Source organism: Paenibacillus terreus, from assembly GCF_042138595.1.
GTDB lineage: Bacteria > Bacillota > Bacilli > Paenibacillales > Paenibacillaceae > Paenibacillus > Paenibacillus terreus.
Window position 1 is genome coordinate 1 of sequence record NZ_JBHIRX010000012.1, and the last position, 57,671, is coordinate 57,671.

Sequence of the window (57,671 nt, forward strand, 5' to 3'; positions counted from 1 at the left end):
ATTAGGTGGAGTCCATAAAATGAGTTCACTTAATTTTCGCAGCATGAAATCGGCAAACTTGCAAGGAGGGGATTCGAATTCGAATTCCTCAGAACCCAGCCAGCGGCTACAAAGGTTTAATTGGATTTTTGCTCTGCGATAGTTGAGTTATTTATACCTATTTACAAAAAGGTTTATTTTCCCCGTGACTTTAACATAACCTCTCCTTCCTCCTGAAGCACCGATAACATTCGCCCTTTATATTCATAGGTGTAAGAGATTTAGACGTCTAGACTTCTTTGAAAGGGATGAATGGTGATTTGGTATTTACGTTCACTCGGCAAACGCAAAATCCTTGAGTTCCTGGTATTGATTGTTTTTGTCGTATTTTTTCTCGTTCCTTTATTGAACCTGCTGATTTTGGCCGTCTCCGGAAAATGGCAGTATCCGGCGCTATTGCCGCAGAGCTTTTCCCTGGAATGGTGGAGGTTCGTGTTAAGCCAGGACGATGTGCTCAGCTCGATGTGGCTCTCGTTCCTGATCGCCGTGGTGGTTACGGCAAGCTCGGTTCTTCTGTGTGTACCGGCGGCCTATGCTTTTGCGCGGATAACGTTTCCGCTCAGCCGATGGTTCCTGTTTTCCTTTTTGCTTACACATGCCTTTCCCAAAATGGGGCTGTACGTGTCCATCGCGGTGCTGTTTTACAAGTTCGGGCTGATGAATACGTTCGTGGGCATCGTACTGATCCATATGGTCAACACGCTTATGTACATGACCTGGATTCCTGCGGCTTCCTTTCGCAGTGTGCACCGGGCGCAGGAGGAGTCGGCGCGGGACGCGGGGGCTGGACCGCTGCGCGTGTTCTGGAAGATTACGCTCCCCATGGCGATGCCGGGTATTATGGTGGCTTCCGTGTTCACCTTCCTCGCTTCGCTGGATGAGGCGCAGGGAACGCTGCTGGTCGGCATACCTGATTACAAAACGATGCCAGTCATCATGTATTCCATCATAGCCGATTATCCGAACACCACCGGTGCGGTCTTTTCGGTCATTCTTACCTTGCCGACGGTCATCCTGCTGCTTGCCGCAAGGCGTTTTGTCAGTGCGGATGTGCTGGCAGGCGGTTTCCAGGTCAAATGACTTTTCTCAACAAAAAGGGGCTTGAAGTATGTCGATTCAATTATCCATTCGTGATCTGAGCAAACGATTCAAGACGGGGGACGGGGTAAAGGGCATTTCGCTCGATGTGATAAAAGGGGAGCTGGTGACGCTGCTCGGCCCCTCCGGCTGCGGCAAAACGACAGTGCTTCGCTCCATCGGCGGTTTTCTGGCTCCCGACAGCGGGGATATTCAAATCCGGGGCAGCAGCATTCTGCATCTTCCTCCGGAAAAAAGGCCGACGGCCATGGTCTTCCAAAGCTATAATTTATGGCCGCACATGACCGTGTATGAAAATCTCGCCTTTGGACTCAAGCTGCGCAAGAAGAAAAAGGATGAGATCCGCGGTCTTGTGCAGGAGGCGCTGAAGCTGGTTCAGCTGGAAAGCGCGGAGCGCAAATTGCCGGGACAGCTGTCCGGCGGACAGCAGCAGCGGGTGGCCCTGGCGCGGGCATTGCTGCTGGAACCGGAGGTGCTGCTGCTGGACGAGCCCTTCTCGGCGCTGGATGCCAAGCTGCGCATGGAGATGCGGGAAGAGCTGCGTGAAATTCAAAGGCGGACCGGTATGACGATGATTTTCGTCACGCATGACCAGGAAGAGGCCTTGTCCATCTCCGACCGCATCGTTGTCATGCGGGCAGGCGAAATTGAGCAGCTGTCCACACCGCAGGAGATTTACGATCAGCCGCGGACGCTGTTCGTGGCCGGCTTCATCGGGCGCATCAATCTAATCAAGGGTGTCAGTACGGGACGCAGCTTGGCAGTTGGAGAGGCGCGGTTCGAGCAGGAGCGCGAGGTTGACGGGGCAGTGATTGCGGCCGTGCGCCCGGAGGATATCTATCTGACGGCGGAGCAGGAGCCAAATTCCCTGCCTGGCACGATCCGGCAAGTTATGATTCTTGGACATTATGCGGAGGTGTCCGTGGAAAGCGGGGAACAGGTGCTCAAAATGTTCGTTCCCCGTGAACAGTCAGCCCGGCTCAGCAGCGGGCAGCAGGTGCGTATTGGCTTCAGCAGAGTGGTGTCGTTTCCAGCGCCTGAAGCTTAAAACCCGGGCACGGCGTTTCATTCATCGCTTTGTTCATTAAATACAGACTTCATTTGAGGAGGAGAAAGGATGTCAGTGAAAAAGAGATTCAGCATGATGTTGGCGGGGGTGCTCAGTCTGGGGCTGTTGGCGGGCTGCGGCAGCGGTAGCGAAGGAGCGGGAGCGGATTCCTCCGCGGCGGCAGGCGGCAAAGCGGAGAGTGCAGTAACGGAAATCTCCCTTTACACTTCAGGATCACTTAACGTCAAGGAGCTGTGGGAGACGCTGATTTCGGATTTTGAGGCCAAAAACAAGGATGTCAAGGTTAAGCTCGTTTATCTGCCATCCGGCACCGGGGGAGCTACGACGATGGACCGGCTCATTGCGGCGAAGCAGAGCGGCCAGTCAGAAAGCGAAATCGATTTGTATGAAGGGAGCCTGGATGATATTACACGCGGAAGCAAAGAAGGGCTGTGGGAAACGCTGGATACCACCAAAGTTCCCAATCTCGCGAATGTGGACGAAGCTTACCTGAAGCAGGTCAACGACCAGGCAGTACCTTACCGCGCCTCCTCTGTCGTGCTGGCCTATAACAGCGCGAACGTGCCTGAGCCCCCTAAAACGGCGGACGAGCTGTATGAATGGATTCGTCAGCATCCGGGCAAATTTGCCTACAACGATCCATCCACCGGCGGTGCTGGCAGCTCATTTGTGAACACGGCCATTTATAATTTCCTGCCTCCCGAGGCGATGAACAGCAGTGATCCCGCGAACATGGAAAAATGGGATCAAGGCTTCGCCCTGCTGAAAGAGCTGGGACCATCTATGTATGAAAAAGGTGTGTATCCGAAAAAAAATCAGGGAACGCTTGATCTGCTCGCCAGCGGCGAGGTTGACATGATTCCGGCCTGGTCCGATATGGCCCTGGAGCAGTTGAACAAAGGAACGCTGCCGGACACTGTGAAGCTGGCTCAAATCGAGCCTGCCTTTACGGGCGGACCGTCCTATCTGATGGTGCCTGCTCTCTCGACCAAAAAAGAAGCGGTGCAGAAGCTGCTGGATTACGTGCTTTCGCCTGAGGCCCAGACGACGGTTATCAACAAAATTTACGGTTATCCGGGCATTAAATGGGACCTGATGCCGGCTGAGCTGCAAAAGCAATTTGAAAGTGTGTCCGGAGGCTACCGCAGCTTCAACAGCGGCGATCTGCAGCAGGAAATCTACAAGCGCTGGCAGAGTGAAGTGGCGGGCGGTTAATGATGAGTACATCATTTAAAAGAGGGATGCTGGGGCTGCTCCTGGTCATCCCCTCTTTTCTCATTCTGCTCGTCGTTGTGATCATCCCCATTCTGTATGCGATCAGGGAAAGTCTGATCGACGAGAACGGGACCGGCTTCGGCCTGGCGAATTATATTCGTCTGTTTACGGATGCCGCCATGCGCAAAAATGTGCTGTACACGCTCAATTTGACGATTGTATCCACGATCCTGACCCTGGTTATCAGCTACGCGATGGCGGTATATTTGCGTTTTGGCTCCGGATTTGTGGTGACCTGGATTCGGCGCCTCTATTTTGTGCCGATGTTCATCCCGGGAGTTATTGCAACCTATGCTTTGATCACCACCTACAGTAATCACGGCTGGGCGCCGCGTTTTCTGCTTACGCTGGGAATCGACTCGTTCCCCAAAATTATTTATGACTACAAAGGGCTTCTGCTCGCTAATCTGTGGTTCAACATTCCGTTTGCCACCATGCTGCTCAGCTCGGCGCTTGCCGGCATTCCGAATTCTGTCATTGAAAGCGCAAGAGATGCCGGAGCACGCACGCTGCAGCTGTTTGTCCGTTTTATTCTGCCGCTGTCGTACAAGACGATGTGGGTGGCGGCGACCTTTATCTTTATGGGCGTGATCGGCAGCTTTACAGCCCCCTTCCTGATCGGCGCCAACTCGCCGCAGGTGCTGGGCGTGGCCATGCAGCAGGTGTTCTCCAGCTATCAGGAGACACACATGGCGAGCGCTATGGCTGTGTTTATGTTTATACTGTGTTCTTTTATGGGTTATTTCTACATCCGGACCATGGTGCAGGATGCGGATGCCAACTAAGCTGAATTCCATGGAACATCGCTGAATTCCATGGAACATCAAGGAGGGACTTATGACAATGGCAGGAAGTAAAACGGAAGCAGAGCGGCTGGAAAGCGAAAGCGGGCTGCACAAGGAAGAATTGTCCGATGCATACGTGCTGGCAGAACAGCGTCCGGAGATGGAAATCAGTCAGCAGAACAGCTGCCGTTTTTCCTTTACGATGCCGGAGGACGGATTTGCGGAGCTGGACCTGACGGCCCGATCGGACAGCGATTGGTCGGAGCCGGACCGGGAGTCCGCTATTGTATGTGTATATCTGGGAGAGCAGTATAACCAGGATGTCATCCTCTTTTACGGCAGCAGCTCTTTCACATATGCACGACTGCTTGGACACCTGACGGCAGGGGAATATGAAGTGGAAATTGTGTTCAGAGCTGAAGCGTCGGCACCCAAGGTGGAGAGAGCATGGATTGATGCTGTGCAGGTGCGAATTATCCCGAATTCTTCTCCACAGGCCTTGGTATACCGGCATGCCCCTTTGCTGTACGGTCGCTGTTTGGCCCACCCGTATGAGAACAGGTTCACCGATACGCCGTTAATGATGTTTTATTCCATGGATGAGCGTGAAGATAAAACAGTCATTGAATATCAGATGATGTTCAGCCATGAGGACGAAGGAACGCCGGCTCCTTTCCTGATGAGCAAGTGGGGAAGGACGACGGACATCGAATGGATGTACCGTGTCGAGCTGGACGCAGCCGGAAATGAAGTAACTGCGGTGTTCCAGGGGGAACATCACGTCACCACCTCCTTTGGCGGCGGATATGATCTGGGTGGGCATCCGGTGCTGCAGACGGCGACGACAAACGGGAATTTTACGGACTGTATTACTGCGGATTACCGCTTTATGCTGCCCCCGGCTTTCCAGTGGAAGCCTGAACAGGAGCCGCGCGAGGCCGTCATGATGAAGCATTCGTTTGCTTTTCAGGTCACCAATTGGGAGATGAAGCGCCAGGAGCCGCTGGAACTGCCGCCTGCACCACCTTCCATTGCCTTGACGGACCAGCGTTATTATGTATTCGTTCAGCTGTTCAAGCAGCCGTTTCCGGCCGATGCCGTGGAACTTGAGAATCTGCCCAAGCGAGGTTTCAACAGCCGGGAGGAAGACGGATATGTGGATATCCAGGTGCGGCTTCAAGGTTCAGAGGAATGGTATTCCTCCTGCTATCGTGATTTGCATGCTGGCGGTTTCCGGGCGGCGTATGAAGGGGCGGAGGCTCATTTTTCGACGACGATCAAGCTGCCGTGCCTGGCCGCGCTTGAGGACCTGGCGGAGATAAAAGCCGTCCTGCTCGAAGGAGGAGCGGACCGAATGCGGGTGGGAGAGCTGCGCGTTTTTGTTCTGGATGAGCATTACAGACCGGCAGCCGATGAAATCCGCTCACCGGCGATGCGGCTGCTGACACGCCATCAGCCTGTGTCCGTGTTATGGACGGCAGGGGAAAGCGGGGCTGTATGAAAAAAATATTCGCTGCGGAAGGCCTTGTCTTCCCGGAGTGCACGCACAGCCACATTACGTATGCATTTCACATTCCCGAGCCTGCCTCGGCAGTCTGTATTCGCTTCGCCTACGATCCCAAGCTGCTGGCAGACGAAGACCGGGCCAGGGTGATCATACAGGACAGCATGCGCAAGTACGGATACGCGGAAGAGGATGGCGGCGACGGTTGGAAGAAATACGCGCCTCTCAAGAACCTGCTGACACTGTCGGTGGATGACCCGATCCGCCATCGCGGCGCTGCACACCGGCATGATCCGCAGCAGGAGCACCGGCTGGGCTTGACCGAAGCGTCCCCCGGTTTTCTGGCGGGTATCAACCCGCAGGGCGTATGGCGTGTGACCGTCAGCCTGCACGCTGTCGTTACGGAGACGCTTAAATATCAGCTTGAGATTGAGGCTGAAATGCCGCAGAAGGGAGAGGCGCATGATGAAATGGATTCCATCCGAGCTGCACACCCACACCTTTCATAGCGACGGTTCCCATAGCCTGCTGGAGCTGGCACAAAGCGCCGCCCGCCTCGGACTGGATTGTATTGCCCTTACAGATCATAATACGCAATCCGGATTGACGGGCGCTGAGCAGGTAGAGCGGCAGACCGGCATCCGCATTGTGCCCGGGATGGAGTGGACGACATTTTACGGACATATGCTGACCCTGGGCGTCAAGGAGTTTGTAGACTGGCGGGTACTCGGGCCGGAAGATATTCATAAGGGCATACAGCTTGTGCATGAGCAGGGCGGCATCGCCGGTCTGGCTCATCCGTACCGGATCGGCAGCCCGATCTGCACAGGCTGCTTCTGGGAATATAACATCCTGGATTGGAATGATGTCGATTTCATTGAAGTATGGTCCACCCTTATGCCTTCCGTCAAACGTGACAGCCAAAGAGCTTTTGCACTGTGGACGGACCTGCTGAACCGGGGTTACCGGATCACGGCGACGAGCGGCCGCGATTGGCATGGCAGCAAGCCTGAAGATCCGCTGCCTGCCGTCACTTATATCGGGGTGGAGGAAGCAGACGGCGCTCCTCTACAGGTACAGATCATCGAGGCGTTACGCCGGGGCCGTGCTGCCGTCACCATGGGGCCGCTGCTTACTTTATCCATCAAAACGGCAGGTGATGAGCGTGAATATGCTATGGGCGAGTGTGTGCAATGGGACGACGAGCCTGATCCGATGGTGATGGAATTCACCGTGAATGTGGATATGGACGTCCGGCGGGAGTTTTACGAACTGCAAGGTGATCGTTTACGGCTTGTGCTGAGAAGCGGGTCTGGCGTATGCAGCGAAATACAGATTCCGGCGGAGACGGCTGTTTACAGCTTTACGATTCAGGCCGAGGCTGCATCGCAATGGGTACGTGCCGAACTGTTCGGCTGTCTGGGCAATGCCGTCACCCTTGTTGCTTTTACCAATCCTGTATATATTCAAACGCCGGCGGTTCAGGCAGCAGCTGTACGGAGCGGCGGGCGCTGCGAATTTTGAGGAAAGGAAAGAGGCTTTATCGTGGCATCCAAACAGGAAAAAATCAAGCAGCGGATCGAGGATTACATCCGTGACAGCGGGATTGGACAGGGAGGCAAGCTGCCGCCCGAAACCGCGCTGGCGCAGGCCTTTCAGGTGTCTCGCACCACGGTCCGCGGAGCAATACAGCGGCTGGAAAGCGAGGGGAAACTGCTCGTCAAGCATGGCAGCGGAACGTTCATTACACGTCCGCTGCCTGCTATTCCAAGCTCTCTTGACCGCTTGTACAGCATCGGGGACATGATCAGGTCCGCAGGATTGAAGGAAGACGAGCAGCTTGAATCCATCAAGCGGCTGAACTCCTGTCCGCGTGAAATTGCGGAACGGATGGAAATGGACCGTCATGAACCGGTCGTTGTGCTGGAACGCACGAGAACAGCCAACGGAGAAGCCGTGGCTCATTCGATCAATTACATACCCGAGCAAATTGCCGAGTCGATTATGGTGGACGGCTCTTTTACAGGATCGTTATTTCAAAATTTCGAGTACAAGGCCGGAGTTCGTATTGTAGGAGCTTACTCAGAGATGACCGTACCGGCCCGGACGGACCCGCACGCGCGCCGGCTCATGACTTCGCCGCAGGCATCCGTGCTATTGTTCAAGCAGCTTCATTATGATGAGCTGAACAGGCAGGTGCTCTATTCATATGATTATGTGCGCAGCGATATTTTCCAGTTCTGGATTCGGCGCAACCGCTGACAGAATGGGGAAATCACCGCAAATATGATAATGGCGTTACACTCGGCGCGGCATTAGCCGCGCCACCGATTACAAAAAGTCAAGAGTTGAACGACAGTGGGAAGCGTCTCATAGTGTTCCTGAATTTCAAGCTGGTTTTAAGGTTGACAGAATAAATGTAATAATTTATATTACAAATGGTGATGAAAATGAACAGTGATTTTGTAGTTGCCGTGCACAGCCTTGTATTTCTAGCCTATGCGCCGGACAATCTAAAAACCAGTGACAATATAGCCAAAAGTGTGTCCATCCATCCGGTTCGCGTTCGCAAAGTGCTGTCTTTGCTTAGAAAGCATGGCCTCATTCAATCCAAGCATGGAGCTAAAGGAGGCTTCCTGCTTGCTCAGGACCCGCGGACGATTACCTTGGATAAGCTGTATATTTTAACCTCTGAGGGATCTTTGAAGCCTAAATGGCCCAATTCCAATCAAAAATGTGCCATCGGCGCGAATATCGAGCGAGCCATGGACGGTGTCTTTGAAACGACCGAACAACGGGTTATGGCCAATCTGGAGGGTTATACGATTGCCGACGTGTTGCTCCGGGTAGAAGAGCAGGATTGAGCGTAGCCTGCTTTAGTCTGAGTATAATTGTAGCGAAAAATAATACAATTATACGGAGGAGAATGAAGCGCAGGTATTAAATCTTTTAGTCTTTTTTTGTGCATATTTGTAATAAAAAAAATTACAATTGTATACCCCAAATGCATACAAATATTAAAATAAGGAGATTTTCTATGTCTGAATCACGTTCCGTACATCGCATGTCGTTTTGGTTTGTGGCCTACTGCCTTTTGATTATTATGATGGGGACGAATGTACCGGCTCCTCTTTATAGCCTGTATGGGCAATTGTGGCATTTTTCAACGGGAATGACATCCTTTCTTTTTATCATGTATGTCCTTTTTTTGATACCCGCCAGCTTTGTGTTTGGTCAGCTCTCGGATCGAATTGGACGTAAAAAAGTGCTGCTGGCCGGCGTGATCGTTGCCGGAGCGGGTTCGCTAATGTTTGCGATAGCGCAAAACCTCGGCATGCTGCTTGCGTCGCGAGCGATTCAAGGCATTGGCGTCGGCATCATAAATGGGACGGCTGTTGCGACACTGTCAGAGCTGCGTCCGGAAAACCGCAAAACGGCCTCGCTGGTGGCATCGGTGTCCATAGCGATCGGGACGGCCATCGGCCCGCTATATTCCGGGCTTCTGGGAGAATATTCGCCGTCACCCATCCGGCTTCCTTATTATTTGCACTTACTGCTTTTATTTATTGCCTTCCTGGGGGTGTTAGCCGTACCGGAAACCCTCAAAAGGGGGGGCGCTCCCAAGCGGCTGAAGCTGCCCACTGTGCCGGCCGTGATCCGAAAGCCGTTTTTGATCTCGGTGTTTGCGTCGATTATCGCATGGGCGGTAGCTGTGTTTTTTATGACACTGGTGCCGACGATCATCGCCACCCAAATGGATCTCCATAACTTGGCCTTATCGGGGGCTGTTGTTTGCTTAATGCTTGGATTTTCAACATTATCCCAGATTCTTTTCAAGTCCTTGTCGGCACGGTCAGCAATCTATACCGGTTTTGCTCTGCTTGCACTAGGAATCGTAGGGCTTGTCATTGCAATCCCCATGCAGTCGATCTTCCTCCTTCTTTTAAGCACCGTGTTGGCTGGAAGCGGGCATGGGCCGGCTGCGTCAGGGAGCATGACTTGGATCAATGAAATGTCTCCTTCTGAAAGCCGGGCGGATGTGATATCGATCTATTATGCCATCACCTACCTGGGTGCGGGTGTCCCTGTGCTTGCATTGGGGATAGGTGCCGAGCGAATCGGCTTTTATCAAGCGGTTTCCATCTATTCAGGGCTTATTATCGCTGCAGCTGCGGTGGTTGCGTTCATTGTCCGGACTCATCATGCCAATGCCTCAGAAAATATGAAATGAAAGAATGGAAACTGATCTCGGTTTTGAACCGAAATAAAAAAAGTAGTACCATTTTAATTTTGGTACTACTTTTATGTTTGATCATTGAAGTATAATTTTAACCTCCGTATGTATTTGTAAAATGTTACGATATTAAACCGGTTATATTTTGGCTAGTAATGCGATGGCAGAATTTTTGTAAACACTCTATTAACCCCATCCGTGTTGTAAAAGCTGAATGAGTAAGCTATTTGGCTCTTGGGTAGAGACTAGAACTAAGGTAAAACTAATCGTTAACCAAAGCGTAGTGACTTTTTTCATTCAAGTACACCTCTTCCATAATATTGTGATAAGCCGTTACCGTTTCTGCAGAAGCCAGGGTACGATTGTTCTCGAACAGAACCATACACTTAAAGATATCAGTCTTGTTTTTTATTATAACTGATCTTTCCAAACACTCTATTAAATATTTAAAACCTATTGAATCTTTTTTGTGGGTTAAATAATAATCAGCAATTTCATAGAAAAGATAAAGAGAATATTGATTAACAACATTGTCGCTATAAACACCGAACGTTTGTCGTTTTTCTAAATATGACTTGATCTGCTCTTCAAATTTTAATAATATGTCTTCTGCGTCAAAACTGAACTGGTTTGCTGCTTTCATAATGTTCAGCAATGCAAAAAGCAACTCATCTTGATTTTTTTCTATATACGCTAAGTAATCAGGGAGAATTTCTAACTCGCCGGAAAGCAGCTTGTTTAAATAAGTGTTTGCTTCGGCCCATTCTTTAAACAGACCTTTCCAATGTAATGCCTCTTCGTCGGTTTCTTTGACCCAGCTTAAATCGGCATATTCGTAGGTATACTGTAAGGCTAGTTTATAGTTACCACGCCCCTCACTGACTTCCGCACGAAGCAAGTATGAATAAGCAAGATAGAAAAATAAAGGTCTTCCGGTTTTCTTTGGTGAATCTTTCCTCTTCCGGTCATTGTGGATCTCGGAATAAAGAGCTTTGGCAATAGGTTGCATTTTGTCCACTATCTTTTCCAGCCGATCCCATTCTTTGAGCGCTCGGTATGTATTCGCTAATTCTTTAAGCGCATCAAGCTGATCCATATCATCTAATCTATCAATATAAATTTCAAATTGGATTGCCGCACGCAGATTCTCAGCCTGGTTTTGATTCCGAATCCTTAATAAAAACAAACGATAATGACATAAGGCAAGTCTTTCAGAGTGCTGACGTGTCTCGCTTTCCGCAACACACTCGTATAGAATAGCCGCAGCTTCATCTTTCTTATTGTGAAAAAAGTCTTCTGCTGTCTCGAAAAGCAACGGAGCATACACTAAATTGTCCAATAGCAAACCAACGGCTTGTCTTAAACAATCCAGCTTGTCCAATTCTGCGCAACGATACAGGAAGGGTCTGATTCTGCGCCAATTGGGGGAGGCCTCGTTCAAATACTCCTGTATATACTGCTCATAAAAATAACCTTCCGGCAGCTCCATAACAGAGGTGATTCGATCCAGTTGATTTAAAGCCATCACACGGTTGCCATTCAGGAGGGAGCTCATCGTACCTGCATTTAATCCGGAAATTTTGCCAAAACGTGAAATGTTCAATTCTCTTTGTTTCATGAAACTATCCAATTGATCTCGAATCGTGGTTGTATCGCTCAAAATAACCACCCCTGAAAGTTTCTACTACTATATTACAAATATAGCCATTTATCGAACGCAGGTCAATTGAATCGACATAAAAATATTAAGAAAACCTCGGGGATTCCCGAGGTTTAGTTGTGCCACAATCCCACTTATGTAGGCGGGAATCCCGCTCCGTTAATGCTTTCAGCTTTGTTCGTTATTCATCATCCTCAGCATCGGCTAGAATAGCTCGTACATAATCAACTACCGTCTGATAAAATTCCGATTTCGGATCGATTTCCCCGATAACTTCAGCGTTACGAGCGGAAAGATCCACCGATTTCACATGATCGGTCAGCACCACTCCGCTGAGCTCCGAAAAAGTTATTTGTGCTCCGGTTGTCGAAATTCCGGAAGGTACCGGAACTTCAAACGTATTTCCCTTTTGCTGATTCGTGACGGGTACGATTAAGGCCATTTTACTTAGGGATGGATCAATGAATCCATCGGAAAGGATAATTGCAGGACGCCAACCGGTTTGCTCGTGTCCGGTGCGTGGATATAAATTTAACCAGATGACACTACCACGTTTTACGGTTCCTTTGGTTGACATTAAATGATCTCATCTCCCATTGGTTCTACGAACATTTCCTCATGCGCTTGATCTGGAGTATTCTTTCCACGAAGCGAAAGGAAAAGCTTGCGCAATTCACGATTCGTTTTTGCCTTTTTAGTTGTGGCAGGGCGTAAGAGAATGCCTTGATCCGGAATCAACTCCATTTCGACTTTCGCTCCCAAGCCTAATTGTGCGGTTTCCAAGAGCTCCTGTGGAATGCGTATGCCCATGCTGTTTCCCCATTTGCCAATGGTTGTCGTTGCCACATGAATCATTCCTTTCTTATCTTCATGCTTCAATTGTACCACACCTTTCGCTTGCAGTATATCCATAGTATATCCAAAATACTGAGTTTGGTTACCTATCATTTTGTGTTTTGCCCGCGATACTATTGAATGTTACTGCTGGCTGTTACCACATTGAAATTATTCAAGCAATGCAATTGCAGGTCATTACGCGGTCTTTCCATTAATGGATTCCCAATAATGAAGCGGGTATAATGGGAATGCTCAGTAATATTTTCACTTGATGACAATCAGGATTCGGAAAAAGGGAAGGGGCGGGGCGCAGCAGATGTATACCATTGGAATCGTAGGACCCTCGCTGTCCATTGACCGCACGCTGCATGCTCTAAGTGATCTGGAGCTTGAATTGAGATTTGAGACGTTTCCCTATGAGCATGCCCGGGAGACGGCAGACATCATTCGCCGCAGCCGGGATAACGTGCACGGATGGGTGTTTACCGGTCCGATTCCCTATTTAAGCGCCCAGGCTGTGCTGCTTGAGCATGAGCATGCGACATATTGCCCGCCGACTGGCGGCAGCCTCTATAAAGCTATACTTCAAGCGGTGTATACCCTGGGACGTCCGGTAGAAAGGCTCTCCATCGATATGCCGGATAACGATAGCTGGGGGATGAGAGACAGTTTGAGGGAGCTGGCCTTTTCAGAGGATCAGGTACATAAATATTTATTTTCCGTTGATTATAGCGTGGAAGACATGGTGGAGCATCATGCAAGACTGTGGCAGGAAGGAACAACCGAGGCTGCTTTTACCTGCCTGTACGCTGTTTATGAGGGCCTCGTCAAGCTGAAGGTTCCGGTATTCAAAATTGACGCCACCAAAATAGATTCCATGCAGGCCGTGCGGATGCTGGTGGAAAGAATCCGCAGCTCTGCCTTCAAGGACAGCCAGCTCGGTGTGCTGATGCTGGAGATGGACAGGCTGCATGAGGAGGTTCAGAAGACCACGGAGCGCTACCGGCTGCAGCATCTCGAGCTGAAGATCAAAAGCCTGCTCCTTGAGCATTGCGATCGGATCGACGGCTCCCTGCATCAGGACGGGACGGGGCGTTACCTGATGTTTGGCTCAAGAGGCCAAATGCAGCGCAGCGTGGAGGAGCTTAATGCAACCATCACTCAGCTTGAGCTGGATACAGGGCTGAAAGCCCTGGCCGGAATCGGCTTTGGCGAAACGGCTCTGGTAGCGGAGAATAATGCAAGAAAAGCGATTCTGTACGCGAAAGAGTCGAAATCCGGCGGTGTTGTGCTGTTCGAAGCAGATGGAACCATTATCGAGGCTTCGGCTGAGCAAGAGCCCCTCGCTTACCATTATCTATCCCATGATACGAAATTGCTGAAGAAGCTGAACAGGGCCGGCGTGAGCATACGAACATATCAGAAAATCAAAGCTTATATGCGGCGAATCGGGAGAGAGGAAGTGACTGCCGCAGAGCTGGCATCGGGTTTATCCATGACGACACGTCATGTACAGCGGATTCTGGGAAGCCTGACTGAATGCGGGGCTGCGGAAATCACGGGCAGCGAGCTGCACAGCCGGCGGGGCCGCCCAAGCAACCGGTACCGTTTGCTCTAATACTGGGAACTTGAATCAAGACATCTATGGAAATCACTTCTCTTTGGATGATTATCTCAAGCATTCGTTTTGGGTCCAACATACCTTGGAGATATCTTACTGGAGGAGTGATATCTTATGGCACGTATACTCGATAAAGCAGCCGTTCAGCCCCGCAGCAGATTCAACCTGGCAAATTCATTTATAATCCGGCGTTCCCCGGGAAGATCCCGCCTTGCAACCATCAATATCAGAATACCGGTGAATTCTCAACCCAATCGGGTAGATTTGGTAGCGACTGTTGGTGTCCGGGGTGTCACCGGCATTGCACAAATTCTCTTTAGAGTCTTCCGCGATGGAAGAGAGATTTTCAACACACAGCAAGGCATCGAATCTGCCGGTTCTGAACAAAATTATGCAGTTACGTTCCAGGCGGAAGATAGAAATGTACCTGCGGGTACACATGTCTACACAGTTACCGCTGAAAACCGCACGGCAAATACAAGAGCCGACGTTGTTGGACCCGTATCCTTTAGCGGTTTGGCAGTGAAAACGAGAAACTGATCGCATCGTTTGACCAACTCTATTTTTGAACACCTATATCATTTCTTCTTTGTCAGGAAGAATGGTATAGGTGTTTTTTTATTTTTTTGTGTAATGAACGCTTACATAAGTATTGTGTTTTTGAAAGCGTTAATTATATAATGTCATAAATTACGACATTATCTTTATATGTTCGTTAATTATGAAAAGGAGTTTATTCAAGGGTCCGTCATCGCTGATTCAGGTCCATCAAGACAGGGAGGTAGAAGAGAGGTATGGTCAAAGCAGCTGGAACAGAAGAGAATGCAGGATTGTTTAAATGGGTGGAGAAAGTGGGCAATAAGCTGCCCAATCCGTTTCTGCTGTTCATTTATCTGATCGCCATCTTAATGGTCAGCACGCTGGTTTTATCCTGGTTTAAGGCTTCGGCTTACAATCCCATTACCGGGGAACAGGTTCATGTGAAAAATTTGCTGAGCCGGGAAGGAATTCAGTGGATGCTCCCCAATATCGTCCAGAATTTTGCGAGCTTCAAACCGCTTGCATCCATTCTTGCGCTGGTGATGGGGATCGGGCTTGCCGAGAAGGTACGGCTGCTTGAGGCCGTTATGAGAAAAATGGCGGTTCGTGTCAATGCGCGTTTTGCCAGCTATATCGTTATTTTCATTGCATTCATGAGCCATGTGTCCTCTGATGCGGCGCTCGTTATTATGCCTCCGCTTGGAGCCTTGATGTTCCTGGCTGTAGGAAGACATCCGGTGGCAGGGCTGATCGCGGCGATTGCTGGTGTGGGCGCAGGTTTTACGGCGAACATTCTGATTGTGACGACCGATGTGCTTCTGTCCGGCATCAGTACAGAGGTAGCTGCTTCCATTGATCCGAATACAGGTGTCACGGTACTGGACAACTGGTATTTTATGTCTGCTTCCGTTATTGTACTGACCCTGATTGCCGGCTTTATGACAGACAAGTTTCTGGAGCCGCGGCTCGGGCGTTATGAAGGAGAGCAGCCGTACAAGCTGGAAGCTCCTACGCCGGAGGAGAACAAGGCTTTGCGCGCAGCAGGAATTGCCGCACTTATTTTTATCGTGATTATGGCCCTGCTTGTGGTTCCCGCGAACGGTGTTCTGCGCAACCCGGATACCGGAAGCGTGATGGGCTCGCCGTTCCTGTCCGGCATTGTTCCGATTATTTTGCTGTTTTTCGTTACGGTGGCGATCACCTACGGCATAAAAATGAAGGTGATCCGCACCCAGAATGATATCCCCGGTCTGCTGATGGAACCGATCAAGACGATGGCCGGATTTATCGTCATGGTATTTCCGCTGTCGCAGTTCGTTGCATTTTTCAACTGGAGCAACATGGGGCAGTTTATTGCGCTGACGATTACCGATTTGCTGGAGAAGACCGGCATCAACGGCATTCCGGTCATTATCGGCCTCGTCTTCCTGTCTGCTTTGCTGACCATGTTCATTGCCAGCGGCTCCGCCATCTGGTCCATTCTGGCCCCTGTCTTTATCCCGATGATGATGCTGCTTGGCTTCCATCCTGCATTCACGCAGATGATTTTCCGGGTATCGGATTCGGTCATCATTCCGCTCGCTCCCGTATCACCATTCGTTCCGCTGTTTGTCGGCTTTTTGCAGGAGTACAGGAAGGATGCCAAGCTGGGAACGTATTACTCGCTGATTTTGCCGTATTCGATTGCTTTTTTTGCCGCCTGGACGTTGATGGTCATTATATGGTACCTGTTTAACCTGCCGCTTGGCCCCGGAGCGCATCCGCGATTGTAAGCGGGGTAAAGCGGAATTGTCATTTGTAATCCCGCACTCGTTAGACGCATTCATGTTTGGAGGAGACTACTGATGATAGATGTTATAGAGCTTCGCAGAGAACTGCATCAATATCCCGAGCTGGGATTCACGGAATTCAGAACTGCAGCCAAAGTCGTTCAATTGCTCAGTGGCTGGGGCTACAAAGTCAACTATGCCCAGGATACGATGGATGGCGAATCACGCCGCGGCCTGCCCTCAGAGGAGGTGCTGGAGGAGGCTTACCAGCGTGCGCTGCGGGAAGGAGCAGATCCGGCTGTCGTTGAGCGCATGCGCGGCGGATATACGGCCGTGGTCGCCGAGCTTGACGGCAGCAGCGACGGTCCGACGGTCGCTTTTCGCTTCGATATGGATGCCCTCCCCATTCCGGAGAGCGATAAAGCAGGGCATTTTCCTGCGGATCAGCAATTCCGCTCCAGTCATGAGGGAATCATGCACGCCTGCGCGCATGACGGGCATACCGCCATCGGCCTGGCCCTGGCAGAGCGATTGAGCGACAGGCAGTTTGCCGGCAAGGTGCGCCTGCTGTTCCAGCCGGCCGAGGAAGGGGTCAGAGGGGCCTATGCCATGGTGCAAAAAGGAATGCTGGACGGTGTAGACCGCCTGTTCTGCATGCATCTGGGCACCGGTGTACCGACAGGGCATATGAGGGGGGCAGCAAGGGGATTTCTGGCTACGACCAAGCTCGCTGCGCATTTCAGCGGGGTGTCGGCTCATGCCGGCGCTTCCCCGGAGGAAGGGCGCAACGCGCTGCTGGGAGCGGCGACGGCCCTGCTGAATATTCATGCGCTTCCCCGCTTCAGCACAGCCGATACCCGCATTAATGTCGGCATTCTGGAAGGAGGCAGCGGGGCGAACATTATCCCGGCCCATGCCCGGATGGTCATTGAGACCCGTTCGGCGGATGAAGCTACGAACCGTGAGCTGGAACGGCGGGTACGCCAGATCATTGAGCACAGCGCAGCCATGCATGAATTGGAAGCGAAAATTGAGGTTATCGGAGGCGCCATTCCCATCGCTTGCGATGCGGAGCTGGCGGAATTGGCGGCCGCGGAAGCGGCACAGATCCCGGAATTTGCGCATGCGGAGCCATTTTCCGACGCATCGGCTCTCGGCAGCGAGGATGCCAGCTATATGATCCGGCGTGTGCAGGAGCAGGGGGGCAAAGCAACGTACATGATTATCGGCACCGACCTGCCCGCACCGCATCATCATCCCGAGTTTGATATCCATGAAGCTGTCCTGTCGCCCGCGGTCACTTTGCTGGAACGCCTTGCGAGAAAGCGGGCAGGGGATTGAATATTGGAATTGTTCACCAGCAGAATAATTGCGGAGGCTTCTCCGGAGACAATGAAGGCAGCGGCAGCAAGCTGCCGGAAACAGCAACGAATATGTACGGCTATCTGCTCGTGGGAGGTATCATCCTGTTAGCAGGCCTGTTCTTCTTAAGAAGAAAGAGGGCATAAATCGTAAGGATAGAAATGGCTCCCTCCAGGTGAAATTACTTGGAGGGTAGTTGCTTATTAAGGAAGCAATAGTGAAATCAGAATAGTCCAATGTGCCGATATCCATTCGAATTCAGAATAGATATCCAAGGCTCTGCTGGCTAATTTATTGGATTTTGCTGGTACTCATAACCACAACCATCGTTGTTCGATTGGTTGGATAATTATCCTCTGTTAAAGAACGACTGCTTATCGCACAGAAAAGCCCGCTCATTACGAGCGGACCTGTACGTGGTCATCAAGTTGTTAGTTGCATCATCATGACAAGCCTGAAGCTGCACCCTGAAGCAATTCTTCGCGTTTGCTCGAGACTTCGATCATCAAGTTGGCTCCGAGCTTGAACCCATGTTGAAAAGCAGCTTCAACATGCATGCTATTGACTCTATCACACAGGTCAAAATATTCCTCAAGCTCACGAAATGCTTCGTCGCCCAATCGGTTTCGCCATTGTTCTGTCTGCGCTACCACTTGTTGGCTTAAATGTCGGTATTCTGGATGAGATGGCACGATGGCTTCATCGGGATGAAGCTGCCCTCGGTACAGGGCTTCCAGAATCGTTCTCATATATATCCTCCCATAAATGTCATCGCATCGCTTGAACGAGATTCCTGCACATGGTAGGATATTTATGCAGTCTGCTTATTCAAGCGATTGCTGGATGGGAAGTAGCGGTGTTCTTTACGGGACTGACGCTGCTTCCTTTTATTACTTTTGGAGATCGTCGTAGATCCTTTCAATCCCTTTGCGAATAACATCCGAACGAGTCGTATTCAGCTTTTCGGCACAAGCGTCAAGCTTGTTCAAGATGGCTTGATCGGCACGTACTCGAATCAATTCGCTTTTGGGATTGTCAGATAGAGGACGCCCCATCTTTTTGGACGACATCGCTTCACCCCACTTTTTGTGTCCATATCAAGTATAATGAGTGTGGCAACAAAAAGTCAATCGAATCTTACAGTCGCTCCCTATTTTTTTTCGGCAGATTAAGAGCCTATCCCAAAATAAATGAATGTGAACGAACGGGAAGAGTTTTTCCCAAAACAATCAACGCACAAGCAAAATAAAGCAGGGCCCCATAGTTTCAGGCCGTTTATTGCTTTGTACATATGTTCGAGACGAATGTGGTTCAGCTGCGGCGTGGCTGGCTGTTGCTGTCCAGGTTATTGGCGGTTTGGCCTAGGCAGTTGGCTTGGGGCGTCCGGAGTACCGAGGAAAAAAATGCAAGCCCGGGGATTATTCCTGGGCTTGTATTTTGATCCTATGGTTTAGTTCTCGAAAGCTTTACCGATGGATCAGGAAAAGACGTAACAAGCGCAAAACCCACCGCTAAAGGTTTGCGGCCTTCGGTGGGTTTTGCTGGTAGATGAAGCAAAAGCGCGCCGTGAGGCACACCTCGTTGTCCTGGGGGAGGGTTGCGACCTCCCTTATTTCTATTCTTATGTTACCACAATGAAATTATACAGGCAATACGATTGCGGGTCAGGAAACTATCGTCTGATAAAATTCTGATTTCGGATCGATTTATCCGATAACTTCAGCGTTTCGGGCGGAGAGGTCCACCGATTTCACATGATCGGTCAGCACCAAGAGTTTATCCTTTTAGCCCAAGCTTGACCGTTTCGATAAATTGATGCAATCTGCGCAGCCCCTCGTCAATCTCTTCCATCGTCAAGTTCCCATAGCCGAGAATCAGCCTGCCTGAGTAGGCGCCTTTCATTCTTGCATACTCTTCAAAGGTGCCGATCCGCACACCGTACGATTCCAGCTCGCGCCAATCGGCAGCCCCATACTCCCCGGGAGGAAATGCAAGCTGTACATGCATGCCTGCCTCATCCCCGAGAATCCGGACTTCATCTTTAAACAGATGACGGACCTTTTCTTCCAGAAAAATGCGTTTCTTTCTATAGAGTGCCTTCATTTTGTGGATATGCCTTTCGAAATGGCCGTCATTGATGAAGCGGGCCAGTGCCGACTGGGTTAAACCGGAGGAAGTCAAATTCATATCGTACTTCGTTTGCAGCACCTGATCCATGATGGCTGGCGGCACGATCAGAAAGCCGACCCGCAGCGCCGGCGACAAGGTTTTGCTGAACGTGCCCGCATAAATCACCCGCGAGGGGGCAAGCGTCTGCAAAGGCGGAACAGGGTTCCCCTGATAGCGGAATTCGCTGTCATAATCGTCTTCCACAATATAATGTCCCGCCCTTTCGGCCAGCTTTACAGCTGCCTGCCTGCGTTGCAGGGAAAGAACACTGCCTGTCGGGAATTGGTGGGAAGGTGTAAGCACGATGAAGCCTCCAGGTGCTGCATAGGGGATATGGTTTACCATCATCCCATCGCGATCCACTGGAACGGGATGAATATCATAATTTAACCGACCGAAAATATCGCCGGTAAACCCAATCGTCGGATCTTCAATATACACCGTTTGAAATTGGCCCGAAAAGGAGGAAGCAAGCAGCAGTAAGCTGTTCGAGGTGCCTGAGGTGATGAGGATATCATCCGGGCTGCAGCGGATACCCTTGGCACGGTACACATAACGCACTATAGCTTCCCGCAGCGGTTTGTTGCCGCGGCAATCGCCGTAATCAAAAATGTGGTCCATTTCGTAATTCATGATTTCCCGTACATATTTCCCCCACAGTCTGCGCGGAAAATACCGCAAATCAGGAGCCCCCGGATCAAAATCAATTTCATGGATGACAGGAGCTTGGACGGCTGCTGCTGCCGCTTCTTGCGCAGTCAGGCGGACAGGCACGTTTTGCACATCCTCTGCGATATAAGTGCCGGAGCCGGTTTGCGTGCATAAATATCCCTCTGCGGTCAGCCGCTCGTAAACCTCGATCAAGATGTTTCGCGCTATACCCAGCTCCTGTGCAGCTCTGCGTGTCGGAGGCAGCTGCAGTCCGGGGGCGAGTGAACCGTTTTCAATTTGATTCCGCAAGTAATCGTATAATTGCTTTGTTATGGAACCGGCACCAGGTGCCGGAGCAAATCCGAACAATGGCTATCCCTCCCCATTGGCTCCTAAAAATAAAACGGTGATTGGCTCTTATGATCTTTATTGTCTCTTATTATACTGAACGGGAATGGAAGAACAAAGGAGATGGAGACCATGTTAAAACGCCAATTAGGGAGATCGGAAATAGAGGTCAGTGCATTGGGACTGGGCTGCTGGGCCATAGGAGGTCCTTGGCATGATGCGGAAACGGGGGAGGCCTTCGGTTGGGGACAGGTGAATGACCAGGAATCCATTGCCGCAATCCACTGCGCGATGGATGCCGGCATTACATTTATCGATACAGCGGATAACTATGGGGCAGGCCACAGTGAGAGTGTAATCGGGCAGGCTTTGAAGGGGCGGAGATCCCAGGTGGTGATTGCCACCAAATTCGGCAATGTGACGAATGAGCAGACGAAAGAGGCGACGGGACAGAATGCCAGCCGGTCTTATATCAAGCAGGCATGTGAAGCTTCGCTCAGAAGATTGAATACCGATTATATTGATTTGTATCAATTTCATTTGAACAATTACTCCGAGGAGCTGGCGCCGGAGGTTATGGAAACGCTAGAAGAGCTTGTTGCCGAGGGGAAAATCCGCTATTTCGGCTGGTCTACCGATTACCCTGAGCGAGCCCATGTCTTTGCCAAAAGTCCGTATTGCACCGCTATTCAACACGATATGAATCTGTTCAAGGATAATGCGGATATGATCCGTCTGTGTGAGGAGCAGCAGCTGGCGAGCATCAACAGAGGTCCGCTTGCCATGGGCCTGCTTACGGGAAAATATTCGGATGCCGTGACCGTGACGGATTCGCAGGATATCCGCCGCCGAAGCGATCTGGGCTGGTTGAGGTATTTCAAAAACGGCGTGCCTGCGCCAGACATGATCACACAATTGAACAGCATCCGTGAGATATTGACTTCGGGCGGCCGCTCTTTGACGCAAGGGGCCCTGGCCTGGCTGTGGGGAAGAAGCGAGTCGACCATTCCGATCCCGGGATTCCGCAATGTTACCCAGGTGATGGAAAACGTAAAGGCAGCCGAGTTCGGGCCGCTGAGCAGAGAGCAGATGGAGCAGATCGAACTGCTGCTTGCCCAACAGAGTGACAAATCGGCAGCATCAAGCGGAGAGTAATCCGCCACAGTAAGGAATTCGTAAGGCCGTGATTTGAGCCGTAAATATAGATCGGGACAGTCCCATGCGAATTTTTGCGCAGAGGGATTGTCCCTTTTTATCAGGAGCAGCAGAGGAACTTGACTTAATACGAAAAACCAATAACACTACTCAATGGAAGTAATGCAGCAAGATGGAGGGGGATTTTCAACATGGAAGTGCGGGTGCTCGTTGCCGATGATGAGCTGGAAATTCGTGAATTGCTGACCGCTTATTTGCGGCGTGAAATGTACAGCGTGGATGAAGCCGCGGATGGTGAGGAGGCGGTCCGGTTGTTTGAACGCAACCGTTATCATATGGTCATTCTGGATTTGATGATGCCGCGAATGGACGGAATGGAGGTATGCAGAAGAATCCGCAGTATGTCCAATGTCCCAATTCTGATGCTTACAGCCAAAGACCAGGAGCTGGAGAAAATCGTCGGACTGAACATGGGAGCGGATGATTACATTACAAAGCCGTTCAGCATTCATGAAGTGGTGGCCCGTGTAAAAGCGCTGATGAGAAGGTTCCTGGTGCTTGGAAGCGAAGAGAGCCGTCAGGGCGAGTCCCGTATGAATTACAAAGGATTGAGCATAGATCTGAAAAGTTATACGGTACAGGTCAGTGGAGAGGACGTGTCTCTGACGGCCAAGGAATTTGAGCTGCTCAAATTTCTCGCTTCCCAACCCGGCCAGGTTTTCACGAAGACCCAGCTTTTTCGCAATGTATGGAACGACAGTTTTATAGAGGATGATAATACGGTTATGGTGCATATCCGCAAATTACGCAAAAAAATAGAAGCAGACCCTTCCAACCCGGCATTTATTCAGACGGTTTGGGGGATCGGCTATAAATTTTCAGGTGAAAGGTTATGAGCAAAATCACGCTGCAGTCAGGGCAGCTCATTCTTGTACTTTGTCTTGCTGTAATATACATAGGGAATGCAGGTTCGGAGATATGGGCTTTGCTGCCGCTGGCATTGCTTGGTGTGACCGCTCTGGTTTTGCTCTGCATGGAACTGCAGGAGCGGAGAAGACAGGCTTATTTGGTTGACGGACTGCGGGAGGCACTGAAGCCGAACTACAGGACACGCCTGCTGGCCAAAGGGAACGGGGAATGGCAGGAGATTGTGTTCGCGGTCAATGAACTCATCGACAGGCTGGAAAAAATGAAGCTGAGCGCCCTGCGCTCCGAAGCGGCCAGGAAAAGCTTGCTCTCCAGCATCTCGCACGACATCCGGACACCCCTGACCTCCATTATCGGTTATATCGAAGCGGTCAGGGACGGGGTCGCCGCAACCGATGAGGAAAAGCAAAAATATCTCGGCATCCTGTCCGACAAGTCGAACGCGCTGAAGCTGCTGATCAACGATCTCTTTACGATGGCCAAGCTGGATGCGGAAGAGCTGGTCCTTGAGAAAAAGCACATCGATCTGGCGGAAATGGTCCGCGAGGCGCTGATCGAACAGCTGCCCGCCGCCAAAGAAAACGGTCTGGAAGTGGAAGCCCGTATCCCGGAGGAGCCCTGCCTCATCCGGGCGGATTCGTTCAGTCTGATGCGTATCTTCGGCAATATCATGAAAAATGCGATCCAGTATGGAAAGGAAGGCGGCGTATTGGGTGTAGAGCTGGCTCTTAAGAATACGGCCTGTGAAGTGACCATCTGGGATCGTGGTCAAGGCATGACGAGCGAAGAGCTTGAGCATATCTTCGAGCGAAGCTGGCGTGCGGACCGTGCCAGAAGCATGCACAGCGGGGGGAGCGGTCTGGGGCTCGCGATCGCCAAGGCGCTGACGGAGAAGAACGGCGGAACGATCTCCGTCAGCAGTGCACCAGGGGTACGGACGGCCTTTGTGGTTGTTTTTCCCCGGTCTTGAGCTTGCTATGGTTTAAGAAACAGTTAAGAAATGAATAAGAGGCAATTAAAATCTTGGTCTTATAATGGGAGCCATACCAAGAGAAAGAAGGTGCTCCGTCATGGAAGCAGTCATCAGGACGCAGGGGCTGACCAAGAGGTACGGAAGCCATACGCCGGTGGATCATGTGAATTTAACGGTAAGGCAGGGAGAAATCTACGGTTTTCTGGGACGCAACGGTGCCGGGAAAACGACGACAATTCAAATGCTTACAGGGCTCGTCAAACCGACCAGCGGACAGATCGAAATTTTCGGGGACAGCCTGTTTGCCAACCCCAAGAAAGTTTTACGCAGAATCGGCTCCATGATCGAGGTGCCTGGTTTTTATGAGAATCTGACCGCCGCTGAAAATCTTCAAATCAACGCAAGGATTATGGGCATTCACAAGAAAAACGCCATCGCTGAAGCGCTGGAGATTACGGGCCTGCAGCATGAAACCGGAAAAGTCGTGGGCAACTATTCCCTTGGCATGAAGCAGCGGCTCGGGATTGCCAGAGCGCTGCTGCATTATCCGGAGCTGCTCATTCTGGACGAGCCCACCAACGGGCTGGATCCCATCGGCATCAAGGAAATGAGACGCCTGATTCTTCATCTGGCCCAGGAGCGGGATATTACCATTTTCATCTCCAGCCATATTTTATCCGAAATGGAGCAGCTTGCAGACCGCCTCGGCATTATCCATGGGGGTAAGCTGCTGGAAGAGCTCACGATGGATGAACTGCGCAGCATGAACCGAAAGTATGTGGAATTACAGGTGTCGGACGATAACAGGGCTGTTCTGCTGCTGGAAGAGCACCTGGGCATTACCGATTATGAAGTGCAGGACGGGGGCGTGATCCGCGTATACTCACACCTGGACCGGATCAGTGAAATCAACAGGGAGCTTGTGCGTCAAGGCATTGACGTGATGAAGCTGGCTCTGAGCGAGGACAAGCTGGAGGAATATTTCGCCAAGCTGGTGGGAGGTGGCCCCATTGGTTGATTTGCTGATTGCGGAACTGCTGAAGCTGAAGCGATCCAAAATGCTGCTGCTGAGCGTTATTGGAGCGGGGTTAGCCCCTTTTATGGTCGTGCTTGCATTTTATATCAGCAGATCGTCGGAAGGCTCTTCCGGCGAGCAGGCTGTTTTTGAGACGCTTTTTTACAACACAAGCATGTATACCGCCTTGTTGATCGGTGTCCCGCTGTACAGCATTGTCGCGGCCTATTTGTTTCTGAGGGAGTATACTGAGGATACTTTGAAAAATTTGCTGACCATTCCGGTATCCAGAACAGGCCTGGTGATCAGTAAAATGGTGCTGCTGCTGACATGGATTGTGCTGCTGTCGCTCACCGCCTGGGTGCTCACCATCCTGTTCGGGTTGCTGGGAAGCTTTGACGGACTAAGCGGGGCGCTGATCCTGGACTATTTGATCAAGTTCACTGTTCAGGGCGTTCTGCTGTGGGCGCTGACAACGCCTATTATTCTGGTGACGATCATGATGAAAAACTATGTTCCGTCCATGATTGCGGCCATATCCATCACCATGCTGAATGTGCTGGTCTTTAACTCGGATCACCGGGGACTCGTGCCATGGACGGCCGCCTTTGATGTTGTTCATCATTCCCTGCTGCCGGTATATCCGACGGGGCTTTCTTATCTGCTCATTGCAGGCGTGTCCCTGGGTGGTTTCGCCAGTCTGCTGATTTATTTCGGAAGGGTGGATATTCACTGATGTATGATATTCTGTGCGCCATTTTGCTTGGAACGCCTCTTAATATCAGCCATGCAAATGAATGGATCATGCTATAATAGTTGAAAAACACAAGTGGGTGCGTGCAGTGGCATACAGTGACATCAAACAGAGATGGCGGGCGGAGAAGCTAGATCACCTGGGCTCGTCCATATTTGCGGAGATTGCCGGGTGGAAGGAGGAAGCGCGGCGGGCGGGAAAGGACGTTATTGATCTAAGCATTGGCAGTCCGGACCGCGCACCGTCCCAAGAGGTTCGGGAGGTGCTGAGCCAGGCGGTTCTCGCAGAAGACAGCTACGCTTATCCGGGGACAAGCGGCAGTCTTGCATTCCGCCGGCAGGCAGCCGCCTGGATGGCGCACCGGTTTGGAGTAACACTTGATCCGGGGGCGGAGGTGCTGGCATTGATGGGCTCGCAGGACGGGCTGGCCCATCTTGCCCAGGCGGTCTGTAATCCGGGGGATACGGCCATCGTCCCTGATCCGGGCTACCCGATTTATTTTGGCTCGCTCGCGATCGCGGGCGTAAAGCCGTGGCTGCTGCCCTTGCGGCAGGAGAACAGCTTCATGCCTGATTTGGATGAAATCCCGGATGAGGTATGGGCGGAGGCGGTGTTCATCCTGCTTAATTTCCCGGGCAATCCGATTGCTGTTCAGTCGGACTATGCCTTTTTTGAAAAGCTGGTTGCTTTGGCGAAAAAGTGGGACGTACTCATAGTTCATGATCTGGCGTATTCGGAAATGGGCTTTGATGACTATCGTCCGATCAGCATTTTGCAGATTCCCGGCGCGTTGGATACGGCTGTCGAGTTTCATTCCTTCTCCAAAAGCTTCAACATGGCAGGCTGCCGCATCGGTTTTCTAGCCGGTAACCGCGAGGCTGTTGCCGCATTGCGCGAGCTGAAAGGGAACATTGATTATGGTGTATTCCAGCCGGTGCAGACGGCGGCCATCGCTGCCCTTGAGCAGGCGATGCAGCGTCCTGCGGAAGACAGAGGCGTAGCGCCTTTGTATGAGCGGCGTCGCAACGCGTTGGTTGAGGCCCTCGCAGCCCAGGGCTGGGATATCCCGAAGCCAAAGGCGACCATGTTCCTTTGGGCTCCACTTCCCGGCCGCTTTCGTACGGGACCGGAGCCGTGGGATTCCCGGCGTTTTGCACGGGAGCTGCTGCTGTCGACCGGGGTTGTTGTGGTTCCGGGCAGTGCATTTGGTGCTCAGGGAGAGGGTTTTGTTCGCATTGCTCTCGTACAGGAAGAAGAGATGCTGATGGAAGCAGCACAACGCATCGGCGATTTCCTGAAGGAATAATGGCGATATTCTGCAGGAATACAGATGAGAAAAAGAGCAGGTCCAGGCTGGATCTGCTCTTTTTCATAGGGGCACTCAGGTAGTCAGCCTGGTATTTATATACTTATCTACGATTTTGGATAAGACCTCACGTTTCAGCGGCTTGCTTACATACTCATCCATGCCTGCGTCAAGGCATTTTTCGCGGTCGCCCTTCAGCGCATTGGCCGTTACGGCCACAATCAAAGGGCATTGGTCAGCCGGCAGGACACTTTTTAGCTCCTTCGCCGCTTCATAACCGTTCATGTGCGGCATATGAACATCCATGAAAATGATATCGTATCCTCCGGATGCGGCCTTCTTGACAACTTCCTCGCCATTTTCGGTCACTGTAACCGAATGTCCCATCGTTTCGAGCATTTTTCGCAAAACCAACTGGTTGATATAATTGTCCTCTGCAATCAGCATATTCAGCGAAGTTCCCGCCCTGCGAACATCCGATTCATCCAGTAGAACAGGTTTTCCTTTCTGCTGCAGACTTACCTCAAAAGTAAAAGTGGAACCGTTTTTCCCGTCACTTACAGCTCTTATGCTTCCTCCCATAAGATGGGCGAGCTTTTGGCTGATCGCAAGGCCCAGACCAGTCCCCTCATGATTCCTTTTCATAAAGTGGTCAATCTGGGAAAAAGGTTCGAAAATTTCCTGAAGCCGGTCCGGCGGAATTCCGATTCCTGTATCCTTTACGGTAAATTCCAGGTGAGTCCGTTTTTGATCCTTGCTGATCTTTCTGAGGCCCAGGGAGATTTCACCGCTCGGGGTAAATTTAATGGCATTGCCGACTAAATTGATCAATATCTGTTTGATTCGATCAGCATCGCCATATACGTAATCAGGCACGTCATGGCCGATGGAATAGGTCATGGACAGTCGCTTCTCATCTGCTCTGGGTGACAGGATGTCCAACGTCTCCACTATACACTGGCGTACGTCAAAGATCGTCTCCTGCAGATCGGTTCTGCCGGCTTCGATTTTGGAAAGATCAAGAATGTCATTAATGATGGAAAGCAATGTGTTTCCGCTTCTGCGGATAATCTCCAAATATTCTTTTTGTTCGTCACTCAGCTCGGTCGTTTCCAGCAGAATATCGGTCATGCCAATCACACCGTTCATGGGTGTGCGGATTTCGTGGCTCATCATGGCCAGAAACTCACTTTTGGCTTTATTGGTGCTCTCCGCTATATTTTTCGCCAGCAGAAGCTCCTTTTGCTCCGTAATATCCTTGGCAATCAGGTAAAAGCCGATATTCTTTTGATTGATAAAAATGGGCGCAATACTGGAAAGTACAGGGATTTTGCTGCCATTTTTGGTTATGATGGCGTCTATTTGCTGCTCTACCGTATCATCATGCAAGGCCTGAGCGAGAATTTTCCTGACATTTGCTTCGCCAATCAGCCTGGAAATCTCCATCCCGGCCAGTTCTTTCTCGATAGAATAGCCTGTAAGCTTGGCGGCCATTTTATTGCCGTTGATAATTCTACCCTCCAGATCGAAGGAAATGACCGCATCATGATTATATCTTTTCAGGGAGGTGTAACGCTCTACGGTCTCCTGCAGCTTGATTTCCGAGTTCTTTTGTTCGGTTATATCAATCACTTGAGAAATATAATATAGAGGCGTTCCCAGTTCATCATAGATCAGGCTTAAATTGACCAGGCACCAGATCATATTGCCGCTCTTTTGAATATACCGCTGTTGAAATTCGATTGCATTCTCTTTAAGCAGAGGTTTAACGTCTGCCAGGGATTGAAAGGGTTCTTGCGGATGAGAGAGCTGACCGAACCTGAAGCCGAGAAGTTCTTCCTCTGTGTACTGAAACATCCGGCATACGGCGGGATTCACACTTTCAAATGTCCCCTCCAGCGATATTTGAATAATCCCGAAAGAGGCGAATCTGTGTACATTTTCATAGAAGGAATGTTTTGCGCTTTCAGTGATGTGCATATCGAAATCCCCTCCGATGGTTCAAATTTTATGTAAATATCATACGATGATTTCTTAGAAAATTCCATTTGAAATCGTAGAGTACCATTCGTTCACCTCGTCGGTCATCTCGTCGCCGCCCAGCACGTGCCATCTGGCGACGACACGATCAAAGTAGGGCAGCGGTTCCTGGCCGTATACGATCTTGAGCATCGCGTCGTGGAGCAGCTCGTCAAGGGCGTCGCCGATTTTTTCCATCGTTGGCGTCGGCGGGCCGGTGAAGGCGTCCGTCTTGTAGACGGCGGGATTGCTCTCAACGATTTTCCAGCCCTTCAGCTCCTGCGGCGTACGCAGCAGCTTGTTTTTGATGTCGTATGGTGTCTGGTCGGACGCGCCGCGATTGATGCGGGCAATCGATTCGCTGAGCAGGTTCGGAACTGAGGGGAACGACAGGCTCAGCAGATACTTCTGAGGGTCTGCGAGGCCGCCGGGCACCTGGCTATCCCGGAAGGTTACCTTGCCTCCCGAATAGCCGTAGTCATAGCCCTCGGCGATACCCCAGCGATACGGCGAGCCGGCAGGCGGATCAACGAAATTATCGTAGACAAAGTTCATATATTTGAAAAAAATCTCGGGATTCGCCATGTCCGCATTGATGGCAATCGCGCCGTATTCCGGGGGCGTGCCGCGCGTGCCGGACAGGCCGCCCGGCCCGACGGGAATCGGGTAGGCGTCGAACTTGGCATACGGAACGCTCGCGGTCACATCCCCGAGCGGCCAGCCGGCGGCCCACAGCGGTGCCACGATCATGCCTGCCTTGCCCTGCGTCCATAATTCCGTCGCCTGAACCTCGTCGAGGATTTCGGCATCCTTCGGCACATAACCCCGCTCCATCCAGCGCTTCAGCGTCTTCAGTCCCTGCCGGACGCTTGGCTGGACCGAGCCGTAAGACAGCTTCCCGTCCGCGCCCATGCTCCAAATGTCCGGCATCTGCCCGTAAGCCCCAAACACGAAGCCTGCGTCTGACATCCAGGTGAAAAATGAATTTTTCAGGCTGATGCTGAGCCCGTAGGTGTCATCTGCACCGTTGCCATCCGGATCCCGGTTGACAAACGCATCCATGACGAACTCCATCTCATCGAGAGTGGAGGGCGCCTTCAGGCCGAGCTTGTCGAGCCAATCCTGACGGATGTACAGCACCTCGTTCGAGTTCATCCTGCCGTCGAGGATCGGCACCGCCATCTTTTTGCCGTTAATCGTATACCGGTCCCACGCCTCGGGCGCCTGTGCCATGGCCGCCTTCCACTTGGGCGAAGCATATCGCTCGAACAGCGGCCCGACATCGCGGAAGGCGCCGGAGCGCAGCAGCGGATACAGATTTTGTCCGCCTTTGAACGTGACGATATCGGGAAGCGGCTGTCCGGTTGCAATCGAGGTATTCAGCTTGTTGATGTAGACGTCCTCGTCCCCGGTCGTCGTCCACAGATACTTCACCTTGATGCCGAGCTTGTCCTCGAACAGCCGGTTCAGTACGTTGTTTTGCAGATCCTCGCCGTTTTTGAACTCGATGTCCGGGTACAGATGCCCGACGGTTGTCAGGACAGCGGGAGGCTCATATTTTCCTCCGACGAACGAAGGGGACTGTTCTGCGGACAAGGGTTTCGCTTCCGGCAGGTCGGGGTGTCCTGTCTGATCCTCCCAATAGATGAAGGAAAATGTCATGACAACAACGAAAAAGACGATCGCGAGGCCGAACAGCCCCGTTTGCTTCAACCATCTCCATATCTTCATCATCCCGTTCCCTCCTTTTCGCAGATGGCTTTCCACCGCAGTGTAACCTGGAGCCCGCCCAGCTCTCCGTTTGCCAGCTCCATATGGGCGTCGGGGCCAAGCAGCGCGCTCATCCGTTCGTACACATTGTGAAGCGCCCATGCGGTATTCTCGTCCGCACCGTAGTATATCGCGCTGCGGAGCGCGTCGAGTCGTCCAGGATCGACGCCGCAGCCGTTGTCCGCTACGCTCAGCTCGCAGTATTCTCCGTCAGAATGACCTGTAATCCGAATGTCCCCGACCGTGCGCAGCGGCTCGATGCCGTGCAGGATGGCGTTTTCCGCGAGTGGCTGCAGCAGCAGCCGCGGCACCTGCAGATCGAGAAGCTGTTCCTCGACATCAATGGAGAAGACGAAGCGGTCCATCTGCAGACTCTGGATCGTCAGGTACAACCGGACGAGTTCGAGCTCCTCCCGCACCGTCGTATACGTGTTCTCAAACTTGATGGATTGCCGGAAATAGCGGCTTAAGCTCATGGACATGTCGATGACGGCCTGCTTTTCGTCGAGCTCGGCCATGCTTTTGATGAATGCGAGGGAGTTGTACAGGAAGTGCGGCTGGATCTGGGAATGGAGCTGCCGCAGCTTCGCTTCCTTGGAGCGGATCTGCTCCATGTACACCTTTTCGATTAATTCCTTGATTTCGCGGGACATCTCGTTGAAGCGGTCGAACAGGTAGACGAATTCGTCGTTGCTCTCCTGGCGCAGCGTGATCGCATACTGGCCGGATGTGATCTTCTTGACGCCCCAAATCAGTTTGCGGATCGGGATCTGCACATCCCGGTAGAGCAGCAGGGCGAGCAGGATGCTGAACAGGAGCAGGAAGACGCTGGAGAAATAGTAGAGGCGCTGGTTGGCATAGATCGGACCCAGCACCTCGTTGATCGGGGTATAGTCCGCGACATACCAGCCTTTAAAGTTGCCCAGCGCGGAGAAATTAACTAAGTATTGCTCACCGTCCAGTTTAATGAGCCTGTTGCCGCTCGTTTCCTTCCCGACCTGGAGCCCCCGGGTCAGTTCGCGGATGAACGGGAACTGACTCGTATCGCTGGCCAGCACGTCTCCGGCCGCCGAGAACAAGATTGGGCCGTTGTCGTTCGCCCCCTTGGCGCGGTCCAGATCGTCGAGCACGTTTTTGGTGTCGATCCTGGCCCTGACGACATAAGACACCTCGTCCGGCTCGAAGCGGAACGTATACGGATGCGCCAGATAATACGTTAAATACGCGCCGCCGCCAGTCTGCTCATACTGCCAGAATGGACGGAAGTGCGTCTTCAGGTACAGGTCGCTTAGCGCAGGTGATGAGGAAAGCGAGGAGAAGGCGGGGCTGTCCTCCGCGTAGATTACCGTGAATTCGGCGTTCCAGTTGTTCAGGGCGTGCAGCAGGTTCAGCTTGTCCGACACCCTCAGCTTCAGCTTGTTCAGCTCGAAGTCCCCTTCCAGAAAGGAAGGAGTCGCGAGCAGCCGCACATCCTTGTCGAGCACGAGAAAATCACTGAAGGACGATATTTTGGACAGATTGCTGTCGATATCGCCAGCCAGGAAGGTGAGCTCATTCAGCTTCACGCGCTGAATCTCCTGCTTGATGAGTCTCACGCTGGAGCGGTTCGTCAAGTAGTACAGCAGCAGTGTGGAGACGAGCAGCAGGAAGATGACAAGTACAATTTTTGTGAATATCGTAAGTCTCATGCGAGCATCCCCGTTCGGTCAGGAGTATTGGTGGCGGAAGTCCTGCGGTGTCAGTCCGTAATGCTCCTTGAACAGCTTGATGAAATATTGCGGCTTGTGGTAGCCGATCGCCGATGCGACGTCGCTGACCTTGAGCTCCGGCTGCTCAATAAGCATTTCCCGTGCCCGCTGCATACGCACCTTGTACATATATTCGCTGATATTCTCGCTTGTCTTGCTCTTGAACAGGGCGGACAGGTACGCCGGATGCAGTCCGACATGATCAGCCGCCGTCTGCAGCGTGGCGTCCGCGGGCCGATCGGCGATGAACTGCTGGACCTTGCGGATGAGTGACACCTGTGCGTTGTTCCATTCGTTCTTGGTCATCTCGCGCAGCTGCTTGAGCGTATGCGCGATCCAGTCCTGCAGCTGGCGCATATGGCGGAAGCGGCTCGCGTCGCCGGCCTTGTCCGATTCCGGCGGGATGATATCATGCAGGCTGAGCCCGTTTTTGTGTGCAAAAAAGCTGAAGGAGCCCATCGCATGATAATAAAGTTCGAGCAGCGTCTCCCGCGACTCCATCCGCTTCTCCGTCACCTCCTGGAAGACGGCGTCCCACTTGGCGGAGATTGCATTCCACTGACTGATTTCGAACAGCTGGATTAACGCGGGTGATTCGTACAGGCTGTGGATGCGGTAGGGCATCTCCGGGGCGGCGGCGTCCTGCAGGCGGATGAACAGGTCTGTCTCGCCGCCGAGATGGCGGGCGAATGCGGACAGCGATTCCTGATACGTACCACGCAGGCTGTGCGCCATCACCTGCCAATGGCTCACGGTGATCGAGATGCTGCTTCTGAGAAAATGCCTGACACGATGCTGCAGCCTGGACGCCAGATGCTCCAGCGACTGCTGCCGGGCATGCTCCGTGTGTGTCTCCTTCGCCAGCCATGACTCCTCCCGGGCCTTGAGGATGAATACTTCATGTTCAAACGGATCGCGGCCATGCCAAACATAAAACAAATCCGCGAACGTCTCCTCCGCGATGTTCACGACGGCAGAGGCCAGCAGCGACTGGTCCTGCCAGTTCAGTTCCCCCGCAGACGATTCGATGCGAAGGAGGCACATGGCCGTCTCGTCTTTTGGGCGGAACGGTATCTGATAATAGGCCAGCTTCTCCTCAAGCAGCCCGGGAGCCAGCTTCCGTCCTTGCAGCAGATCCATGAGCAGCTTCTCCCGGAATAACGGCATATGCTCGCGCAGCATGCTCATCGCCTTCTCCTGCTTGCCCCGCTCGTCCCATTCGAGGCGGAGGGCTTCCGTCAGCCGGCGCAGCATGCCGGCCAGTTCCCCATGGTCCACCGGCTTGAGCAGGTAGCCGTCCACCTGCTGCTTGATCGCCTCCTGCGCGTAGTCCCATTCGCCATAGCCGGACAGAAGAATGCTTTTGAAGTGTTTATCGTATTTTTTGACATGCCGGATCAGATCGAGGCCGGAGAGGCCGGGCATGCGAATATCGGTGATGATAATATCGACAGGATAGCTCTTGCAAAGTTCGAGCGCCTCCTCGCCGGAAAAAGCCTTGTGAACCTTGCCGATGCCGAGTGCTTCCCACGGCATATTGCGTTCAAGGCTGTCCACAAGGTGAGTGTGATCGTCGACGATTAGCAGATCATACATGCTTGACTCCTCCCGATAGTATAAACATCCTGGCATATGCTTCCTGAAATCGCAAGAAAAATTTCCGCTAAATAGGGTCTGTCTTCTGTGAATATACGTCGATAGACGTTTTTCTAATTATCCGACAATCCAGGCCCTTGTCAATCGGCGATCGTGCCTGCCCGCAGGGCGGACTTGAATTCGTTCACGTCGACGACCGCGTGCTATCGAATTTTGCGGTACCAGGGCAGACGCGAGAGGGGAGCCTCGACTTCCAGCTCGGTCGGGCCTTCGACGATACTGCCGTCATCGCCCTGCCAACGTCCCTCGGGGAAGACGACGCGTCTCGATGTTTGTCCCTTGACGACGACCGGAGCGACGAGCAGGTTCGGACCGAGCAGAAATTGGTCCTGTACGAGCTCATAGCCGCGGCCGGGATATTCGAACTCCAGGCTGCGCAGCATCGGCAGGCCATCAGCAGCGGCCTGCCGGGCGAGCGCAAGCAGCTCGGGGCCAAGCTTGGATCTGAGCCGCACGGCGTCCAGGCACCAGGTCAGCTCGTCGCCGCGCAGCACACGCCAGGGGGCCATGGAAAACTGCATGACCGGAAACAGCGCGGCGCACTGGGCGTATCTCACGAACAGCTCGCTGTCGAAGCGGAAGTCGGGGGAGTTGATATCACCGTCCATGCCGCCGCCGATCATGTCCGGGCAGTTGAATGCGTAGCCAAGCAGCCCCTGTGCAATCGCGTTCGGAATCAGGCCGCCCAGCCCCTCTGCGTCCCATGTATGCGTCTTGTCCCGCTGCCGCTGGATAAGCCCATGCCCGCCGAGCTTCCAGCACATGCGCAGCTCGATGAGCGGGTAGCCGATGCCAATGGCGGCATAGGCTTCACAGTCCTCAAGCAGGCGCAGCGGGTGCGACCAGGCGACAGGCTGCGTCGTGTCCGGTGCTCCCGGCAGAATAGGCTCGCCGGCGTCGAGCTTGAAGCCATCAACGTCGTAGTCCGCGATCAGCCGGTCCATCTGCCGTCTGAACCAGGCTGCGCCTTCCTCCTTCGTATAGTCTACAACCGCACTGTAGCCGTTCCACCAATGCCGGAGCACAGGTGCGCCGTCTGCTCCCTTCATGAGCAGGTCGCCGCCGCGCAATTCCTTGAACATCGTGCAGTCCGCGCTCACATAAGGACACATCCAGAGCATTACCTTGAAGCCCATGCCGTGCAGCGTGTCGATCATCGCCCGCGGATCGGGGAAGCGGTGCTTGTCGAAGTCCCACATGCCGTAGTCCTTCATCCAGTTGTCGTCGATGATGAGGATGCCGGGCGGCAGCCCGTTTGCGAGGATCGCCTCGGCGTAGCGAATGATCTTGTCCTGCGTGGGTTCATAGAACATCTCGACCCAGGTGCAGTACTGCGGAGCTGTAAACGCAAGCTCGTCGGGGAGCAGCCCGGACGGCGGGAAGTGTGTGCGGGCGGCATGGCGGTAGGCGCCCTGCAGTGAGTTATGCCCTTCCTCGACGATGACTTCACCGGCGCTGTCAAAGACAGACAGCCCGTCCTCGTCTACGCGGAAGGCGAATGGCTCCTCGCTCCAAATGTACCGGCCTTTGCTGGAGAGCAGCAAAGGCGAGGCCTGGTTGTCGTCCGTCACGCGCAAATCCCTCGTATGTGCCGTCCGGCCGAACGGCATGGCGCTGCCTTCGTTGATTGCGCCGCCCCACCAGTATTCGCCGGGCAGCCGTGCGATTGAGATATTGGTCATGGCAAAATTCTCCCTTCGATTGCGGGCAAAACCTTGTGGAATTTGTGCCCCAAATCGTCTGATTTTGATTCTGTTTTTTAATTATGCAGACAACGTCCGCGGCTGGGAAGTGGATCTTAAGAATGAGGCTTGAATCTTAAAATCGGGGCATTCAAACCCGGATTTTCCATGATTTATAATGAAGGCGTCAAGAGCTCACGACGATTGAACAGCGGAAGAATCGCGCAATTTTTCCGTGCTCCAGCCGCCCGTTTATGCTGGCGGAAGGTTAAGGCACAGCCTTCATTTTTCAAGATTAGCGGAGGGGGCATATCAAGATGAACATGAGAAAAAAATGGACGTCAGCGGTCGTGGGTGCGCTGCTCGTCTCATCGCTGGCGCTGGCCGGCTGCGGCAATTCGAGCGACGCAGGCAAGTCTGCAGACAGCTCGTCTGCCGGCGGCAACCAGAAGAGTGTGACAATCAACTACACGATCTGGGATAAAAATCAACAGCCGGCGATGGAGGCGATCGCCAAGGCGTTTACCGAGCAGCACCCGAATATCGAGGTTAAGGTCGATGCCATTCCGTGGGGCGAATATTGGACGAAGATGTCTGCCGCCGCGCCGGCGGGCACGCTGCCCGATGTATTCTGGATGCACGCCGGCCAGTTCAGCAAGTACGCGGCCGGGCAGTTCCTGGAGCCGATTACGGACAAGGTGCAGGCCGGCGAGATCGATCTGAACAACTACACATCCAACCTCGGCTCGATCTATACGCTGGACGGGCAAAACTACGGCATTCCGAAGGACTTTGACACGATCGGACTCGCCTACAACAAGGAGCTGTTCGATCAGGCGGGCATTCCGTATCCGGACGATACGTGGGACTACGCCAAGCTGGCAGAGGTCGCCAAGCAGCTCAGCCAGCCGGACAAGGGCATTTACGGCTTTGGAGCCAAAATGGACACCCAGGCCGGCTACTGGAACGATATGCTGGCGAATGGCGGCCACATTTTAAACGGCGACATGACCAAGTCCGGTTACGATGAGCCCGCCTCAATCGAGGCGCTTAAGGCCCGCTACCAGATGATTCTCGATAAGGCTTCGCCGACGCATCAGCAGATGACGGACACAGATTCGGTCGAGATGTTCAAGTCGGGCAAGCTCGCGATGATCTTTGACGGCTCGTGGGACGTCGGCAACCTGGACAGCAGCGACATCATCAAGGGCAAGTATGATTGGGCGCCGCTGCCGACAGGCAAGGCGGGGCGCGGCAATATTATCAACGGCCTCGGCAACGTCATGTCCGCGAAGGGCACGCACAAAGAGGAGTCCTGGCGGTTCCTGAAGTTTCTCGGCTCGAAGGAGGCGGCGGAGATCATGGCCCAGATGGGCGCAGCGATCCCCGCGTTCAAGGACACGCAGGACGCCTGGGTAAAATCCAAACCGGACCTGAACCTGCAGGTGTTCATCGACCAGGCAGCGGACGCGACGCCATACCCGAGCGGTTCACAGTCATATCCGGTCTGGTTTGCAAAGGAGTCCGAGATCATGTCTCAAGCATGGGGCGGTGCGATCCCGGTCGAGGAAGGCGCCAGGAAAGTGGCGGATATGATGAACCAGGCAATCGCGAACGGGAAGTAAGAGCCCTTGCTGGTCATAATCGTTGAAGGCGTTCCGGCATCCGGGACGCCTTCGGTAAATATGAGGTGAAGGAAATGAATTCAAAAAGCAGGTATGCATGGGCCTATTTGATGATCGCCCCTACCTTGATCGGAACGTTGGTGTTCTGGACCTGGCCGGCAGTCTACTCAATCTACCTGGGCTTCCTGAAGTCTGAAAACTTCGGTCTGGTCAGTCATTGGGTCGGCTGGGCCAACTACGAGAGGTTGTTTCAGGACGAGGAGTTCTGGCAAAATCTTCGCAATACCATGCTTTATGTCGTGCTGTTCGTGCCTGCGACCATTGTGCTTTCCACGTTTTTCGCCGTGCTGCTGAACGCCAAGATCAAGGGCCAGTCCGTCTATCGGGTCATTTATTTTCTGCCGCAGGTCACGATGCCGGCCGCAGCAGCCATGGTGTGGGTCATTATATTCGCGCAGGATTACGGGCTGCTGAATTCAGCGCTCGGCACCCATATCGCGTGGATCTCGGACAAACGGTTTGCCATGTATGCCCTTGTCATGGTCGGCGTATGGGGCTCGATTGGCTTAAATATGCTGCTGATCCTTGCCGGGCTGCAAGGGATACCACGCCCACTGTACGAGGCGGCCGAGATCGACGGCGCCGTCGGCTTCCGCAAGTTCCGCTCCATCACGCTGCCGCTGTTGACACCGACGCTGTTTTTTACGTCTATCGTGCTTGTGATCGGCGCAACGCAAATTTTTGACAGCATCTATCTGATCATCGGCAAGACGAACGTTGCGCTGCCCGCCGTACGCTCTCTCGTATACGCTTATTACCAGAATTCGTTCATCTACTACGATCAGAACTATGGGGCGGCCATCGTCAACATCCTGCTGCTGATCAATCTGATTTTGACGGGCATCCAGTTCCTGCTGCAAAAAAAATGGGTGATTTACGACTAAGCCAATGCTTCCGCGGCAAGTTTTGTTCGAAGCTGATTCAGGAAGTAACCCTCACAAAACTTGGTAACGCTTCCGAAGCAAGTTTTGTTCGAAGCCGATTCAGGAAGTAACGCTCACAAAACTTGGTAACGCTTCCGAAGCAAGTTTTGTTCGAAGCTGATTCAGGAAGTAACCCTCACAAAACTTTTAGGAGGTCCGAAAATGAGCAGCGCTGCTTTTACCAAACATAGAAGCAACCTAATCATACATCTGATTCTGATCGCGGGGTCCGTTGTTATGGTGCTTCCGTTCCTTTGGATGATCCTTACGTCGCTCAAGACGACGACGGAGGCGACCCAGATTCCGATCACCATACTTCCTGCCGAGCCGAGCCTGCGAGGTTATGCGGACGCGCTCAGACAGTCGCCCCTTCTGCATTATTATGGGAACACAATGATATCAGCGTTCATGAAGACATTATTCCCTGTCATCTTCAGCTCCATGGCGGCCTTTGCATTCGCGCGCATCCGCTTTCCGGGCAGAGGGCTGTGTTTTTTCCTGATCATCTCGGTCATGATGGTCCCGAACCCCGTGTTCTATACGCCGCAATATTTGATGATGAGCAAGCTCGGACTGGTGAACACGGTGACCGCGCTCTGGATCGCCTCGCTTGTCAGCCCATTCGCCACCTTTTTACTGCGGCAATTTTTCCTGGGCATCTCCAAGGAGCTGGAGGAAGCCGCAGTGCTGGACGGGTGCAATCCGTTCCAGATCTTCCGTTACATCATGCTGCCACTCGTCAAGTCCGCGCTTGTTGCGGTCGTCATCATCCAGCTGCTCTGGTCGTGGAACGAGCTGCAGTGGCCGCTCATCATCAACAGCTCGCCGGAGAAGCTGACGCTGTCGGCAGGTCTCGCGACGCTTGTCTCCATGTTCGGCACTGATTATCCGGTATTGATGGCCGGCGCGTTCATGGCCGTGATTCCGATGCTCGTTCTGTTTTTCATTTTCCAGCGGCGGTTCATTGAGGGTGTCGCCTTCAGCGCCAGCAAGGGCTGATCCGGCGGCGCACGACCCTGTGGGCAAACGAGGACTTATAGCCGGGAGATCTGTCGTCAAACGGAGTGTACGGCATGCACAGCCTGAAGACCAGGGATACCACTCTGCTGGCCGACGGACAGAATGCGGTGATATCTGGGGCAGCCATGGGCCGTGCCGGAAAGGAGGTGAGGAGCAAGGGCGGCGAGCAGGCTCGCCGTTAGCTTCAATAGTTAATCCCACGTGAACAGGAGTGAACGATGTAATGTCGAAGGCAAGATTCGCAAGGCCAGGATTGATAATAGTCATCTTTGTTCTGCTCGCTTCGATGCTGTTCATGAACTTCAGGGTCCCGCATGCCGCCGCCTCCGGCGAGTGGCAGGATCAGACGTACGACCCGAACAAGCCGGGGCTGGAGCTGAACCCGCTGAAGGGCTTTTTGCCCTTCTCCAGACTGCCCTCGGACAGCACTGATCCGAATAACAGCTTTCCGCACAGTATGGAATGGTTTTATGTCTCGCTCCGCGATGTGATGACCGACTGGAACACATACAACTGGGCACCGCTGGACGCTTATCTGGACGATATCGCGAGCCGGGGCAACCAGGCGGCCTTCCGCGTCTACGTCGACTATCCGGGACGTATGACCGGCATCCCGCAATTTCTGATCGACGGCGGGCTCCTGACCCGTGATTACGATCAGAACGGCAACCACGATACGGCAACGCACAGTCTGGCCCCTGACTGGAACGATGCAAATCTCAATCTGGCGCTGCGCCAGTTTGTCGCCGCCCTCGGTGACCGCTACGACGGCGATCCCCGGATCGGCTTCGTGACGGCAGGTCTTTACGGCTTCTGGGGAGAGTGGCATACATGGCCCTATAATACCGACCAGACGAACTGGGAGATGAACCAGAGCAACCGGGATGGCCTGCTGTCCGCGTTCAAGGACGCGTTCCACACGACCCATGTGCTGGCCCGTTACCCTTATTCCGCAAGCACTGCCTCTTTAAAAAGCGCCTTCGGCTACCACGATGATTCCTTCTCGTACGAGACGCTGCTCCAGCATGATTGGGACTTCTGGAATCTGATCACGCAGAACGGTCTGCAGAACATCTGGCAGACGCATCCGATCGGCGGCGAGCTCTATCCGCCACTCCAGCAGGATTCGAGCTTCTGGCAGCACTGGCCGAACCAGAATGGCCAAGACTTCCAGACCTCTGTCGAGACGACACATGCTTCCTGGCTCATGTACGATCGGGTGTACAAATCTTCTCTTCCGGACAAGACAGCCTCGGATAATGCGCTGCGGGCGCATAAAATGCTCGGCTACACGCTGTTCAACTCCTCCGTGCAGCTGGCCGACTCTCCGGCGTCCTCACTGCAGGTCAACGTCAAGCTCCAGAACAAGGGCGTGGCCCCGTTCTACTACAATTGGCCGGTCGAGTTTGGGGTGCTGGACGCCTCCGACACTTGGGTCAAGTCACTCGGGACAGCTGACTGGAATCTGAAAAGCGTCCTGCCCGGCGATACGGACTATGCCTTTTCGTTCAGCGCGGATCACAACCTGATGCCCGGTGACTACAAGCTCGTCATGCGGGTTGTCAACCCGCTCACCGGCGGCAAGACGTTTCGCTTCGCGAACACGCGGCAGGATGCGGACCGCGATGGCTGGCTGACGCTGTCGGGCTTCCGTGTGTCCGCGAGTGCGACTACTTCTACGGTACTGGCAGACCCGCCCGTGACAGGCATGCCGCCGTCTTCAGGCAATACCGCCTATGAGGCGGAAGCGACGGGCAACACGCTCGGGGGCTCTGCGGTCATCGCGAGCTGCGAGACTTGCTCCGGCGGGAGCAAGGTAGGCTACCTGGGCAACGGCAGCGGTACGCTGCGGTTTAACGCAATTAAGGTGCCGTCCGCAGGCGACTATACGCTGACGATCCATTATTTGAACGGGGAAGCGAGCCGCCAGGCCGTGCTAAGCGTGAACGGCGGCGCGGGCGTGCCGCTCAGCTTCCCGAGCTCCGGCGGCTGGACGACAGTCGCCACGCAGGAGACGACTGTACATCTGCAGGCCGGGTCCAATACGCTGCTGTTTTCCCAGCCGGCGGGTTATGCGCCGGATATCGACCGCATCGTCGTAAGCGCAGGCCCCACCGGCACGAAGAAGTGAAACAATACGTATACAACAGATAAGGCAGACGGTCCTGGGTGACCGTCTGCCTTTTTAAAACTTGCCATCACTTACCTGAAGAAACGGACCAAAGTGCACAGTATTGGACGGTGCATGATCCATGTGAAGCTTTACGAAGGAGAGTGGCGAAAGGGTGAAGCAGGTTCTTCCTGCTTTCTGGTCTATGGCTTGATGCCAAGCGATTCATATACCCGCGTGAGCGGGATGTAGTGCCGATAACGGTCTACTACGGTAAGGTCTCCTTCTATGTAGTTCTCCGATATTAGTTTGGCAGCATTTGTGGTATAGATGTCATAGGCGTCGTAGACCACGGATTGGGCCGGATCATCCGCCATTGGCATTTTAACCCGAATGCTTAACGAAAAATCCTTCGTTTTAAAGCTATAGGTTTTGCCCTGCTTAATCTCTACGGGTGTTTTTGAAGCGTCTGTGCCGTCAATCAGTAGAGCCTCAATCGTTTTGCCGGGAATCTGCGGGATGTTCAGCTTCAGGACTCCGTCCTTGTAGTTGACTCCGTTGAAGATGGCGGGGGCGATTTCCTTTTGCACTCCATAGGGCTGCCAGGTGTTTCCGTCCGTCTCCAGCTCGGGGATTCTCCATGATGTCTTGATGGCGAGGACCGTATTGGATTTACTCCATGACAAGGATGCGCCCAGCTCTTCGAGTACGGCTCGCAGCGGGACCATGGTCGCCGGCCGCCCATCCTGGCCGTTTCTGACGACAGCAGGTGTACTCAGCGGTTTGGCTGTACCTTTTACCGTCATGGCCTTTTCGTTGATCTTTAGCCGGATTTCAGAGGCAGTGTCCTCGTTTTGAATAATGACCGTTTTCGTGCTGGCCTCCCATTTGACCTGTGAATTGAGATGTTTGCTGAAAAATTGGGAGGGTACATAAATAGCACCCAATGAGTCATCCATAAAAGGAGCGGTGCCGTCAGCCTCAATCTCAACGCCATTTACAGTGAATGGATAGCTCTTGCCCGCCCATGCATGGCCTGTCAGCCCGCATGCCAGCAGGACAGTTAAAAGCAGGAACGCAGACAGAAATCTTTTGCTCACCTTATGTTCTCTTCCTTTCCAATGAACAAATTAACTATTTTTGTGACCAATGTACCTTTCATTTTACTTTGTCCGGGATCATAAATAAAAGAATAAATTTCCAAAGTTGCAGAAAAACCTTTCTGAATGCAAATTCCAGAGCTTATGTCCTAAGACCCTCTTTATTTTCCTGCTATAAAAGCCGTAATATACATGGAAGGCACATTCTGCAGAGGAGGACATACATCATGAAAAAAGCCTGGATTATTCTATTATCCTGTATGCTCATGCTGGGGCTGACTGCTGGAACAGTAGCCGCCAAGCCTGATCAGGCCAAAGGCCAAGGAAGCCAGAAGGCCGGGAAAGCATCCGAAAACAAAAGTACAAGCCCGGGGAACGGGGACGCAAACGGGAAGAACAAGCCAACAGAAAAGACGGAAAAAACGGACAAACAGCCGGAGGCAGCTCCCGCTGGGGTAACAGAGGTTACATACGGCGAAGTAGGGAGTAGCAATGTCGGCAAAGGACATCGTGGCTATAAAGGTCTGCTGAATGCAATTCAAAATAAAGAGGGCAAGCACGCTGGGGCGGTACTGGCCAATCTGCTGCTTACCTCTTATTCCGACAAACTGACGCCCGAACAAATTGCCGAGGTGGAGCAGATTGAGGAATCTGCCAAGGCGCTTGAAGCGGCTGCTGATTTGCTTGCCGAAAACGGGAGTGTGACGGATGCGGTCTATGTCCAGCAGGAAGCGGTACTGGCGGATGTATCCAATCTTAAAGGCTATCAAAAGCTGGGCGAGCTTTCCCGTAAAGCCGGGAGCAAGGCTGGCATGAAGCTGTTCGTTAATGGCAGAGAGGCTGCTGCCGAACCGATTAACCGCGGGGGGACGACGCTTGTTCCGTTCCGCGCGGCGTCCGAGGCACTAAATGCGGATGTTGCTTGGAACCCGCAGGACAAGTCGGTTACCGTAACGCGTGGTGAATCCACGGTAAAGCTGTATCTGGACAGCAGGACAGCGTATGTTAATGGACAGCCTTTCACACTGGACCAACCCGCCGAGTCTGTGGAAGGTCTGACTCTGGTACCGGTCAGAGTTATCAGCGAAGCTCTTGGCGCAACCGTACAGTGGGAGCCGACAAGCCAGTCCGTGGTTGTGTATGAGGAAGCTGATTCGGGACAATAAGCGGAAGTTGTAGGAATCAACTGAAATGGAGAGCTTAAGCCGTCTGGCCTAAAGCTCTCCATTATTCGTTATTTCGATGCTGCTTCCCTGTTTTTGACCAGCTCGGGAAGCGTTAATGTGTTGTTGGCATTCATAAATGTTTTAATGTCACTGTTTGAGTTTTGCTCCGTAAGCAGCTTTCCGAACGTCATGATGTATACCCATTTGGGCTGCTTTGCAAGCACCTCGGCACTTGGCATTTGCCCGTTCTCCCCGATGGCGACCGGTTTTCCGCCGGACAATGCCAGCAGGCCCTGGTAGTAGGAGTCTTGGAAATCATTATCGTAAATATCTGCGGCGAGAATATCCACTTTGGCAAGACCCGGAAATACCGTGGCATACGGGGCCGAATATGGATTCGGCGCGTTCGGATTCCACACCCATATCAGATTGTTTAAATGATGGACATTGACGAATCGGTCATACATGATATCCCACAGCTGATTGAAATTATTCTTCTTCCCCCACCAGAACCAGTCTCCATTCATTTCATGATAGGGTCGCCACAGGACAGGAACATTGGCGTCACGGAGCTTTTTCAAATAGACGGCCACGTCATCCAGGTCGGCGATTAAATGATTATATTCCTGCGTCCCGGGAGTGACATATTTGTCAAACTGCTCCTGGGTGACCTTGGTCTGCACATTCTTCCACGTTCGTGCCGTGCCGGGCAAAGGCTGGTGGAACGTCATGGCGACAATGCCGCCCTTACGGTCCCATTGGATAGCGGAGGAGATGACATTATTCCGCTGTCTGGCCATTTCCTCCGCACTCTGGTTGGAGATCGCTCCCAGCTCATAGCCATGCAGTCCGGCATAGCTGCCGCTGATGGTTCTCAGTTTATTGTTCAGCTCATCCGGGCTTTCCAGATAGTCATGCTGGCCGGTAATCAGCTGTTTGCCTGAAATGCTTGAAAGATAGGAAAGCAGGCTGCGTGCCTCCTGCGAGGCGTTGGCGTTTACGGGCAGGGCTGCTGCGTCCGCAGGTAATGAATGCTGTGATTCTGCAAATAAAAAAACAGATAGAAGGCATATTACTGCAGCTTTCAAAACCAGCCTGCTCTTTCGTCGCTTTTTCACATCCATCATCCTTTCTTCACATAAGAAGTAGGGGGCTTCCTCAAACAGGGAGCTTTATTATGCTATTTGTACACCACCAAGCGGCATGTAAAACAAAAAATGCCAAATGAAAAAAATAGACGTCGAGCCTTATGAGGAGGATTCCGAACAAATGAGACTCATCTAATTTTTAAAAGCTTGATGTCGAAATATGTATGTTGCAGGATCAGTACTATATTATAACCTATGTAAGTAGCTTGCAACTTTTACAGAAAACAATGATTCTAATGAACTACCTACGTTTTAATGATATGTACAAAAAAACCGCCTACCGATGGTGGGCGGTTAGTCACAGATTAGCGGTTTTGCATCCATTCCGGCTTGGAGAAGCCCTGGAAGTCGCTGTCTATCGCTTTTTCAAATTCAGGTGATTCCACTGCGGCCTTCAGCGCTTTGGCGAAATCCGCATTTTCATTGGCAGTGGAGACGACGACCTGGTTGCGGTAATTTTCAGGCACATTCTCCAGCTGGAGTGCGCTGTTCAAGTCCATGCTTGCAGACAAAGCGTAGTTGCCGGGGACGACCGCGACGTCAACGCTGTCCAGCGTTCTTGGCAGCTGTGCGGCTTCGACCGGTTTAAATTTCAGGTTTTTCGGATTGGATGTGATATCCTTTTCCGAAACGGTTGCCGGATCCAGATTGCCTACATCGATCAGTCCTGCAGCTTTGAGCAGCAGAAGGGCGCGCCCGAGGTTTGTAGGATCGCTGGCAACGGTCACGGTGCTGCCGTCGGGAATTTCGTCAATAGATTTGAATTTGTTGGAATAAATACCGACCGGAGCGGTCGGCACGCTGATCAGCGCGCTCAGCTCAAGCTTGTTATCCTTTTTGAACTGCTCCAGGTACAGAATGTGCTGGAACAGGTTGGCGTCGATGGAGCCGTTCGCCAGACTTTTGTTTGGCTGCACATAGTCGTTGAATTCCACGACTTCAACGTTATAGCCCTCTTTTTCCATAATAGGCTTGATGGCTTTGGTAACCATATCGCTGTAAGGGCCGACCGTTGCGCCGATTTTAATATCTTTTTTGGCCGGTTCGCTGCCGGAGGCGCTGTTACCGCTATCCGCCTGCTGCCCGCCGCACGCTGCAAGCATGCTCAACAAAGCTGTAATTACAATCAGTGTAAGCCATTTTTTCATGTTCTATCTCTCCTGTTCATCAATTTTACGATATTATGAGATTGTGTTTATTTTTTACTTACCTTCGCCGTAGCCCAGTCCCCGATCCATTGAATGATCTGGACGAGAACGATCAGCACGATAACGGTCGTGAACATCACAAAGTTGTCGTATCGGTAGTAGCCGTACTGAATAGCCAGATTCCCGATTCCGCCGCCGCCGACAATGCCCGCCATTGCCGAGAAGCCGAGCAGGCTGATGGCCGTAATCGTCAGTCCTGCCGTAATGCCCGGCTTCGCTTCCGGCAGCAGCACCCCGCGGATGATCAGCCATGGGGAAGCACCGGCGGCCATGGCCGATTCGATCACCCCTTTGTCGATTTCGCGCATGGAGGTCTCCACCAGCCGCGCGAAGAACGGGATGGCGGCCACGGCAAGCGGCACGATGGCGGAAGTAGGTCCGATCGTGCTGCCTACGATCTCCTGGGTCATCGGCAGCAGCAGAACAAGCAGGATGACAAATGGAATGGAACGGATCAGGTTGGAAATAAAACCGAGCAGCATATACAGAACCGGATTATTCCAGAACAGCCTGCGTCCGCTGACAAAGAGCAGCACACCCAGCGGGATGCCGATTAGGACGGCAATCAGCAAAGAGGCGCCAACCATGTATAAAGTTTCATAGAAAGCCTTCCACATTTCCGGGAGCAGTTCAGCCCATCGTTCAGAGAACATTACGCAGCACCTCCACTCCGGCAGTTCTATCAGTCAGCATCTCGATGGCTTTCCGGATTTCCGTATCCGGTCCGGTCAGCTCCATGATGAAGAAGCCCATGGGCTTGTCCTGAATATATTCGATTTTGCCGTGCAGAATATTGCCCGTAACACCGCAGGATTTCAGTACCTCGGACACTATGGCTTCCTCTGCTTTGGACTCCCGGAACAGGATGTTGACAATAACGCCCCTGCTCCGCTCCAGCAGCCGTTCAGGAAGCTTGTACTGCAGCACCTTGTCGATAAAATCGCGGGTTAAAGGCTGCTGCGGAGCGGCAAATATGGAGTAGGTGTCACCTTCCTCAATAATTTTGCCATTCTCCATGACGGCCACCCGGTTGCAAATCTCCTTCACGACTTCCATCTCATGTGTAATCAGGACAATGGTGAGGCTCAGCTTTTGGTTAATTTCCTTCAGCAGCTTCAGAATGGATTCGGTCGTCTTCGGATCCAGGGCTGAAGTTGCCTCATCGCAGAGCAGCACATCCGGATTATTGGACAAGGCCCGGGCGATGCCGACCCGCTGCTTCTGCCCGCCGCTGAGCTGGGAAGGGTAGTGATCCGCCTTGTCCGCCAGACCAACCAGTTCAAGAAGCTCCTTAACACGCCCTGGTATCGCCGGTTCTTTCACGCCCGCAGCCTTCAGGTTGAAGGCAACATTCTCAGCGGCTGTTTTGCTGGACAGCAGATTGAAATGCTGAAAGATCATGCCGATCTTCTGCCTGGCGATCCGCAGATTTTTTTTCGGCAGCTTCGTCAGGTCCGTTCCGTTGACAATCACCTGGCCGGAGGTCGGACGCTCAAGCAGATTGATGCATCTTAGCAGCGAGCTTTTGCCAGCGCCGCTATATCCGACAATGCCGTAAATATCGCCTTTGCGGATATGTAAATTGACATGATCGACCGCATGGACGGTCTTGCTGCGAGTTACATATTGTTTATTCAAATCTATTAATTTGATCATGGCATTCCCCCCTTGAAGACCAACTATTATGATAGGGATGTATGCGTTTACGTGTCAATCGCTTTCAATCGTAAGCTGCATTATTATTCAAGGCAGTGGACATATCATTCATAAAAAGCGAACTATTGTTCCCGTTCGTACTTTTGTTATATAATGTAGAACGGTTTGAAATTATAAACGGTTCTGCCCGTTGTGGGAAAGGATGCTGTACAACATGATGGGAAGAGCCCATTTAATCATCGGTACCGGAGTTTCGCTGTCCGTGCTTGCGTTGAACGGATATGAAATTACATTTCCGGCAGCGGCCGTTGCTGCAGTCAGCGCATTGCTTCCGGATATCGATGAACCTAATTCGCTGCTGGTGACCAGAACGCTTTCCGGCCGGATGCTCCGGGTCATACAGCTGCTGATGGTCGCGGCCGCGGGCTGGGTGTTCTTTGCGGAGGCTGCGCCTGCTCCATGGAATCTCATTCTGGCCATACTCATTGTGGCCGCTTCGTTTATGCCTTCACGTTTGATGCGCAAGGTGATTATCTTCGTGATCGGAGCTGGCATTGCGTGGTATGGCACGACTTATGCGCCCTGGAACTATATTGCCGGCTGTCTGCTGATGATCTGTACGATCGTGCCGCATCGGGGACTGACGCACACGGTCTATGCAATTGCGGCATGGACAGGGCTCTTGTATGGCACTACGCAGCAGTATGGGGCCAGCATTTGGCTGGCGGGAGGAATTGCGTATACCTTGCATTTGCTTCTGGATTCGCTGACGAACAACGGGATACGTCCGCTGCCGCCCCTGCCCTGGAAGCTGCGCTTCAAACTGATGAGCACGGGGACAAGGAAAGGGGCAAGGGTGGAGATGGTAGGCATCGTTCTGACGCTCTTGCTGGCCATCTACGCTTTTGTTCAATCGGCAATCTGACTGTATTCCTCAAAATCGCTGATGCCCTAATGTATGAAAGAAAGAGCGAGTATCTGGTGGACATCCGCCGCTGATACTCGCTCTTTTAAAATCCGAACCGTTCGTTCAGGAATTTTCGATTATTGTATTCAAGGTTGTGCGGTCAAGATTTTTAACCAATGTTATGATCAATTCCTTGGCCGCATCGTAATCATCTGTATGAATAATGGAAGAGGACGTGTGGATATAGCGTCCGCAAATACCGATGACGGTGGAAGGCACCCCTTTCCCGCTGACATGCACCTGACCGGCATCCGTTCCTCCCGGAGAAATGAAATACTGGTACTTGATGTTGTGGGTATCCGCCGTATCCTTCACATATTCCAGCAGACCGCGGTGGGTGATCATTGTCGGATCGAACACGCGCAGCAGGGCGCCCTGACCGAGATGGCCATACGCATTTTTGTCGCCGGTCATATCATTGGCTGCACTGCAGTCAAGGGCGAAGAAAATATCGGGCTGGATCAGATTGGCTGCTGTGCGCGCCCCGCGCAGTCCCACTTCCTCCTGCACGGTTGCACCTGTATAGAGGATGTTCGGCAGCTTCTCTTTATGTACGGCTTCGAGCAGCTCTATGGAAAGACCAACGCCATAGCGGTTGTCCCAGGCTTTGGCCATGATTTTCTTCGGATTCGCCAGCGGTGTGAACTCACAGACAGGCACGATCTGCATGCCTGGCACAATGCCGAGCTTTTCCACATCAGCCCGGCTGTCAGCGCCAATATCCAGGTACATCGCTTTCATGTCTACCGGCTTGCTGCGTGCTGTGTCGTCCAGCAGATGAGTCGGCGTTGAGCCGACGACCCCAATGACAGGCCCGCCCGGTGCAATCACCTGCAGCCGCTGCGACAGCACGGCCTGGCTCCACCAGCCCCCCACAGGCTGAAACCGGATCATGCCATTGTCGGTTATGCCATTCACGATAAATCCGACTTCGTCAAAATGCCCTGCAACCATGACCTTTGGACCTTGCTCATTCCCGCGGACAACCCCGAACAAGCTTCCAAGATGATCCTGTACAAATTCATCCGTATATGCTGACATCCGCTCCTTAACCCAGGCGCGGAGCGCCCGTTCATGGCCGGGCGCAGCCGGGAATTCGGTCAATGTTTTGAATAACTCCAACGTTTGCTGTTCCATGCTGTTTTTTCACTCCTAATTAACCAGTGGTCGTATTGTTTTTATTAGTATGCCTTTATTGTGCTGGAAAGTCCAACGTCTATTCCTTTTGCTGCCAGAAGGCAAACGCCGACGCCAGCGGTGTGCTTATCATTTTCCATTCATAAGGCTGGACAGGATCGCAAATAATGAATATGCATTACCGCTTAAGCGGAATCCTTGCAGGGGGTGTAGATGATGGCAGCCAATTCCGGATCGGCCGGCGCTGGTGCAAAGACGGGCGGCCTGCGGCAAAAGACTACCCCGTCCTTGAACATACAGGAACAGGAGTACCAAAAAATTGCCAAAAAGCATGAGCCTGCCCGCAAAATCGTCGGCAATTGTATTCGCGCCTTTGTTGTAGGGGGGCTGATTTGTGTTTTGGGACAGCTGATCCTGAAAGGTTTTATGAACGGGTTTCATATGACCGCCAAAGAGGCGGGAAATCCGACCGTAGCCGTGCTCATACTCATTTCTGTTATTTTAACCAGTATGGGCGTCTATGATAAGTTTGCGCAATGGGCAGGTGCGGGAACCGCGGTTCCGGTAACAGGCTTTGCAAACTCCATGTGCTCGGCGGCTTTGGAGCACCGGTCCGAGGGGCTTGTGCTCGGCGTCGGCGCAAAAATGTTCAAGCTGGCCGGATCCGTTATCGTATTCGGGGTCGTGGCCGCTTTTATTGTAGGCATTATTTACGCGATTCTTGGTGTAGGAGGGAAACACCTATGAAGCGCTTGGGAGGACAATCGTGGAAGTTTGATTCCAGGCCGCGCATCAAAGGCAGCGCAACGGTCGTTGGCCCCAAGGAGGGGGAAGGACCTTTGGGCTCAGACTTCAGCTACGTATACGATAACCTTGAAATTGACGAAGACACGTGGGAAAAGGGAGAGCGCCGTCTGCTTGAACGCGCCTCTTCTCTGGCTCTTGTGAATTCCAATTTAACCAAGGAGGACGTTCAGTTTTTCATTGCCGGCGACCTTATGAACCAGATCATCAGCGCTTCGTTTGCCGCCCGCAAGCTTGCCATTCCCTACATGGGCGTGTTCGGCGCCTGCTCCACTTCCATGGAGAGTCTTGCTCTGGCTTCCATGATTGTGGATGCAGGGGGTGCAGACTATGCTCTTGCCGGAACGGTAAGCCATAACTGCACGGTGGAGAAGCAATTTCGGTACCCGACAGAATATGGAGGACAAAAGCCGCCCACGGCTCAATATACGGTAACAGGCTCGGGATGTGCCATCGTGGGTCACGCCGACCAAGGCGTAATCGTAGAAAGCGCAACGATTGGCAGGGTTGTGGACATGGGGCTGAAGGATCCCTTCAATATGGGCGGTGCGATGGCGCCTGCTGCAGCGGATACGATCCTGTCGCATTTCAAGGACACGGGCCGGGGCCCCGAGTATTATGATTTGATCGTCACGGGTGACCTTGCTTCCGTCGGGCTGCCGATCCTGAAAGAACTGCTTAAGAAGCAGGGCGTTGACCCTGAGAAAACGGAAATGAACGACTGTGGATTGATGATCTATGACAGGGAGAAGCAGGCGGAAATATTTGCGGGCGGCAGCGGCTGCGGATGCTCCGCGGTCGTCACTTACGGACATTTGCTGAAAAAGCTCGAAAAGCGGGAGCTTAACCGCATACTTGTCGTAGCAACGGGTGCGCTTTTGTCCCCTCTGTCCTATCAGCAGGGAAACAGCATCCCATGTATCGCGCATGCGGTTTCGCTTGAAACAGGAGGTTGAAATCAATGGAATACTTATGGGCTTTTCTGGTAGGTGGAGCGATCTGTTTGATTGGTCAAATTATGATGGACGGCTTCAAAATGACTCCTGCTCATACGATGGCCACTCTTGTCGTGGTCGGGGCCATTGCCGATGCCGTAGGCATCTATGATCCTTTGATTAAATTTGCCGGCGCAGGCGCGACCGTTCCCATCACCAGCTTTGGCAATCAGCTCGTTCACGGCGCGCTGACGGAGCTGGAGCAGGAGGGATGGATCGGTGTGATTACAGGCATTTTCAGTCTGACAAGTGCAGGTATTTCGTCAGCCATCATTTTTTCATTTCTGGCGGCGCTGGTCGTACGCCCCAAAGGCTGATCAATAATTTGCCACCCAAGCACTCCATTTATGCAAATGGGGTGTTTTGGTGCGCTTCAGCGCGGGTATTGGAGAAAGATGACGAAGCTGCCAGTGAAGCAAAGTGTACTCTGCGACCTCCATCATGTACAATAATAGGAAACATGTTTGCTATTCTTTGTAGGAGGTTTGCAATTTTATGCCGGTTCGCCAAGAATCCTTTCATATTATTTCCTCGATTCGAGCCAACCTTGAATCCTGCATTCTGGGAAAATCCTTTGAAATACAATTATTAATGACCGCATTGCTCGCCGGGGGGCATGTCCTGATCGAGGATGTGCCGGGCACAGGCAAGACGCAAATGATTAAAGCCCTGGCCAAATCCATGCGCGGAGATTACCGCCGCATTCAGTGCAATCCCGACATCCTGCCGAGCGATATTACCGGCGTTTCCATTTTTCATCCGCGTGACGAGCGCTTTTATTTCAGACCAGGCCCGGTCATGACCAATATTTTGCTTGCGGACGAAATTAACCGTGCCACGACCAAGACGCAGTCTGCACTGCTTGAAGTCATGGAGGAGCGAAATGTGACGGTAGACGGGGAAACGCACGAGCTGCCCGTTCCGTTCATGCTGTGCGCTACGCAGAACCCGATTGATTTTGAAGGCACATATATGCTGCCCGAAGCCCAGCTCGACCGCTTTATGCTGAAAATCAGTCTTGGTTATCCCGATGCGGAGACGGAGAAAAATCTGCTGCTCAGACACCAGGAGGGCCAGCCTGTAGACCGTCTGCAGCCAGTTGCCCATATGGAGCAAATCGCAGCCATTCAGAAAGAGATCCGCGGTGTACATATCAGCGATGTCGTAACCACCTATCTGCTTGATATTGTCCGTGCGACTCGTGAAAATTCCACCGTACTGCTTGGCGCCAGCCCCCGCGCTGCGCTTTCGTTTGTGATGGCTGTCAAGGCCTTTGCTTTTCTCCATGAGCGTGATTATGTGCTTCCGGATGATGTGAAGAGACTGGCTCCTTATGTGCTTGCTCACCGCCTGCTGCTCCGTCCCGAAGCACGGATGGAAAATTCCAATGCTGCGGGGGTTGTACAGGCCATACTGCGCCAGGTCAACGTTCCCGTTCAGCTGGAGCGTGGATAAGCGATGAGCTCCAACCGAATGATGCGAAAAAGGAGCGGAAGATCCGGCAGGATTTGGCTGTTTGCCGGGGTTTGGCTGTCGTGTCTGCTGTATGTGCTGTTTCAGGGTGGCAAAACCTCTTTTATGCTGCTCTCCATGGTAACGCTGCTGGGCATCTACCTGTGGATCGGGAGCATGAGCGGTGTGAGCCGTGCCAAAGGGGTGAGATATTTATCCAGCGGGGCGGAATACAGTGAAACACTGCATGCGGGAGACCAGATTCATGTCAGATTGCATCTGTCCATTCCGGGATTTTTGCCGCTGCCTTATATCATTGTCAGAGAGGTGCTCAAGCGCCATACGGGGGAATCCTGGTCTTTTGAAGAGAGTATTATTCCAAGCATCAAAGGAAACGGGCAGCTCTCCTTTCAGACAACACCGCTGGAAAGGGGACGCTATTATTTTGCGGATACGGAGATTATCACCGAGGACATTTTCGGATTAATGGAAAACAAGGGGCTGGTGAAAGCTCCGGGAGAATTCCGCGTTCTGCCCCGCGTGGTATTTATCCCTTATTGGGAGCTGAATAACCGCAAAACAAGGCTGGCCGGTCCCGACTCCGTCCTGACACGGACGCGGCGGGAGACGACCCAGATTAACGGCGTGCGCGATTATGTATACGGCGACAGGTTATCCCGCATTCACTGGAATGCCACCGCCAAAACCGGGAGCTGGAAGTCCAAGGAATTCGAGCATGAGACGGTTCCAAAGACGATGCTCGTACTGGATCATCTGTCTGCCCATTACAAGTCCGGCGACCAATTCGAGCTGGCCATTTCCACTACGGCATCCCTTCTGGAGTTCGGCGGAAGAGAACGCATGGGAGTTGGTCTGTGTACGGCCGGACGGAGAGGGATGGTGATTCAGCCAAGCGAAAATGCGATGGAGCGGCAAAAGATGCTGCATCATCTTGTCGATCTTGACCTTGATCCGTCCGGAGATATGATGGGTAGCCTGGAGGTTGCCATCCGTCAGTTCCCGCAGGGCTCCTTTTTTGTGCTGGTAAGCCCGCTGGCCGATGAAAGGGCTTTGGAAATCTTCCGCTGGGCTGATGCAAAGGGCATGATTCCATGCCATGTTCATATCGGCGGATCCGGACGAAAGGGTGAACAGGATCAATGGGTGGAAACTGTGCGCAAGAGAGGGATTTATGCGTACAGTGTATCTTCGCTGCAGGAGCTTCCGGCCGTGATGGGGGGAGGTATGTAAATGAAAAAATGGCTGAATTCCCTGATATCGTCCTGGTATCATGCCTTAACCTTATTATGGATTATTTTAATTGCCGTGCAATGGCTGTCATTTACTTCAACCATCTGGTTTGTGGAGACGAATGCGCTCGTGCTGGCCACGCTGGTTGCGCTGGCCGTGATTGAAATTGTGCTCCCGAACAGGCCGGGCTGGAAGCTTGTCGCCAAGGCGGCAGCAGTGTTTATTATCCTGTATAGAACACTTAGCTCCTATTCCATTATTTCGAGTTCGGGTTCACCTGGCAGCCGGATCGGGGAGTTTATCGACAATCTCACTCCGTACCTCTGGTTTTCGCTGATCGCCTGGCTGATTCTGGAGCTGATTCCGCTTGTGGTGACCAACAAGCAGCGAATCCTCGTTTTTCTCGGTATCAATATTATTGCCTTTGGCATTCTGGATTCCTTCACTCCATCCATTTTGTGGCAGGAAGTGGCGTGGATCGTATTTGCCGGAATGGGCTGGCTTGTCTCCAAGCATTTTCAGAGCTTCAGCCTGCGTTATCCGCAGGGCTGGAAGCATCTGCGGCGCTCACCCTTCAAGATTGCGGCGAACATTGCCATCATCTTTTCACTCGTCATCGTTGCGGGTGTTAATATGCCTGAGGTTCCTCCAACCGTGACGGACCCCTATACGGCGTGGCGAAATTATAATGGTGTCGCAGCGGTTACAATGACCGGCGGAAACGGGGCGCTGAATCAGCAGATGAATACGGAATCCGGCTACAGCCGGCAGGATAACCGGCTAGGCGGAGGTTTTAATTTCGATTATTCGCCCGTTATGAACGTGATTACAAGCCAGCGCAGCTACTGGCGCGGGGAGACCCGCCGAACTTACACAGGCACAGGGTGGGCGGAGGATGCAAACCGGAGAAGCGATTTTGAGACCGTACGGGCGAATGAGGAGCTGGAAAATGAAGACCATCCGAAGATCGAGACGGTACAGGTCGTGCAGACTGTCAACATGGCCAGCGAGGAGTCCTATCCGGTGCTGTTCGGCGCTTATTCAATCAACCGGGTTCAATCGGTTGACGGCAGCACGAATACCGACTGGCTCAGCTGGAAACCGCAGCAGTCGGAAATGCACTGGAATTCAACGCGGAGAGGCAATCCTTTTCCACGGACCTATACCATCATCTCCGAGGTGCCGATCGTGCCTGAAGGCGAGCTTCGCAGGCAAACGTTCGATGATCTATATTCAGGCCGCCGAAACCAAATCGAAGAATATTTGCAGATGCCGGATGATTTTCCGGAGCGGGTGACAGAGCTTGCGCGGCAAATCACGGCATCTGCCGATACGCCGTATGAAAAGGTAGGCCTGCTGCAGCAGTATTTGCAGCAAAACTACACCTACACGAACAACCCGGATATCTCTCGGGCCCAGAGCGATGATTTCGTGGAAAGCTTCCTGTTTGATATCCGGGAAGGCTACTGTGACTACTATTCTACCTCGCTCGTCATGATGTCCCGTTCCCTGGGCATCCCTGCACGCTGGGTCAAAGGCTACGCGCCTGGGCAGCAGGTCTTTCTTGATGATGCCCAGGAGGTGGCGAATGGAGAAAATATGACGGCTTATGCGGTGTCCAATGCGGATGCCCATTCTTGGGCCGAGGTTTACTTCGGCGATTACGGCTGGATTCCGGTTGAAGCGACTCCGGGATTTGATATGCCGCTGCTGACGCAGCAGGAGGAGGCCGAACCTGTAACTGCGCCCGAGATTGAGGAAGAGCAGCCTCAGCAGGAGGAACAGGAGATCAGACCGGCAGATACAAACGGCGAGATGACCATCAACCCAGGCATTGTGTGGGCTGCAGCTGCGGTTTTAATGCTGTGGGCGGGGTATATTATATGGAGAAACCGCATTAAACTTCACTTTTATATTCTTAACCTCCGCGCAGGCAGGCCGCTCTCGCCAGGAGAGAAAGTTGTTGTCGAAACTGAGCGCTGGCTTCGGTACCTGCGGCGAAAAGGCTGGAACCGTGGAACCAGCGAAACGCTGCGTGAATCGGTAACGCGGTGGGAGCGGGAGACCCCCGAGCTTTCGCCGGTGCTGAGAAGGCTGCTGCAGGTGTTTGAGAAGGCAAGGTACAGCCCTTCGGCTGCTACAGAGGAAGATTGGCTTGCAGTGAGAATGTATGCAGCGGAGCTGCGCGCGGTTATGAAATCAACGCAAGCCAACGTACAGACCGAATCAGGGGAAGTATAGCGGTTTAAAGTCGTTCGCGAGGCTGGCGGGCGGCTTTTTACTAACTTCCAAGATTATGGTATAGTTTGCTCTAAGTGCGTGTTCAAAAAGTCAGGTTTTCAGCACCGAGAAGGTTGAATGAAGATAGGGACTGAGGAGCGGAGCGTACTTGGGGTACGTGAGCACCGGAAGTCCCGGCTGAATTCAAGATTCGATGTCGAGTCCGCTTCCTGATTTACTTCGTGATCAAAAGATGACTTTTTGAACTACCTCTTTAAGAAATAGAGGTGAACGAGTTTGTTTGAAATGTTTATGCCCAGGCTGCGGGTGAATACGGTATTTGATATTGACCTCGATGACCTGTATGCCAAGGGGTACAGGGGCATAATTACCGACCTGGACAATACGCTTGTCGGGGCGAAGGAGCCCAATGCGACGCCCGAGCTTGTCGTATGGTTTGAAAAGGTGAAGAAAGCCGGTTTCAAGCTTGTGATCGTGTCGAATAACAATATGGACAGGGTCTCTCTGTTTGCGACACCGCTTGACATCGAGTTTATTCATGCTGCCCGCAAACCGTCCAATGCCCCCTTCCGCAAAGCGATGAGCATGATGGAGCTGACCCCGGAGCAGACGATCGTTGTGGGGGATCAGATGATGACGGATGTGTTCGGAGGCAACCGTCTCGGGCTGCACACCGTGCTTGTGCTCCCGATTTCCTTGCACGATGAAGGCTGGACAACCCGCATCAACAGGGGGCTGGAGCGAATCGCCCTTTCGCAGCTTCGCAGAAAAGGCATTTGGAATGAGGAGGAAAAGAAGAAATGACAGAAACACCTGACGGGCTTCAAGCCGTCAAATGCAGC

Annotated in this window: 53 protein-coding genes (1 of these 53 running past the window's edge); 36 read left to right on the plus strand and 17 right to left on the minus strand. The window is 52.6% G+C overall.

Annotated elements, in window-relative coordinates; genetic code table 11:
* Nucleotides 1-294: 294 nt before the first annotated feature.
* The 10 genes from ACE5KN_RS19955 to ACE5KN_RS20000 all read left to right on the plus strand — a co-directional run bounded on the left by ACE5KN_RS19955 (nucleotide 295) and on the right by ACE5KN_RS20000 (nucleotide 10,001).
* Nucleotides 295-1,119 carry an ABC transporter permease gene (locus ACE5KN_RS19955; RefSeq protein WP_375527948.1) on the plus strand — a complete coding sequence of 275 codons (825 nt, stop codon included), beginning with the start codon at nucleotides 295-297 and terminating at the stop codon, nucleotides 1,117-1,119.
* Nucleotides 1,120-1,147: 28 nt separating this feature from the next.
* A complete protein-coding gene (locus ACE5KN_RS19960) occupies nucleotides 1,148-2,185 on the plus strand; it encodes an ABC transporter ATP-binding protein (protein WP_375527949.1) in 1,038 nt (345 codons plus the stop codon).
* A 69-nt stretch (nucleotides 2,186-2,254) separates the two neighbouring features.
* Nucleotides 2,255-3,421: an extracellular solute-binding protein gene (locus ACE5KN_RS19965; RefSeq protein ID WP_375527950.1), complete on the plus strand. Its 1,167-nt coding sequence runs from the start codon at nucleotides 2,255-2,257 to the stop codon at nucleotides 3,419-3,421.
* Nucleotides 3,422-3,423: 2 nt separating this feature from the next.
* On the plus strand, nucleotides 3,424-4,266 hold the full coding sequence (locus tag ACE5KN_RS19970; RefSeq protein ID WP_355321207.1) for an ABC transporter permease: 843 nt from the start codon (nucleotides 3,424-3,426) through the stop codon (nucleotides 4,264-4,266).
* 58 nt (nucleotides 4,267-4,324) lie between these two features.
* Nucleotides 4,325-5,767: a hypothetical protein gene (locus tag ACE5KN_RS19975; RefSeq protein WP_375527951.1), complete on the plus strand. Its 1,443-nt coding sequence runs from the start codon at nucleotides 4,325-4,327 to the stop codon at nucleotides 5,765-5,767.
* A complete protein-coding gene (locus ACE5KN_RS19980) occupies nucleotides 5,764-6,279 on the plus strand; it encodes a hypothetical protein (RefSeq protein ID WP_375527952.1) in 516 nt (171 codons plus the stop codon). Before ACE5KN_RS19975 ends, ACE5KN_RS19980 begins: the two co-directional genes overlap by 4 nt.
* Nucleotides 6,236-7,294, plus strand: a complete 1,059-nt coding sequence (locus ACE5KN_RS19985) for a CehA/McbA family metallohydrolase (protein ID WP_375527953.1) — start codon at nucleotides 6,236-6,238, stop codon at nucleotides 7,292-7,294. Before ACE5KN_RS19980 ends, ACE5KN_RS19985 begins: the two co-directional genes overlap by 44 nt.
* A 21-nt stretch (nucleotides 7,295-7,315) precedes the next feature.
* Nucleotides 7,316-8,032, plus strand: a complete 717-nt coding sequence (locus ACE5KN_RS19990) for a GntR family transcriptional regulator (protein ID WP_375527954.1) — start codon at nucleotides 7,316-7,318, stop codon at nucleotides 8,030-8,032.
* Nucleotides 8,033-8,214: 182 nt separating this feature from the next.
* On the plus strand, nucleotides 8,215-8,634 hold the full coding sequence (locus ACE5KN_RS19995) for an RrF2 family transcriptional regulator (protein WP_375527955.1): 420 nt from the start codon (nucleotides 8,215-8,217) through the stop codon (nucleotides 8,632-8,634).
* 173 nt (nucleotides 8,635-8,807) lie between these two features.
* Complete coding sequence (locus ACE5KN_RS20000; protein WP_375527956.1) at nucleotides 8,808-10,001, plus strand: MFS transporter; 1,194 nt, start codon at nucleotides 8,808-8,810, stop codon at nucleotides 9,999-10,001.
* 265 nt (nucleotides 10,002-10,266) lie between these two features.
* Here the strand turns inward: ACE5KN_RS20000 and ACE5KN_RS20005 are convergent, their stop codons facing one another.
* From ACE5KN_RS20005 to ACE5KN_RS20015, 3 genes are all read right to left on the minus strand, one after another.
* A complete protein-coding gene (locus tag ACE5KN_RS20005; RefSeq protein ID WP_375527957.1) occupies nucleotides 10,267-11,664 on the minus strand; it encodes a helix-turn-helix domain-containing protein in 1,398 nt (465 codons plus the stop codon).
* 181 nt (nucleotides 11,665-11,845) lie between these two features.
* Nucleotides 11,846-12,241 (minus strand): type II toxin-antitoxin system PemK/MazF family toxin, encoded by a 396-nt coding sequence (locus ACE5KN_RS20010; RefSeq protein ID WP_375527958.1) that lies wholly within the window; start codon nucleotides 12,239-12,241, stop codon nucleotides 11,846-11,848.
* The gene (locus tag ACE5KN_RS20015) at nucleotides 12,241-12,612 is read right to left on the minus strand and encodes an AbrB/MazE/SpoVT family DNA-binding domain-containing protein (RefSeq protein ID WP_375527959.1); all 372 of its coding nucleotides are present in this window, start codon (nucleotides 12,610-12,612) and stop codon (nucleotides 12,241-12,243) included. The genes ACE5KN_RS20010 and ACE5KN_RS20015 overlap by 1 nt, the downstream gene beginning before the upstream one ends.
* A gap of 160 nt (nucleotides 12,613-12,772) precedes the next feature.
* Between ACE5KN_RS20015 and ACE5KN_RS20020 the strand changes: the two genes are divergently transcribed.
* The 5 genes from ACE5KN_RS20020 to ACE5KN_RS20040 all read left to right on the plus strand — a co-directional run bounded on the left by ACE5KN_RS20020 (nucleotide 12,773) and on the right by ACE5KN_RS20040 (nucleotide 17,939).
* Nucleotides 12,773-14,119, plus strand: coding sequence for a hypothetical protein (locus ACE5KN_RS20020; protein WP_375527960.1), 1,347 nt, complete (start codon nucleotides 12,773-12,775; stop codon nucleotides 14,117-14,119).
* 117 nt (nucleotides 14,120-14,236) lie between these two features.
* Nucleotides 14,237-14,662: an exosporium protein C gene (locus ACE5KN_RS20025; RefSeq protein WP_375527961.1), complete on the plus strand. Its 426-nt coding sequence runs from the start codon at nucleotides 14,237-14,239 to the stop codon at nucleotides 14,660-14,662.
* Between the two features lie 254 nt (nucleotides 14,663-14,916).
* Nucleotides 14,917-16,434: an AbgT family transporter gene (locus tag ACE5KN_RS20030; RefSeq protein ID WP_375527962.1), complete on the plus strand. Its 1,518-nt coding sequence runs from the start codon at nucleotides 14,917-14,919 to the stop codon at nucleotides 16,432-16,434.
* Nucleotides 16,435-16,506: 72 nt separating this feature from the next.
* Nucleotides 16,507-17,772, plus strand: a complete 1,266-nt coding sequence (locus ACE5KN_RS20035) for an amidohydrolase (protein WP_375527963.1) — start codon at nucleotides 16,507-16,509, stop codon at nucleotides 17,770-17,772.
* On the plus strand, nucleotides 17,769-17,939 hold the full coding sequence (locus ACE5KN_RS20040; RefSeq protein ID WP_375527964.1) for an LPxTATN C-terminal sorting signal domain: 171 nt from the start codon (nucleotides 17,769-17,771) through the stop codon (nucleotides 17,937-17,939). Before ACE5KN_RS20035 ends, ACE5KN_RS20040 begins: the two co-directional genes overlap by 4 nt.
* A 297-nt stretch (nucleotides 17,940-18,236) precedes the next feature.
* Here ACE5KN_RS20040 and ACE5KN_RS20045 read toward each other — a convergent pair whose 3' ends face one another.
* From ACE5KN_RS20045 to pdxR, 3 genes are all read right to left on the minus strand, one after another.
* The gene (locus ACE5KN_RS20045) at nucleotides 18,237-18,542 is read right to left on the minus strand and encodes a DUF6809 family protein (protein ID WP_375527965.1); all 306 of its coding nucleotides are present in this window, start codon (nucleotides 18,540-18,542) and stop codon (nucleotides 18,237-18,239) included.
* Nucleotides 18,543-18,683: 141 nt separating this feature from the next.
* The gene (locus ACE5KN_RS20050) at nucleotides 18,684-18,863 is read right to left on the minus strand and encodes a CopG family transcriptional regulator (RefSeq protein ID WP_375527966.1); all 180 of its coding nucleotides are present in this window, start codon (nucleotides 18,861-18,863) and stop codon (nucleotides 18,684-18,686) included.
* 706 nt (nucleotides 18,864-19,569) lie between these two features.
* A complete protein-coding gene (gene pdxR / locus ACE5KN_RS20055; RefSeq protein WP_375527967.1) occupies nucleotides 19,570-20,982 on the minus strand; it encodes a MocR-like pyridoxine biosynthesis transcription factor PdxR in 1,413 nt (470 codons plus the stop codon).
* A gap of 111 nt (nucleotides 20,983-21,093) precedes the next feature.
* Between pdxR and ACE5KN_RS20060 the strand changes: the two genes are divergently transcribed.
* The 6 genes from ACE5KN_RS20060 (at nucleotide 21,094) to ACE5KN_RS20085 (ending at nucleotide 27,091) form a co-directional block, all read left to right on the plus strand.
* Nucleotides 21,094-22,116, plus strand: coding sequence for an aldo/keto reductase (locus tag ACE5KN_RS20060; protein ID WP_375527968.1), 1,023 nt, complete (start codon nucleotides 21,094-21,096; stop codon nucleotides 22,114-22,116).
* 191 nt (nucleotides 22,117-22,307) lie between these two features.
* Nucleotides 22,308-23,012, plus strand: coding sequence for a response regulator transcription factor (locus tag ACE5KN_RS20065; protein ID WP_375527969.1), 705 nt, complete (start codon nucleotides 22,308-22,310; stop codon nucleotides 23,010-23,012).
* Nucleotides 23,009-24,013, plus strand: a complete 1,005-nt coding sequence (locus ACE5KN_RS20070; protein WP_375527970.1) for a sensor histidine kinase — start codon at nucleotides 23,009-23,011, stop codon at nucleotides 24,011-24,013. The genes ACE5KN_RS20065 and ACE5KN_RS20070 overlap by 4 nt, the downstream gene beginning before the upstream one ends.
* 100 nt (nucleotides 24,014-24,113) lie before the next feature.
* Nucleotides 24,114-25,034, plus strand: a complete 921-nt coding sequence (locus tag ACE5KN_RS20075; protein ID WP_375527971.1) for an ABC transporter ATP-binding protein — start codon at nucleotides 24,114-24,116, stop codon at nucleotides 25,032-25,034.
* Nucleotides 25,027-25,767: an ABC transporter permease gene (locus ACE5KN_RS20080; RefSeq protein ID WP_375527972.1), complete on the plus strand. Its 741-nt coding sequence runs from the start codon at nucleotides 25,027-25,029 to the stop codon at nucleotides 25,765-25,767. The genes ACE5KN_RS20075 and ACE5KN_RS20080 overlap by 8 nt, the downstream gene beginning before the upstream one ends.
* Before the next feature lie 106 nt (nucleotides 25,768-25,873).
* Entirely contained in the window at nucleotides 25,874-27,091 is a 1,218-nt protein-coding gene (locus tag ACE5KN_RS20085; RefSeq protein ID WP_375527973.1) for an aminotransferase class I/II-fold pyridoxal phosphate-dependent enzyme, read from the plus strand.
* A 75-nt stretch (nucleotides 27,092-27,166) separates the two neighbouring features.
* On the opposite strand, the gene ACE5KN_RS20090 is transcribed toward ACE5KN_RS20085, so the two are convergent.
* The 5 genes from ACE5KN_RS20090 to ACE5KN_RS20110 form a co-directional block, all read right to left on the minus strand.
* Entirely contained in the window at nucleotides 27,167-29,071 is a 1,905-nt protein-coding gene (locus ACE5KN_RS20090; RefSeq protein ID WP_375527974.1) for a PAS domain S-box protein, read from the minus strand.
* A 54-nt stretch (nucleotides 29,072-29,125) separates the two neighbouring features.
* Nucleotides 29,126-30,844: an extracellular solute-binding protein gene (locus tag ACE5KN_RS20095; protein WP_375527975.1), complete on the minus strand. Its 1,719-nt coding sequence runs from the start codon at nucleotides 30,842-30,844 to the stop codon at nucleotides 29,126-29,128.
* Complete coding sequence (locus ACE5KN_RS20100) at nucleotides 30,841-32,568, minus strand: sensor histidine kinase (protein WP_375527976.1); 1,728 nt, start codon at nucleotides 32,566-32,568, stop codon at nucleotides 30,841-30,843. Before ACE5KN_RS20100 ends, ACE5KN_RS20095 begins: the two co-directional genes overlap by 4 nt.
* A gap of 18 nt (nucleotides 32,569-32,586) precedes the next feature.
* Nucleotides 32,587-34,224 (minus strand): response regulator, encoded by a 1,638-nt coding sequence (locus ACE5KN_RS20105; RefSeq protein WP_375527977.1) that lies wholly within the window; start codon nucleotides 34,222-34,224, stop codon nucleotides 32,587-32,589.
* Nucleotides 34,225-34,427: 203 nt separating this feature from the next.
* A complete protein-coding gene (locus ACE5KN_RS20110) occupies nucleotides 34,428-35,966 on the minus strand; it encodes a glycoside hydrolase family 31 protein (protein WP_375527978.1) in 1,539 nt (512 codons plus the stop codon).
* A 317-nt stretch (nucleotides 35,967-36,283) separates the two neighbouring features.
* Here ACE5KN_RS20110 and ACE5KN_RS20115 point away from each other — a divergent pair, with 317 nt between their 5' ends.
* The 5 genes from ACE5KN_RS20115 (at nucleotide 36,284) to ACE5KN_RS20135 (ending at nucleotide 41,725) form a co-directional block, all read left to right on the plus strand.
* The gene (locus ACE5KN_RS20115; protein WP_375527979.1) at nucleotides 36,284-37,591 is read left to right on the plus strand and encodes an ABC transporter substrate-binding protein; all 1,308 of its coding nucleotides are present in this window, start codon (nucleotides 36,284-36,286) and stop codon (nucleotides 37,589-37,591) included.
* Between the two features lie 74 nt (nucleotides 37,592-37,665).
* Nucleotides 37,666-38,535, plus strand: coding sequence for a carbohydrate ABC transporter permease (locus ACE5KN_RS20120; RefSeq protein WP_375527980.1), 870 nt, complete (start codon nucleotides 37,666-37,668; stop codon nucleotides 38,533-38,535).
* A 201-nt stretch (nucleotides 38,536-38,736) separates the two neighbouring features.
* Nucleotides 38,737-39,573, plus strand: a complete 837-nt coding sequence (locus ACE5KN_RS20125; protein WP_375527981.1) for a carbohydrate ABC transporter permease — start codon at nucleotides 38,737-38,739, stop codon at nucleotides 39,571-39,573.
* Nucleotides 39,574-39,647: 74 nt separating this feature from the next.
* Nucleotides 39,648-39,776 carry a hypothetical protein gene (locus ACE5KN_RS20130; RefSeq protein ID WP_375527982.1) on the plus strand — a complete coding sequence of 43 codons (129 nt, stop codon included), beginning with the start codon at nucleotides 39,648-39,650 and terminating at the stop codon, nucleotides 39,774-39,776.
* 41 nt (nucleotides 39,777-39,817) lie between these two features.
* Nucleotides 39,818-41,725, plus strand: coding sequence for a DUF4832 domain-containing protein (locus ACE5KN_RS20135; protein WP_375527983.1), 1,908 nt, complete (start codon nucleotides 39,818-39,820; stop codon nucleotides 41,723-41,725).
* A 182-nt stretch (nucleotides 41,726-41,907) separates the two neighbouring features.
* Here ACE5KN_RS20135 and ACE5KN_RS20140 read toward each other — a convergent pair whose 3' ends face one another.
* The gene (locus ACE5KN_RS20140; RefSeq protein WP_375527984.1) at nucleotides 41,908-42,804 is read right to left on the minus strand and encodes a copper amine oxidase N-terminal domain-containing protein; all 897 of its coding nucleotides are present in this window, start codon (nucleotides 42,802-42,804) and stop codon (nucleotides 41,908-41,910) included.
* A 227-nt stretch (nucleotides 42,805-43,031) separates the two neighbouring features.
* On the opposite strand from ACE5KN_RS20140, the gene ACE5KN_RS20145 reads away from it, so the two are divergent.
* Entirely contained in the window at nucleotides 43,032-43,970 is a 939-nt protein-coding gene (locus ACE5KN_RS20145) for a copper amine oxidase N-terminal domain-containing protein (protein ID WP_375527985.1), read from the plus strand.
* Nucleotides 43,971-44,038: 68 nt separating this feature from the next.
* On the opposite strand, the gene ACE5KN_RS20150 is transcribed toward ACE5KN_RS20145, so the two are convergent.
* The 4 genes from ACE5KN_RS20150 to ACE5KN_RS20165 form a co-directional block, all read right to left on the minus strand.
* Nucleotides 44,039-45,088, minus strand: a complete 1,050-nt coding sequence (locus tag ACE5KN_RS20150; protein WP_375533139.1) for a glycosyl hydrolase — start codon at nucleotides 45,086-45,088, stop codon at nucleotides 44,039-44,041.
* 335 nt (nucleotides 45,089-45,423) lie between these two features.
* Nucleotides 45,424-46,266, minus strand: coding sequence for a MetQ/NlpA family ABC transporter substrate-binding protein (locus ACE5KN_RS20155; protein ID WP_375527987.1), 843 nt, complete (start codon nucleotides 46,264-46,266; stop codon nucleotides 45,424-45,426).
* A 47-nt stretch (nucleotides 46,267-46,313) separates the two neighbouring features.
* Nucleotides 46,314-46,979, minus strand: coding sequence for a methionine ABC transporter permease (locus tag ACE5KN_RS20160; protein WP_375527988.1), 666 nt, complete (start codon nucleotides 46,977-46,979; stop codon nucleotides 46,314-46,316).
* On the minus strand, nucleotides 46,969-47,982 hold the full coding sequence (locus ACE5KN_RS20165; protein WP_375527989.1) for a methionine ABC transporter ATP-binding protein: 1,014 nt from the start codon (nucleotides 47,980-47,982) through the stop codon (nucleotides 46,969-46,971). The genes ACE5KN_RS20160 and ACE5KN_RS20165 overlap by 11 nt, the downstream gene beginning before the upstream one ends.
* A gap of 214 nt (nucleotides 47,983-48,196) precedes the next feature.
* Between ACE5KN_RS20165 and ACE5KN_RS20170 the strand changes: the two genes are divergently transcribed.
* Complete coding sequence (locus tag ACE5KN_RS20170) at nucleotides 48,197-48,907, plus strand: metal-dependent hydrolase (RefSeq protein ID WP_375527990.1); 711 nt, start codon at nucleotides 48,197-48,199, stop codon at nucleotides 48,905-48,907.
* Nucleotides 48,908-49,012: 105 nt separating this feature from the next.
* Here the strand turns inward: ACE5KN_RS20170 and ACE5KN_RS20175 are convergent, their stop codons facing one another.
* Nucleotides 49,013-50,086 (minus strand): M42 family metallopeptidase, encoded by a 1,074-nt coding sequence (locus ACE5KN_RS20175; protein WP_375527991.1) that lies wholly within the window; start codon nucleotides 50,084-50,086, stop codon nucleotides 49,013-49,015.
* Nucleotides 50,087-50,302: 216 nt separating this feature from the next.
* On the opposite strand from ACE5KN_RS20175, the gene spoVAC reads away from it, so the two are divergent.
* The 8 genes from spoVAC to yqeH all read left to right on the plus strand — a co-directional run.
* The gene (gene spoVAC, locus ACE5KN_RS20180) at nucleotides 50,303-50,833 is read left to right on the plus strand and encodes a stage V sporulation protein AC (protein ID WP_375527992.1); all 531 of its coding nucleotides are present in this window, start codon (nucleotides 50,303-50,305) and stop codon (nucleotides 50,831-50,833) included.
* A complete protein-coding gene (gene spoVAD / locus ACE5KN_RS20185; RefSeq protein ID WP_375527993.1) occupies nucleotides 50,830-51,846 on the plus strand; it encodes a stage V sporulation protein AD in 1,017 nt (338 codons plus the stop codon). The genes spoVAC and spoVAD overlap by 4 nt, the downstream gene beginning before the upstream one ends.
* 5 nt (nucleotides 51,847-51,851) lie before the next feature.
* Nucleotides 51,852-52,202, plus strand: coding sequence for a stage V sporulation protein AE (spoVAE, locus tag ACE5KN_RS20190; RefSeq protein ID WP_355321175.1), 351 nt, complete (start codon nucleotides 51,852-51,854; stop codon nucleotides 52,200-52,202).
* Nucleotides 52,203-52,380: 178 nt separating this feature from the next.
* Nucleotides 52,381-53,340, plus strand: coding sequence for an AAA family ATPase (locus ACE5KN_RS20195; protein ID WP_375527994.1), 960 nt, complete (start codon nucleotides 52,381-52,383; stop codon nucleotides 53,338-53,340).
* Between the two features lie 18 nt (nucleotides 53,341-53,358).
* Nucleotides 53,359-54,588: a DUF58 domain-containing protein gene (locus tag ACE5KN_RS20200; protein WP_375527995.1), complete on the plus strand. Its 1,230-nt coding sequence runs from the start codon at nucleotides 53,359-53,361 to the stop codon at nucleotides 54,586-54,588.
* The gene (locus ACE5KN_RS20205; RefSeq protein WP_375527996.1) at nucleotides 54,589-56,829 is read left to right on the plus strand and encodes a DUF4129 domain-containing transglutaminase family protein; all 2,241 of its coding nucleotides are present in this window, start codon (nucleotides 54,589-54,591) and stop codon (nucleotides 56,827-56,829) included.
* Between the two features lie 276 nt (nucleotides 56,830-57,105).
* A complete protein-coding gene (locus ACE5KN_RS20210; protein WP_375527997.1) occupies nucleotides 57,106-57,633 on the plus strand; it encodes a YqeG family HAD IIIA-type phosphatase in 528 nt (175 codons plus the stop codon).
* Nucleotides 57,630-57,671, plus strand: the 5' portion of a protein-coding gene (gene yqeH, locus ACE5KN_RS20215) for a ribosome biogenesis GTPase YqeH (RefSeq protein WP_375527998.1). It continues 1,086 nt past the right edge of the window; only the first 42 of its 1,128 coding nucleotides appear in the window; its start codon is at nucleotides 57,630-57,632; its stop codon lies off the right edge, out of view. Before ACE5KN_RS20210 ends, yqeH begins: the two co-directional genes overlap by 4 nt.

Bases quoted from the DNA above. Each gene is read 5' to 3' on its own strand.
- ACE5KN_RS19960 (WP_375527949.1), top strand. From the start codon at position 1,148: ATGTCGATTCAATTATCCATTCGTGATCTGAGCAAACGATTCAAGACG.
- ACE5KN_RS19965 (WP_375527950.1), top strand. From the start codon at position 2,255: ATGTCAGTGAAAAAGAGATTCAGCATGATGTTGGCGGGGGTGCTCAGT.
- ACE5KN_RS19970 (WP_355321207.1), top strand. From the start codon at position 3,424: ATGAGTACATCATTTAAAAGAGGGATGCTGGGGCTGCTCCTGGTCATC.
- ACE5KN_RS19975 (WP_375527951.1), top strand. From the start codon at position 4,325: ATGGCAGGAAGTAAAACGGAAGCAGAGCGGCTGGAAAGCGAAAGCGGG.
- ACE5KN_RS19980 (WP_375527952.1), top strand. From the start codon at position 5,764: ATGAAAAAAATATTCGCTGCGGAAGGCCTTGTCTTCCCGGAGTGCACG.
- ACE5KN_RS19985 (WP_375527953.1), top strand. From the start codon at position 6,236: ATGAAATGGATTCCATCCGAGCTGCACACCCACACCTTTCATAGCGAC.
- ACE5KN_RS19995 (WP_375527955.1), top strand. From the start codon at position 8,215: ATGAAAATGAACAGTGATTTTGTAGTTGCCGTGCACAGCCTTGTATTT.
- ACE5KN_RS20000 (WP_375527956.1), top strand. From the start codon at position 8,808: ATGTCTGAATCACGTTCCGTACATCGCATGTCGTTTTGGTTTGTGGCC.
- ACE5KN_RS20010 (WP_375527958.1), bottom strand. From the start codon at position 12,241: ATGTCAACCAAAGGAACCGTAAAACGTGGTAGTGTCATCTGGTTAAAT.
- ACE5KN_RS20015 (WP_375527959.1), bottom strand. From the start codon at position 12,612: ATGATAGGTAACCAAACTCAGTATTTTGGATATACTATGGATATACTG.
- ACE5KN_RS20020 (WP_375527960.1), top strand. From the start codon at position 12,773: ATGACAATCAGGATTCGGAAAAAGGGAAGGGGCGGGGCGCAGCAGATG.
- ACE5KN_RS20025 (WP_375527961.1), top strand. From the start codon at position 14,237: ATGGCACGTATACTCGATAAAGCAGCCGTTCAGCCCCGCAGCAGATTC.
- ACE5KN_RS20030 (WP_375527962.1), top strand. From the start codon at position 14,917: ATGGTCAAAGCAGCTGGAACAGAAGAGAATGCAGGATTGTTTAAATGG.
- ACE5KN_RS20035 (WP_375527963.1), top strand. From the start codon at position 16,507: ATGATAGATGTTATAGAGCTTCGCAGAGAACTGCATCAATATCCCGAG.
- ACE5KN_RS20045 (WP_375527965.1), bottom strand. From the start codon at position 18,542: ATGAGAACGATTCTGGAAGCCCTGTACCGAGGGCAGCTTCATCCCGAT.
- ACE5KN_RS20050 (WP_375527966.1), bottom strand. From the start codon at position 18,863: ATGTCGTCCAAAAAGATGGGGCGTCCTCTATCTGACAATCCCAAAAGC.
- ACE5KN_RS20060 (WP_375527968.1), top strand. From the start codon at position 21,094: ATGTTAAAACGCCAATTAGGGAGATCGGAAATAGAGGTCAGTGCATTG.
- ACE5KN_RS20065 (WP_375527969.1), top strand. From the start codon at position 22,308: ATGGAAGTGCGGGTGCTCGTTGCCGATGATGAGCTGGAAATTCGTGAA.
- ACE5KN_RS20070 (WP_375527970.1), top strand. From the start codon at position 23,009: ATGAGCAAAATCACGCTGCAGTCAGGGCAGCTCATTCTTGTACTTTGT.
- ACE5KN_RS20075 (WP_375527971.1), top strand. From the start codon at position 24,114: ATGGAAGCAGTCATCAGGACGCAGGGGCTGACCAAGAGGTACGGAAGC.
- ACE5KN_RS20090 (WP_375527974.1), bottom strand. From the start codon at position 29,071: ATGCACATCACTGAAAGCGCAAAACATTCCTTCTATGAAAATGTACAC.
- ACE5KN_RS20095 (WP_375527975.1), bottom strand. From the start codon at position 30,844: ATGATGAAGATATGGAGATGGTTGAAGCAAACGGGGCTGTTCGGCCTC.
- ACE5KN_RS20100 (WP_375527976.1), bottom strand. From the start codon at position 32,568: ATGAGACTTACGATATTCACAAAAATTGTACTTGTCATCTTCCTGCTG.
- ACE5KN_RS20105 (WP_375527977.1), bottom strand. From the start codon at position 34,224: ATGTATGATCTGCTAATCGTCGACGATCACACTCACCTTGTGGACAGC.
- ACE5KN_RS20110 (WP_375527978.1), bottom strand. From the start codon at position 35,966: ATGACCAATATCTCAATCGCACGGCTGCCCGGCGAATACTGGTGGGGC.
- ACE5KN_RS20115 (WP_375527979.1), top strand. From the start codon at position 36,284: ATGAACATGAGAAAAAAATGGACGTCAGCGGTCGTGGGTGCGCTGCTC.
- ACE5KN_RS20120 (WP_375527980.1), top strand. From the start codon at position 37,666: ATGAATTCAAAAAGCAGGTATGCATGGGCCTATTTGATGATCGCCCCT.
- ACE5KN_RS20125 (WP_375527981.1), top strand. From the start codon at position 38,737: ATGAGCAGCGCTGCTTTTACCAAACATAGAAGCAACCTAATCATACAT.
- ACE5KN_RS20130 (WP_375527982.1), top strand. From the start codon at position 39,648: ATGCACAGCCTGAAGACCAGGGATACCACTCTGCTGGCCGACGGACAG.
- ACE5KN_RS20135 (WP_375527983.1), top strand. From the start codon at position 39,818: ATGTCGAAGGCAAGATTCGCAAGGCCAGGATTGATAATAGTCATCTTT.
- ACE5KN_RS20145 (WP_375527985.1), top strand. From the start codon at position 43,032: ATGAAAAAAGCCTGGATTATTCTATTATCCTGTATGCTCATGCTGGGG.
- ACE5KN_RS20155 (WP_375527987.1), bottom strand. From the start codon at position 46,266: ATGAAAAAATGGCTTACACTGATTGTAATTACAGCTTTGTTGAGCATG.
- ACE5KN_RS20160 (WP_375527988.1), bottom strand. From the start codon at position 46,979: ATGTTCTCTGAACGATGGGCTGAACTGCTCCCGGAAATGTGGAAGGCT.
- ACE5KN_RS20165 (WP_375527989.1), bottom strand. From the start codon at position 47,982: ATGATCAAATTAATAGATTTGAATAAACAATATGTAACTCGCAGCAAG.
- ACE5KN_RS20170 (WP_375527990.1), top strand. From the start codon at position 48,197: ATGATGGGAAGAGCCCATTTAATCATCGGTACCGGAGTTTCGCTGTCC.
- ACE5KN_RS20175 (WP_375527991.1), bottom strand. From the start codon at position 50,086: ATGGAACAGCAAACGTTGGAGTTATTCAAAACATTGACCGAATTCCCG.
- spoVAC (WP_375527992.1), top strand. From the start codon at position 50,303: ATGGCAGCCAATTCCGGATCGGCCGGCGCTGGTGCAAAGACGGGCGGC.
- spoVAD (WP_375527993.1), top strand. From the start codon at position 50,830: ATGAAGCGCTTGGGAGGACAATCGTGGAAGTTTGATTCCAGGCCGCGC.
- spoVAE (WP_355321175.1), top strand. From the start codon at position 51,852: ATGGAATACTTATGGGCTTTTCTGGTAGGTGGAGCGATCTGTTTGATT.
- ACE5KN_RS20195 (WP_375527994.1), top strand. From the start codon at position 52,381: ATGCCGGTTCGCCAAGAATCCTTTCATATTATTTCCTCGATTCGAGCC.
- ACE5KN_RS20200 (WP_375527995.1), top strand. From the start codon at position 53,359: ATGATGCGAAAAAGGAGCGGAAGATCCGGCAGGATTTGGCTGTTTGCC.
- ACE5KN_RS20205 (WP_375527996.1), top strand. From the start codon at position 54,589: ATGAAAAAATGGCTGAATTCCCTGATATCGTCCTGGTATCATGCCTTA.